We start from the raw sequence: 44881 nt of genomic DNA on the forward strand, positions 1-44881 counted from the left end.
GCGCGGTCACTTTTCCCGGCAGGGCCGTCATAGCGGCGTGATGCCCCGATAGTTTGTGCCAGTACACCAATAAATTCAGTCAGTACAGAAAGAAACAGGATCAGCAGTATCCAGATGGCGGCTCCCGGGAACAGCAGGACAAACGGGAAATAAAGAATCGTATCGGATATCACATCACCCAGTTCATTGAGGAGCGCGCCGAAGCGGCTTTTCTGGTCATGTTCGCGGGCCAGCATACCGTCAATGGCATTCAGCGCCATCCGGACAAACAGTACCGGCGGCAGCATCAGAAACAGGTGCGGGTCGGGAAACAGGATCAGGATGAAACCGGTGAGCAGGGAAAGGAACATTGCCGCCAGTGTGACCTGGTTGGCCGTGATCCCGGCATTAAACAGGCGGACAACAACAGGGCGCAGTAAGTTCTGAAACTTCGGTTTTAGATCATAAATGGTCATTTTTTTCCCTGATGATACACAGTCAGTTATCTGTATTATCAATCCGTTATTCTGTGATCGCCGCAATAAGCGTTTTCTTAAGTTAATACGGAGTGATCACCGGGCTGTGTTGTTACAGGTATGACAGTCTGCGGCGGGGAAAGTTTCGGCGGATAACACAAAGCAGGAAAAACTACGTTTTATCCTGCTTTGTCAGCAATCTCAATACCGCCGTGAAAACGGCGGTATAACAGGGGTCAGCGAGGTGAATTGACGGAAATATTGTGGCGGATATCCGTCAGGCGGTCTGATTTACCCGCTTGTTTGCGGGCATCAAAAACCACATCGTTATTCTGCGCGGTATTGATAATCACCGGCAGTGTTTTGCGGTGAGAATAGAGAGTGGTATTGGTTGAGCTGCAGTCCTGACAGACAACACCATTCGGGTTAACAATCAGCAGGCTGGCTTTACCGCCCGCAACCAGGGTATTGCCGCGCAGACGGGTTTTATTGTCACCGATCACTTCATTAATAATGGTTTTAGCATTTTCTTGATTATGAATAACCAGTCCTTTTTTACCGACATTATAGTCTGAGAAGACATTGTGAGAGATCCCGCGACCATCAGGTGAATTAATGACCAGAACGGGTTTTCCTGATTCATCTTTAAACAGTTTGGTTTGGACTTCCGGGCTGACTACGCGGATTTTATCGCCGTTTTTATAGGTATATTCCGTGCTTCCCGGCCCGGCAACAGTGTGTGCGGAAAATAGCGCAACAGAAATTAATGATAATGCAGCTAATGTCTTTTTCATGATTTATTCCTTTAATCATTATATTAAGTGTAAATAACCAAACGAACTTTACCACTTGAAATAAATGACGATTTCATAAAAAGAACATGGCGGATTTATATACTGGCGGGGAAATTGCCCCGGCAGTTACCGGGGACAGAAGGCTCAGATAATCTCCAGCACCTGCGCCGGCGGACGGCCGAGGCGGGCTTGTTTACCTTTAATCACCACAGGGCGCTCAATCAGTTTCGGGTGATCATGCATGGCCTGAATCAGTGCATCCTGATCGGTCACGGTGGCCAGTCCCAGTTCACTGTAAAGTGCTTCTTTGGTGCGCATCAGTTTGCGGGCATCGTCAAATTTCAGCTCGCGGAGTACGGTTTTGATTTCCGCTACTGACGGCGGGGTGTCCAGATAGAGCATCACTGCCGGAGACACGCCGTGTTCTTCCAGCAGTGCCAGGGTTTCACGGCTCTTGGAGCAGCGCGGATTGTGCCAGATGGTGACCGTGTCAGTCATGGTGTTCCTCATTATTTAAATTGTTTGAATTGCAGCTGTAACTGGCGGATCTGGTCAATCCGCGCATCATAACGGGCCTGATCATAACTGCCGGGTTTAGCCTGACGGGCGGCTTCGGTCAGGCTGCGGATAGCACCGTCAAAGTTACCCATCAGGTTCTGATATTCCGCCCGGGCGGCCAGTTCATCCGTGCGGCGGCCTGCTTTTCCGCCTGCTTCTGCCAGCAGATCCCAGCCGCTCGGGTCAGCCGGATGATCAAAGGTATAATTACGCAGAATCTTCGTTGCCTTATCATACTGTTTATTCTGAATATAGGCGTTGCCGAGGTTTATCTGATACACCGAATTCCCCGGTTCCCGTTTCAGGGCATTTTCCAGCCGGGTCACCGCCTGAGCGGTTCTGTTCAGGCCGATATCCACATCGGTCATCACATCGATAAACCAGACATTGTCCGGGTCGGCAGCCAGCAGTTTCGTCAGAATTTGTGAGGCCGGCTCATATTTGTTATCGCGGTAGAGCAGAATGGCACGGGCATAATCTGCCGCCATCTGCTCCTTATTGTTGCCTTTGCTGTAGTTTTCAATCATCTGGTCAGTCGCATTGCGCAGCGGCTGTCCGCCGTACATTGCCATTGCCCGCGCGCGCGCCAGCAGGAAATCGAAGGATTGCGGCGGGTTTTTACGCGGCATCTGACTGGCGCGGTTACGCGCATCCGCCAGACGGCTGTCCGGCAGGGGGTGGGTCAGCAGCATTTCCGGCGGTTTGGAACTGTAACGGGACATATCCACCATGATGGTCATAAAGTCCGGCATACCCTGCGGGTCAAACCCGGTACGGCTCAGTGTACCCATGCCGATGCGGTCCGCTTCCTGCTCGTTGGATTGTGTAAAGCTGATCATATTCTGCTGGATCCCGGCCATGGTGGAGGTCATGGCGGCGGCACCGACCGGCGTGCCGGTCATCAGCAGCAGGATAGAGCCGAGTGTTGCAGCCCAGGCCAGCGGCGCTTTGTTCTGCTGATCTTCCATCATCCGCGCGAGGTGGCGCTGGGTGACGTGAGCGATTTCGTGCGCCATGACAGAAGCGAGTTCACTTTCTGTCAGGCTGTAGCGGAACAGGGACGTGTGCAGCACCACATTGCCGCCGAAGAAGGCAAAGGCGTTAATGTTCGGGTTGGCAATCAGGAAAAAATTAAACGGGGTTTTGACCGAGTCAGCGTTTGAGACCAGGCGCTGACCGAGGTTATTGATATATTGCAGTAAAACAGGATCATAGACCATCGGGGAGCTGCTGCGGATCATCCGCAGATAAAAATCTCCCATCAGGTTTTCCTGCCCGATACTGAGTGTACCGCCGGCGGTAGTGCCGATTTCCGGTAACGCATCCTCAACCGCAGCCTGTGCGGCAGGCAGTACCGGGAAGGTCAGGGCAAGGCTCAGTAAGACGGCTAACGGTTTTTTCAGAAACGTATTCATAGGATGACGCTTTCCCCGTTGATTATCACTGGTAATAATTCGTGTATCATAGCAAACACTCAAGTAAAATCCTCACACAGTCTGCCCGGTGGGCAGGATTTGTCATATTTTGCCGTTAATCCCGGGAGCAGGTCATGTTAGATTTAATTATTCAGTGGTACCGGCGACGTTTTGCCGATCCGCAGGCAGTTGCTTTGACCGTTATTTTACTGGCGGGTTTCGGAATTATTTATTTTTTCAGCGGTATCTTAGCGCCGCTGCTGGTGGCGATTGTGCTGGCGTATCTGCTGGAGTGGCCGATTCATCAGATGGAAAAGCGCGGCTGTTCGCGTAAGCTGGCGATTATGCTGATCCTGACGCTGTTTATCGGGGTCAGTGTACTGGTGATCTTTATCCTCGCGCCGACGGTTTGGGGACAGGGGCGCAACCTGCTGCTGGATATGCCGAATATGTTCAGCCGTTTCAATGAGTTCGCCCGCGAACTGCCGAATCGTTTCCCGGCACTGATGGATGTCGGGCTGATGGATATGATCCTCGATAATGCCCGCAGCAAGCTGCTCTCGGTCGGGGATTCGGTGGTGAAAATGTCGCTGGCATCACTGGTGGGATTACTGGCGCTGACGATTTATCTGATTCTGGTGCCGCTGATGGTGTTCTTTTTACTGAAAGATAAAGAACAGCTGCTGCGCGGTTTTCAGCGTATTCTGCCGCGTAACCGCTCACTGGCCGGGAAAGTGTGGGTGGAGATGAATCAGCAGATTTCTAACTATATCCGCGGCAAAGTCACCGAGATGATTATTGTTGGTGTCTGTACGTATATCGTTTTCGCGGTGGTCGGCCTGAATTATGCTCTGCTGCTGGGTGTGCTGGTCGGATTGTCGGTCCTTATCCCGTATGTGGGGGCCGTGATTGTGACGGTGCCGGTGGTTCTGGTCGGGCTGTTCCAGTGGGGACTGGATTCGGATTTCTGGACGATGTTTATCGCCTATCTGGTGGTGCAGGGGCTGGACAGCAATATCCTGGTACCGATCCTCTTTTCTGAGGCGGTGAATCTGCATCCGCTGGTGATTATTCTGTCGATTATTATTTTCGGCGGATTGTGGGGATTCTGGGGCGTGTTTTTTGCTATCCCGCTGGCAACGCTGATTAAAGCCGTGATCCACTCCTGGCCGGAAGAGAAAGTGCCGGACGACACAATACCGGACAAAACCGTACCGGACAAAACCGTACCGGATAACAATATGTCCGGGCAGGCGTAATCTGACACAATAAAAAACACCGGTATGATGATGCCGGTGTTTTTATATCAGATATCAGCCATAAAAAAACACCATGGGTTAAGATGGTGTTTATAGCGGGGCAGACTGATTAATCAGCTGTGGGCTTTGAGGTATTCAAGCACAACCTGGTCGTGGTCGCTGGTTTTGAATTTATCAAAAACATGCTCGATTTTACCGTCAGCACCGATTAAGAAGCTGATGCGGTGAATACCGTCATAGGTTTTCCCCATAAACTGTTTTTCACCCCAGACTCCAAATGCTTCAGCAACCGCATGGTCTTCATCAGACAGCAGGGTAAAATTCAGTAACTCTTTTTCCGCGAAACGGGACAGTTTTTCGGGTTTGTCTGTACTGATCCCCAGCACTTCAACATTGAACTGTTTCAGTTCATCCATATTGTCGCGCAGACCGCATGCCTGGACAGTACAGCCCGGCGTCATGGCTTTGGGATAAAAATACACCAGCACACGCTGACCGGCATAATCGGCCAGGCTGATTGATTCACCATCCTGGTCGGGAAGGCTGAACAGGGGCGCCTTATCACCGGCGTTCAATGGGCTCATTACACACTCTCCGTAAACGTAATAATAAACACAAACATTAATGATTCATCAGGGTAATAGTGCCTTCGGCCTGTAACTCAGCACAAAGACGGTAAAACTGCTGCTGCAGCACCGCGTTGTTTTCCCCTGTCGGGTGATGCGCGGTGATCTGAATCTCCAGCAGTACTGCGTCTGTCTCATCCTCCGGCCGGGTTTTGGACACCAGTTCAGCCAGGGTGTAATCCAGTCTCATAAACAGATTGGTAAAGCGTTCCACCAGCCCGGCGGCATCAGGTACGGTGACCTGCGCACTGACACCGGTGGTCGCCGCAGGCTGATGCCCGCGCTGTGTCCGTTTCATGACCGTCAGCAGGTCAAGCTCCGCTGCCAGTACCGGCAGGGTCGCTTCCAGCATGGCAATGGCATTCCAGCTGCCTGACAGCATCATAATAAACGTGAACTCCTCACCGAAAATCGCCAGGCGGCTGTCTTCGATATTACAGTCACACTCTCCGGCATGACGGGTAATCGCATTCACAATCCCTGCGCGATCCCGTCCCAGTGCAGTGATAACCAGATATTGCTGATCGCGTTGCGGCAAACCCACATTCCTCTTCATGACACCGTGAATCTGTTAAACATAAAGAAAGATAAGGCCGATAGCAATAACCTGTTGTGTGCTCTGCGGTAATAATCAAATGATTGCGGCATATCAAACCTGCCGGATACAGACACGTTATCATGTGTTCCGCCGTTTTACCGGTGAAAAAAGCGGGCATTATTACTTCTTTTTAAGGTGTGCCGCCGGGTATTAACAAAATTCATTAAAAACGTACAGTTAGGGTGTTTTTTTCTGCGCTCCGAACAAGTACCATTAAAATGTTGTCCTATATTTATCCGATTATGAGGGTTTCGTACATGTCACACATAAATGATGTTTTAAAAGGCAGTATTGTTGCGATGGTTACACCACTGGACACACAGGGTCGTGTTGATAAGGCGGGGCTCCGGAAATTAGTGGATTACCATGTCGCGGCAGGTACGTCCGCCATTGTGGCTGTCGGAACCACCGGGGAGTCCGCCACACTGTCACATCAGGAACATGTGGATGTGGTGCTGGCGACACTTGAGTTCGCGGAAGGCCGTATTCCGGTGATTGCCGGTACCGGCGCGAACGCAACCAACGAAGCTGTCTGGTTTACGGAACAATTTGAAAACAGCGGTGTGGCGGCATGTCTGACCGTTACCCCGTATTACAACCGTCCGTCACAGGAAGGTCTGTATCAGCACTTTAAAGTGATTTCTGAGAATACCGCATTACCGCAAATTCTGTATAATGTGCCAACGCGCACCGGCTGTGATATGTTACCTGCCACTGTTGCCCGGCTGGCAAAACTGGACAATATTGTCGCAATTAAAGAGGCGACCGGGAACTTAAGCCGTGTGAATGAAATCAAAACCCTGGTGAATGATGAAAACTTCATTCTGCTCAGCGGTGATGACGCGTCAGCACTGGATTTCACCCTCCTGGGCGGCAAAGGTGTGATTTCTGTGACAGCCAACGTGGCTGCGGCAGCAATGGCACAGATGTTTGATCTTGCCCTGCGCGGGGATTTTGACCGTGCGCGTGTGATTAATAATCAACTGATGGACCTGCATCACACATTATTCTGTGAGCCAAGCCCGTCACCGGTAAAATGGGCCTGTCATCAGCTCGGTCTGATCGCAGAGCAGACACTGCGTCTGCCGCTGTTACCGCTCACGGAAGCGGGGCAGAATACGGTCGGTCGTGCCATGAAGACGGCGGGCATACGATAATATTTTAGGGAATCTGAATGGCAACACTACTGCAAAAATCAAAGGTTACGAAGCTCGCTGGTCTTTCCGTGGTTTTATTACTGGCAGCCTGCTCCGGCGATCAGCACTACAAGCGTCAGGTCAGCGGCGATACTTCGTACCTGGATGCGCCGCAGTTACAGGCGCTGAATGTTCCTCAGGGGATGATCCTGCCGCTGCAGAGCGGTCAGTATGATATTCCTCAGGTTAAGCAGGATGGTGCGACCGGTCTGGCGCTGGACATCCGTCCGCCGGTACAGACTGTCAGCCTGTTAGCAGGTTCCCGTACTGAAACAGCAGGGGACGCAAGCCGTCTTCTGCTGGAGAATTCAGCGGAAAACAGAACGCTGTGGGCGCAGATCAACCGCGTTCTGGCTGATCGTTCAGTGCCGGTCAGCCAGCGTGATGAAGCCGGTGGCGTGATTGTCACTGACTGGATTGTCTGGCAGCGTGCGGATGAAGATCTGCCGTTACAGTCCCGCCAGCGCATCAAAATCGAACCGGCCGGTTCACAGGTGGCGGTTGTTGTGACCAGCGAAGGTCTGAAGCAGGGTGAAAACCCGGTGACTGACAAAACGGAAATCACCCGTTATAACAACCTGACACTCAATGAGCTGGTGGACGGCCTTGATCGTATGCGTAATGCCGCGCGTCAGGAAACCAATGCGTCACAGTATGCCGCACCGGATGTTCAGAGCGGCAGTGATAAGACCGGTCTGCCGCAGATTATTGTCCGTGCGCCGTTTGATGTGGTCTGGTCCCGTCTGCCGGTTGTGCTGGAAAGTGTCGGCATGAAAGTGGGCGACCGTACCCGTTCCACCGGGAACATTGAAGTGACATACAAAGGGCTGAGTTCTGCAGAGTGGAGCAGCCTGGGTATGGATGATCCGTCAGTAGCCGAAGGTGATTACACCTTACAGGTCGGTGACCTGGATAACCGCAGCAGCCTGCAGTTTATCAGTGCCAAAGGGAAACCGCTGACACAGAAAGAAAACGATGAAATGGTGAAAGCACTGGAAGCGGCATTCAGCAAATCATCTGTAAAATAATATATTTACACGACATATAAGCGTGCAGATATAATTACTGATACCGGTCATTGTTAATGGCCGGTATTTTTTTACTCTGTAATGAATTGATACATAAACTGATAATTTATAAGATAAATTATTATTCCCTGCCTGTCATTCCGCATTATCAGCCACGTTTATACCAGACTCTCCGGTTATATTTAAAAATTATAACTATGTTATTGCCGTATTCAGCTGCACAGTCTGCTGAATATCCGGCTATTCGTAACTGACCGGGCTGCCATGAACGTATTTTCAGACTTTTCACAACCTTTACTGAGCATTGTTGTTGCGGTCTATAACGGGGAAAAATTTCTTCCTCAGTTTTTTGACTGCCTGCTGAAACAAACACTTCCTTCCTGCGAGCTGATCCTGGTTAATGACGGCTCCAAAGATAATACGGATGCTGTACTGCGTGAATGGCAGGATAAATTCACGTCAGTCACTGTCCTGGAGCAGGAAAATCAGGGCGTTTCTGTGGCACGGAATACCGGTTTTGCCGCCGCAAAAGGAAAGTACGTCACTTTTCCGGACATTGGTGATGTCATTCACCCGCAGATGTACGGTCGTCTGCTGGACATTGCCCTTGCCGGAAAATTGGATGTGGTAACCTGCAATGGCTCCTATATTTATGAAGACGGACGCGAGCCGCAACCGATTTTCCCGCCGGATCGTCTGCGTTCCACCGGCGTTATGTCCGGACCGGACTGGCTGAAACGGGCACTTAACTCCCGGAAATTTTTGCATGTCACCTGGCTGAACCTGTACCGCACTGATTTTCTGCGTGAGCAGGGCTATTACTTTGAACCGGGCCTGCACCATCAGGACATTCCGTGGACAACCGAACTGCTGCTGACCGCTGAACGGGTGGAATATATTGATGAACGCTATTACGATTACCTTATCCATTCCGAATCGGTATCGCATACACCACCGGACGATAAAATCCGGGTACGGACAATTCACAATTACATGAAAATTCTGGAAATGCTGGACGATATTAATCAGCGTCATGCGGATATTGTGAAGCAGATTCCGGCCTGTTACTGGCAGATTTCCAAAGAAGGGCTGGGGATCCTGCACACCATCAGTGATATAGAATCGCCGGAGGTGAAACAGGACGTTGTGCGCGAACTGTTTGATCGCGGGATCTGGTCACTGATTTGGGATAACGCCAAAGATTTGCGGCTGCGCTGGCGGCTGGCCCGCCGTTATCCGCGCCTGAAAGCGATCCTGAAAGACGCGGCGGAGAACACCGCAACACCGGTCTGATGACCGGTGAGATTGTTGTATTCATTACATCCGGACTTTGCGCGACAGCAACGCGACCAGCAATAACAGCGCCACCACCGCCAGCAGCGCGGCGGGCAGGGTAAAGCGGTAAGCAATCAGCCCGACAGACGCGGGTCCTGCCAGAATACCGAGATAACCCAGAGTGGTTACCGCCGGGACGGCAACGGCCTGCGGCATACTGGTCTGGCGGCCGATAGCGGAAAACATCACCGGTACTACGTTGGCACACCCCAGGCCGATCAGCCCGTAACCGGCAAGCGCCAACAGCCAGTTGTCACTCAGCACACTCAGCAAAAGACCCCCGGCAGCCAGCAGAGCGCCCCACAGTACCACCTGTGAACGTCCGAGTACCGCAACAATGTTGTCGCCGGTCAGCCGCCCGAGGGACATCAGCACCGCGAAGCAGGCAAAGCCCAGCCCGCCCATGCTTTCCGGCACATGACGATACTCGGTCAGGAAAACCGCACTCCAGTCCAGCACACTGCCTTCAGCCAGAAAGGTGGCGAAGCAGATAATCCCTATCAGCAATACCGCACCACGCGGCACAGCAAATGCCGGGCCTTCTGACGGCCAGGCGTAATCCAGCATACCTTTATAACTGAGAGCCAGCAGCAGAAGACAAACCGCCGTCACGGCTCCGGCGGCCTGTAATGCCCCCATTCCCGCCAGCATAAAGCCGCTCATGGCACCCGCACCGGCAATACCGCCGACACTGTAGAACCCGTGAAAACCGGACATCATCGGTTTTGGTGCCGCTTTTTCAACAATAATGGCCTGAATATTCATGGCACAGTCGGTAATACCGATCCCCATGCCGAAAATAATCAGCGTCAGAGCCAGCAATCCGGTGTGATCAATGACCGCCAGCAGCGGCAGGGTAATACTGAGCAGGATAACGGAAACGGTCATCACCAGACGGCAGCCGAAACGGGTGGTCAGTACGCCGGTCAGCGGCATGGCGACCAGCGCACCGCCACCGAGGCAGAGGAGCAATAACCCGAGAACCCCGTCATTCACGCCGGTGTTCAGTTTGGCAAACGGCACCAGTGCCGCCCAGGCCGCGGAGGCAAAACCGGCAACAAAAAAGAGCGCGCGGGTAGCCATCTGTTCCCGCCGGGCCGGTACGGCGGGCGGCGTTACTGCAATTACATCACTCATTCACAACAACCTTTACTATATTCATTTATAACCTGAATCATTATAGGATGATTAATCATTTTTTTTCAGACGAAAGTTACCCTCATTTTTCAACCGTGATGAACTCTATGATTTTGAGGATGAGTTCGGGGGCGACGATTTCTATGAGGAATGGGTTGAGCCGTCGGTCCTGTTACTGCAGCTCGATTCAGGCAGTGGTGACGTGGATATCCTGTGGGGTGACTGCGGTATCGGCAATTTCTTTATCCGTCCGGACGATCTGAAAAAAGCGGACTTCTCCCGTGTGGTCTATAACCGGGACTGTACCTGAGTATTGATAAGGTGTGCGGGGATGTACTGTACACCGGTCGCTTTCCGGGGCGGGATCTTTTCTTACGCAAACGATTGCTTATTGCCTCATTCTGAGGGAGAATATTCCGTGTCAGGCGATACGCCTATTATTAATCCTGTCTGGAGAGTGCAAGATGCAAAAACATGCTGAACTGTATCGTGGAAAAGCCAAAACGGTCTACACCACGGATAATCCTGATCTGCTGATTCTGGAATTTCGTAATGATACATCAGCACTGGATGGTGAGCGCATCGAGCAGTTTGACCGCAAGGGCATGGTCAATAATAAATTCAACCACTTTATTATGGGTAAGCTGGAAGCAGCCGGTATCCCGACTCAGATGGAACGTCTGTTATCCGATACCGAAATTCTGGTGAAAAAACTGGATATGGTGCCGGTGGAGTGTGTCATCCGGAACCGCGCTGCCGGTTCGCTGGTGAAACGTCTGGGCGTGGAAGAGGGGATGGTACTGAATCCGCCCATCTTCGACCTGTTCCTGAAAAATGACGCCAAACATGACCCGATGATCAATGAATCCTACTGCGAAACCTTTGGCTGGGTCAGCCGGGAAAACCTCGCGGAAATGAAACGCCTGAGCTACATCGCCAATGACGTGTTATCCCGCCTGTTTGATGATGCCGGGCTGATTCTGGTGGATTTCAAGCTGGAATTCGGCCTGTATAAAGGTCAGGTCGTACTCGGTGATGAGTTTTCACCGGACGGCAGCCGTCTGTGGGATAAAGAAACCCTGGATAAAATGGATAAAGACCGCTTCCGTCAGAGCCTGGGCGGCCTGATTGAAGCCTATGAGGAAGTGGCACACCGTCTGGGTGTGGAGCTGGATTAATCATTCACCTCCTGAATGAAATAAAAGCCCCATCAAGAAAAGCGGAAGCCCATAGCAAACCATGATACGCCACAATATTTCATATATCATATTGAAGTGGCGTAATTATTTTTATCGTTGATCGTGTTTTTCCCACGAAATTAAATGATGTTCCACGATGGCTCATAATATTTATGTACACATGAGTGTACATATTTTATAGTTGATTGAAGTTGTAAGTACACCCGTTTTCAGTTCCACACACTTTTTGAGATTTCGTTATTTTCAGCTAATAACCGGTATTCTTCCGGTGTCAGATTATTCAGGGATTCATGTGGACGCTCCCGGTTATATTCCCTCAGCCAGTGTTCCGTGATCTCCCGTACTTCATTCAGTGTCCGGAACAGATAAAAATCCAGTATTTCGGTCCGGTATGTCCGGTTAAAACGTTCGATAAAGGCATTCTGAGTCGGTTTACCCGGTTTAATAAATTCCAGTATCACGCCATGCTCTTCCGCCCAATGTGCCAGTGTCAGTGATATAAGCTCCGGACCATTATCCATCCGCATTTTCACCGGGTATCCGCGTGTTGCAACTATTCTGTCCAATACAGCGATAAGGCCCGGCAGGCGTGACGGATGCTCATCGAATACTGTTCGATAAGATAGCTGACAAGCTCCCGCTTTACCGCTGTTTTTAAAGCTTTTTTTCGATAACATCCTTCAGTGCCCGGCACTCAAGACTCAGGTCAGCAAACATCTGTTTTAAACGCCGGTTTTCTTCCTCAAGATCTTTTAATTTTTTAATATCAGGCGCTTCCATTCCGCCGTATTTGGCTTTCCAGTTATAGTAGCTGGCTTCGGATATATCGGCTTCACGGCAGACATCTTTGACTGTCCGTCCGGCTTCGACGGATTTCAGAACGGCGATAATCTGATGTTCAGTAAATCGGGCTTTGCGCATAGCGATCTCCTCAGAATACATATCAGTATGGATGAAGATCTCTGAAAGTGAATGGGACTTTTTCCCGGGATACTTACAATTGACGATTTATTGGTATTTTCGGTAGAAATTATAAAATAAGATGAGTAGTATATGAAATACTAATGCAGAGTTCTATTGAGAGACTCTGCATTAGTACTATCTAACTAATAACTAGAATTTAAAGGATGTTAGCTGGTTATATTCTAGATGTGATATATTAATTTAAAATCAATTCAATCCAACTGAGCATGAGGATGAATCAGAAAAATAAAAATAAGCGTTTCCACCTGATTTTCCCATTATAATCACAATCAGAACATTTCCGTCATCAGAATCCTTAACACTACAATAGAAATTTGATTTGGTTTCGAATATGCCCTCTTCTGTTTCTACTTTAATATGCCAGTAGTCAAAAGGAGAGCCGGATCCAGTAATGTAATTAAATTCTTTTGCTTCGGTTACTTCAAGTGATTTACAGCCAGATAAGGTGTATTCTTCTGGGAGGTAATTATTTCTTGAGTGAGTTAAATAAATTTTCTCTAGAGTATCATGTGATTGGTTACAGATAATGAATGTACCATGTTTTTCAGTCTTGGCGCGTTCTTGCAAATCTAAAGTATCATTTTGATCATTGTTCATTGTAAGTTCCTTTAATTTGTTTTTTGGTTTAATTTAAGTGAGCATGTTCCTGAGTCTGTAAATAAAAAATAGACAGTATTGTATTGATCTATATATAATATCAAAAATCTATCATCCCATGATCTAAAATCACACTTAATTTTTCCAAAATACTTAACGTTGTTTCTTTCTATTGTAATTTCCCAATAATTTGATGGGGAGCCAAGCCCTATTTCATATTTAACATCGTGGGTATCAGTTCCAGTCATTTTTTGTAAATTATAAAATGTTTTACTATTATCTTTGAATCCTTTAACTTTAAAGTCAACTCGTACAGATGATAATTTTGTTGATGAAAAGTTAATAACAGTATATGTACCTCCCCGAGTACTATTTCTATTTGTGATTTCATCGTCACTTAATTTATTGCATGTTACGCAATTTTCTTTTCCATCCATAACAACCACCTCATTTATTTATTGATAATCAATTTATTCCAACATAAGACAATAATTTCAAATCGATACAGATGAACCTACATGATACCTCCTATCTTTTAGTTGTCGTTCACATTGTTGTATGAAATATATGTCATATGATATTAAGTGTCACCATATGCAATATATAAAAGATAATTATCCTTAATAATTGGTATTTTATTTTTTTAACTAATTTTGGTCACTCACTGATTGTTAATGATATGTCAATATTATTGAGCTAAGTATTATTTCAAATGGGATGGTTGAGGTTGTTATTATAAATAATATATATCTTATATTAATAGCTGTTTATTGTAAGAACCTCAATATAATGCTCCATTCACCTTTAGAGAACTGATAAGGTGACGGTGCAGTGATAAAGCGAAATACGGATGCCATCACCAGCCTATACAACAAATATCAGCCCATTGCCTGTGGGGGTGGGGGAAGGAATTAAGTACAGATAAAGCCGCGCCGGTGGAGCGGATATCGCTTACTTATCAAAATATTCTACATCATCAGAAACATCTGCCATTTCCGGTACCCAGCTGCCGTCCTCGAAAATCTCCTGCAGTATCTCTTTTATTTTTTTATTGTCCTTATCATTTTTCCCGCCGGTTACTGACATCGACGCATTGGTTCCCCACGCAATACGAACGTTCATATCCTGATACTGAGCACGAAACTTTCGGTCAATTTCTTTTTCTAACACCTCAAATGTACCAGGTGGTATCATCTCTTTTTGGTTGCTGCTAAAAATAACATCAATACGGAGCATGTGATCACCTCTTAATTTACTGTTTGGATATACAGTGAAATTTAGGCGTGTAGTTGATGAATGTCAAAAGTAGCCATCGGTAATCATCAGATATGTGGGCGCATACAGTAGGTTATGGTGTGTGATTTTTTTGTACATGTGCGCGCTCATAAATCTTATTTTTAACCGGTAATTTAATTTAATATATTGATATTAAAATAAATTTATTTTATGTGGATCATTCCTCTCCTGAATGCATTGCCGGTGATAACAGAACCCGCTTATCACCGGCATTAAGCTGATTTATCACTCCCCTGAAAGAAAGAAGCATTTTTCCTCACTTCATTTTCTCTGTACTATGTAGTTATCCGACTATTATCCGATAAGCAGAGAATCATCATGCGTTGGCAAGGGCGTCGCCAGAGCGACAATATTGAAGACCGCCGCAGTGCGGGGGGCAGAATTCCGGGCGGATCCGCAGGCGGGCCGCGTATTCCGCTGCCGCGCGGCAAAGCCGGACTGGTTGTGATTGTTATTGTGGTTGTGGCCGGTTTTTACGGTATTGACCTGACCGGCCTGGTGACCGGTGACCCAGTTAATATCGGGCAGACCACCTCACAGCAGCGTCCGGTACAGAGCAGTGCGCAGGAGCAGAAACAGGCGGAATTTACCGGCGTGATGCTGGCGGAAACCGAAGCGGTCTGGGGACAAAAATTCGCACAGATGAACCGGCAGTACCGTGAGCCGAAACTGGTGCTGTACCGGGGCGCAACCCCGACCGGTTGTGGTGCGGGGCAGGCGGTGATGGGACCGTTTTATTGTCCGGCTGATCAGAAAGTCTATATCGACCTCTCTTTCTATGACGATATGCGCACCAAATTAGGGGCGGGCGGGGATTTCGCGCAGGGCTATGTGGTCGCTCATGAAGTGGGACACCATGTTCAGCACCTGCTCGGTATCGATCGTCAGGTACGTGAGCGCCAGCAGCGCAGCAGTCAGAAAGAGGCAAACCGCCTGTCAGTGAAAATGGAATTACAGGCTGACTGTTTTGCCGGGATCTGGGGCCATGAGATGGAAAAAGCCGGGATCCTCGAAAACGGTGATCTGGAAAATGCCCTGAATGCGGCACAGGCCATCGGGGATGATCGCCTGCAAAAACAGAGTCAGGGACGGGTTATCCCGGACAGTTTCACACACGGAACCTCCGCACAACGTTATGAGTGGTTCAAACGCGGTTTTGACAGTGGTGATATTGCGCAATGTGACACATTTTCCGCACTGAAATAAGCCTTTCTGCCGGTTTTCCCTGCAAAACCGGCAGAGTTTGATTATCATCGTATAACGGCATACTATTGGCGCCTTTCATTCCCCCCGACACGCAGGATCTGCTATGAGTAATATTGACCCGACCCTGATTATCCTCCTGGTCTTAGCCGGGCTCGGGCTTATCAGTAATAATATGACAGTAACCCTGGCCATTCTTTTTCTGCTGGCAGTGCGCATCACGCCGCTTAACGGCTATTTCCCGTTTGTGGAAAAATACGGCCTCAAGCTGGGGATCCTCATTCTGACCGTGGGCGTGATGGCACCGATTGCCAGCGGAAAAATCAGTGCCAATGATGTTTTAGGCTCCTTTCTGAACTGGAAATCATTGCTGGCGATAGCGATCGGCATTCTGGTGTCCTGGCTCGGCAGCCGCGGAGTCACCCTGATGAGTAACCAGCCGTCCACCGTTGCCGGGTTGCTGGTGGGGACGATTATCGGTGTCGCGCTGTTCAGAGGCGTGCCGGTCGGGCCGCTGATTGCGGCGGGGATCCTGTCACTGCTTGTCGGTAAGATGTAGCGGTTTTCTATGTTACCCGCACTGTTTCACGCCTGCACAGAACAGCTCCGCATACAGGGTATCCGCCGTCTGTGGGTACTGAGCGGCAGCGACAACTGGTGTGAATCGCGGCTGCGGGAAATCAGGGACGCGGCTCCCGGTGACTGGCCGGTGATTTCCGCTCAGCTGCCCGGCGGCATACCGGCGGAAAAAGCCCGTTTGTTGCTGGGGCAGGAATTCCGCCACGGCCTATTTGATGCCCGGCGCGGGCTTCACAGCGAAGCACTGGCTATGCTGACAGGTACATTACAGGCGGGCAGCTGGCTGATCCTGCTGCTGCCGCCGGAATCACAGTGGCAGACCCGGCCGGATGAGGACAGTCTGCGCTGGAATGACGGCGGGCAGATGATCCCCGCGCCGCACTTTATGCGTCATTTCGCCCGTACACTCAACAATCCTGCCCATCTTTGCCGGTATGAAGACCGGTCATTTGATATGACACTGCTGCCGCCGCAACCTGAGTGGCTGCCGCCGGACGGTACCCCGACAGCGGCACAGCAGCAGATACTGACGCAACTCCGCTGCGCGGAACGCGGCATATTCTGTCTGACCGCAGCCAGAGGACGGGGAAAATCTGCTGTAGCCGGTCTGTTCCTGGCAGAAGCGCCGGGCCGTCATTTATTGTGTGCCCCGGCGAAAGCCACTGTCACAGTGATACAGCGCTATCTTCATGATCCACAACAAACAGAATTTATCGCTCCGGATAATTTACTGACACTGGCAGAAACGGCGGATGTCAGCACATACGGCTGGCTGGTGATTGACGAAGCGGCAATGATCCCGCTGCCGCTGCTCAGCCGTTTTACGGCGGTGTTTCCCCGTGTGCTGCTGCTGACCACTGTTCAGGGCTATGAAGGCACCGGACGGGGATTTCTGCTGAAATTCTGCCATTCACTGCCGAAGTTTACCGCACTGACGCTGACGCAGCCGGTGCGCTGGGCAGAGCATGACCCGGCGGAAGCCTGGCTGGATGAGGCTCTGCTGCTTACCGAACCGGCAGAAAAAATCACACCGGCGGGTGAGTGTGAATATCAGTCCGTAACACAGCAGGGGTTATGTGATGACCCGGATTTACTGTCCGGGTTTTACGGCCTGCTGACGGCGGCACATTACCGGACGTCCCCGCTGGATTTACGGCGTCTGGCGGATGCGCCGGGACAGCATTTCGCGCTGTTCCGCCACCGGCAGCAGGTGACGGCGGCACTCTGGATGACAGACGAGGGCGGCTTACCGGCGGCACTGACCCACTCTGTCTGGGCGGGAACGCGGCGGCCGCGCGGAAACCTGCTGGCACAATCACTGGCGGCACACAGTTACTTCCCGCAGGCGGCACAACTGCATTCACGTCGTATCAGCCGTATTGCCGTCCATGCAGGTTACCGGCGTAACGCGCTGGGGCATCAGTTATTACAGCGGGCGGCAGAGGCGGCAAAAAACAGCGGTATGGACTATCTGTCCGTCAGCTTTGGCTATACCCCGGAACTGGCTGCATTCTGGACATCCTGCGGTTTTCGTTTTGCCCGTATGGGCACACATCCGGAAGCAGGCAGCGGATGTTACACCGCAATGCTGTTGCTGCCGCTGACGTCTGCCGGACAGGTACTGGCAAATGCCGCAGAACAGCAGTTTGTCCGCGACTGCGCGGTTTTTTCTCAGATATGGGGATTTTCACCGGTACCGCCGGTTCAGGCTGAATCACTCAATGAACGGGAATGGCGGATGCTGGCCGGGTTTGCGTATGCTGCCAAACCACAGGCGGTGGCAGAGCCGGCACTGGTACTTCTGCAAAGGGCATATCCGGCACAGACCGGGGAATTATCACAGTTGCTGTCCGGTAAACCGGAGATACTGAAAGCGCGCCACATCAGCGGGAAAAAGGCATTGCTTAATGCGCAGCGGCAGGAAACGGCCGTGATACTGCAGACACTGCGCCCTGAGTGGGCGCAGCAGACAGCAGCGGACATCAGGGCTTTTTAGATTTATTATCCGGCCAGTCATCCTCATCATCCCACTGCGCATTATTATCACGGTGAGGCGGTAGTTCCCTGCGGTTCTGCAGATATTTTTTGTGATCCACCCGTTTGAGATCTTTAATGGCATTCAGGATCACGCCGACGAACAGTACCAGGATGACCCACCAGTAGTCTGCTAACCAATGCATTGTTGTTACCTTTTTTGTCTGTCATTATCAATTAATTAAAATCAATACGTTATTATCATTCAAAATGAATTCAAAACCATCACAGCAGATTATCACACCTGCCATGTACTGAATAACATTTCCTGATGACCTTTTCCCGGCGACACACCATGACATTCCGGTGATACCGCCATTGCTGTTTCCTGTTATTTAAACGGGTTCGGATATTTATTTAAATACCAGGTGCCGAAAATAACGGATGCGTAGTCGGTTAAATGTCCGACATCACGGTAAACCGGAATGCCGTCAATATCGGTCAGGCAACGCCCGTTATGACATTGAACATCTTTGGGATCAATGATCGTCAGCGATGGGTATTCATTCTTTAGTTTTACAAATAACCGGCTGAACCATTCCTGCTCATCACTATTAAATTGGCCGGCACCACAGTGATTACTGCGGTAATCACGGCGTAATTTTACATTCTGATAAAAACAGGTCATAAAATTATGCGGCATCGGATTAATGGTTTTGATAATAACCGGTTTGGCACCGGAGGTTACAATAATATCCAGCGCTTCACGTAATGCTTTTTCTGTGCGTGACCGGGATTCCCCGGTTGATCGGGTATCACCGGTCTGATTGATGACATGATCACCGGCATAGTTACTCCAGACCTCACCAATAATGACATAATCATAATGTCCTGTTCTGATATCATTGTAATACTGCTGAGTATCATCATAACAGCGTTGGTACACGGTGTTTTTATAATTCCACCAGTCATAAAGATAGACGCCCGGCAGTGTCAGGCAGGATGATGTCGCTTGTGCCCGGATATCCATACCGGCATCTTTTCCGATGACATCCATAAAGCCCCAAAAATGGTTGGCATGAGAGTCGCCAAATAAAAAGGCTTTTTTATCCGCCCCTTTTTTCCCTATATGGCAGACACCGTCGGCTACCGCATTATCATTACTGAGGCATAACGGACGATTGTCATAATGATGGTCTTTCAGTACGTTTTCCATTTTCAGATACGCATCTCCGAGCCTGAAACTGAATCCGTCATGTTTTACAGTAATTTTACTTAATGTTAGCGTGATGATGACAGGAATAATAAATAAAATCAGAAAGGTATATGCAAAGCGCAGCTGAGATTTTCTGAATCTTTTTTCAATGCAGACATAAGATAAATAAGAGAAAATCAGCGTAATAAACATCGCGGCCAGTTTCTCTGTATTGGTATCGAAATAACCGGTGTAACGTGCAGCAGCAAAAACAGGCCAATGCCATAAATAAAGTGAGTATGATATAGCACCAATAAATACAACAATATTGATTGACAGTATTCTGCTGATAATCGTTTTGCATTGCCCTGTATAAATGATGACCGCAGAACAGGCACAAACAGCAACAGTATAAAAATTAGGATAACCCGGTAATACCGCATCACAGCTGGCGATTAATATTAATACGGCAAAAGCGGCAATTGACAATATATTACAGACTGATTTTTTATTATTTGTTTTTTCAGGCATATAAGCAATGGTCACACCGACCATAAACTCAAAAATACGGGATGAAAATAAATAATAACTTTTATCCGGGTAATTATCTGACAAAAACAGGGACAGAATGACGGTCAGTATCGTCAGTAAGGAAACCACCCGCACGATACTGAAATGATAGCGGCGGCATAATGTGTGCAATAAAAACAGCGCAGGCGGCATCAGAAGATACCATTGCCATTCAATTGCCAGTGACCAGGTATGTAAAAGCGGAAGGTAGACGGAATCCTGAGCGGCATAACTTGTCGTTACCCGTGAAAAATACTGATTTGATAAAAACAATGAGGTATATTTCTCACTGTTCATGACATCAATATAGTCATCCGGTAAATAAAATATTGATGTTATCACCAGAACGAATAACATTACCAATAACAGCGCAGGTTGCAGCCGCCAGAGACGACGTCTGTAAAAATCCGGAAATGAAAAGTTCTTGTCAATAAGTTGTTGTTTTATTATTGATGAGATTAAGAATCCCGAGATGACAAAAAATATATCAACACCAATAAACCCGGATGGGATCAGATTGTCATAGCTGTGGAATATAACAACAAAGAGAACCGCTATTGCTCTCAGCCCGTCGATATCTGATCTGTATTTAATTGACATAGTTAATCAGTTATTTATATTAATTCCGCAAAGTATATCACAGGTATATGACAGCCTCTATGAACAAAAGAAGCCGGTAATGCGCTGATGACTGACCGGATTAAAAACCGATGCCCGTACCTATTCCCGCAGACACGCCTTCTGAGCCTCCGGATGCGCCGATGCCCACCCCGGCACAACCTGACAGCAGAATAACAGCGATAAAGCAGACTATTTTCAGCATATGACCTCTGTACATAAACGGTTGCAATTGTCCGGATAGTATACCGAAAACAAAAAAAAAGCTCTCTGCACCCGCAGAGAGCCGAAAAAAAACCAAAATAACCAATTGGTACCACGCGGCAGACAATAACAGCGCTGAGTTAAACGATACTGTAACGGATTCATAAACCGTCAGCATGTTATCGCTTTGTTGACTCGCAACCGGCTCCGTCAGGTGTATTATTCTGCTTTTTTATGGTGCCGTTATCTGGTCTTACCTCTATATCTCTGCTTTATATCAGAAATAACTATTCTGCCGGTCTGATAACCCGCAACAGCGGTTCAGCGCGGCGGTTTGATCTTTATTTTCCGCTGTAATAGAGTCTGGGATAGTTTAATTTTCCGGTTTCGGATCCTTATTTTCTCTGCTGCTTGTCATTGTTATTTCAGGAAAAATTGTTGTCATTCAGATAAGTCAGTCTGTATGCCTTTTCATCCGCCGGTATATTCACTACCAGCGGAATAATGATTTTACGGGAGCATTATGATGGGAAAAACAATCCGTCAGGTAACGTTTGAATTACTCCGGCAACTGAATATCACCACGGTTTTTGGTAATCCCGGTTCGACAGAAGAAACCTTTCTGAAAAATTTTCCGGCAGATTTTCGTTATATCCAGACACTACATGAATCCTCTGCGGTAGCCGCCGCTGATGGCTATGCACAATCCACCCGTCATGTCGCACTGGTGAATGTGCATACCTCTGCCGGGCTGAGTAACGCAATGAGTAATATCCTCACCGCGTATATGAACCGCACGCCGCTGATTATTACTGCCGGTAACCAGACCCGTGACATGCTGCTGATGGAGCCGTGGCTGACCAATATTAAGCCGGAAACATTGCCGGAGCCGTGGGTGAAATGGAGTTATCAGCCGGTGCGGGCGGAAGATGTGCCGGCTGCGTTTATGCGGGCCTATGCCATGGCGCTGCAACCCCCGGCAGGTCCGGTATTTTTATCGATCCCGCTGGATGACTGGGACAAACCGGCTGAAACGGATACCGCGGTTGTCCGTACGGTGTCTCATCGTATCAGTGCTGATCCGGTGCGGATACGGGAATTCGCACAGGTATTGTCGCAGGCGAAAAATCCGGTGCTGATCTACGGCGCATCTCTTGCCCGGGGTGAGGGCTGGGAAGCGGGGATCCGGCTGGCGGAAAAACTGAATATCCCCGTGTTTTCGGCACCGGCCTCCGAGCGTCCGCCGTTCCCGGAATCACATCCGCTGTATGCAGGCGGCCTGCCGTTTGCCATGAAACCACTCTCGGATAAGCTCGCCGGGTACGATGTGGCGCTGATCATCGGTGCGCCGGTTTTCCGCTATTACCCGTATGTGGCCGGTGACTATATCCCGTCCGGATTGCGGCTGTTGCATATCACCGATGATCCGCAGGAAGCGGGACGGGCGCCGGTCGGGGATAGTCTGCTGAGTGATGCGGTACTGGCGGTTGAGCAGTTAACGGATCGGGTGACGGCGCGCCCGGCGCAGGCAGCCGCTGTCACCAGACAGCCGCACGGCATGGCACCGCATCCTGCTGCGCCGGAAGCGGTATCTGACGGGGCACTGAGTGCCTCACAGCTGTTCCGGGCAGTCAGAAGCGCCATGCCGGAAGAGACGATTCTGACCGAGGAATCCCCCTCTAACCTCGCAGAACTGCATGCCGCCTGGCCGGTGGATAAACCGGACTCATTCTACACCTTTGCCAGCGGGTCACTCGGCTGGACATTACCGGCCAGTGCGGGGATTGCCCTCGGTGAGCGTGACAGCGGGCGTAACCGTCCTGTAGCGGCGATTATCGGTGACGGCTCCATGCAGTATTCTGTACAGGGATTATGGACTGCCGCACAGCATCAGTTAACGATCCTGTTTGTTATTCCGGAAAACAGGCAGTACGGTATTCTGAAATCTTTCGCGGTACTGGAAGAGACGCCGGGGGTGCCGGGCCTGGATATCCCGGGGCTGGATATTGCGGCTCTTGCCACCGGTTACGGTTGTACAGCGGTCCGGGCAGAAACTGAAGCTGAGGTGATTGCGGCCTGCAAATCCGCATTACAGCGTAAGGGGCCGACCGTGCTCGTTGTGCCGATCCTGCCTTCAGTGCCGCCGCTGATGTGATATCAGTATCAATCATTTGATTTGCTGACCGTCACCTTACTGCCGGTAGTCTGAGCGGCGCTCTGTGCGGAACAGAGTGCCGTTTTGTTGCCGGATCATCATTAATGGTCACAAGCCGGTTGAATAAGATGTTACGCAACGATAACATTGAGTTGCATTCTCATTACCGGAGGCTCAGGACGTGAAGCCGTTCACCCGTATACTGCTGCTGTTATCAGGCTGGATTGCCGTCATCCTGGCAACGCTGGGGGTCGTGCTGCCGGTTTTGCCGACAACGCCGTTCCTGCTGCTGGCAGCGTGGTGTTTCTCCCGTTCATCCCCCCGGTTCCATCACTGGCTGCTGTACCGTTCCTGGTTCGGCGGCTACATCCGTCACTGGCAGACGCACAAAGGCCTGCCGCGCAAAGCAAAACGGCGGGCAGTCATCGTGATCCTGCTGACGTTCGCGGTATCGCTCTGGCTGGTGAAACTGATTTATATCCGGCTGTTACTGCTGTGTATTCTGGTCTGGCTGCTGATCTTTATGCTGCGTCTGCCGGAAACAGATGACATGGCGCCGGAGAAGACTCCGGTGCCGGAGGAGAAATCACCGGATTAATGGCTTTCCGGTAATGTGACATATTGCTGATAAACTGCGTCAAGATTAGCCAGTAACCATGTTTTACCGGCGATATCCTGTGTTTTCAGCACCCTTTCAAGCGTTTCCGGGGTGTAAAGCTGCTCCGCCTCATAAGAGAGCGGCCAGTAGCTGATATGCCACGGTTCATAAGCCACACCGCCGGTCTGGCGCTGTGTGAACGGCAGATAAAAATCAAACTGTGCCATATTGTCCGCCAGCCAGGCGGAAAGGGCGGCAAAATAGCCGCCTTCCTCATACTCCCAAGGCTCAAGCTGAAGGGCGGTGTCAGCAGGCAGACGGAACGGATCGTAATAATCGATCTCTGTTCCCCAGTGGTGACGGCTGGCACCCGGAATAGCAGACCAGCGCAGGATCGCCTGACAACGCTCCGCTTCTGACAGCGCTGAGACATCCAGCGGGCGGTTTTCAGCATCATTGACGGTGCGGATCCCGGTAAATTTTTCATTCCAGATAATCTGCTGACGGGAAAAATCCCGGAAGGAACTGGCGGGCATCAGCTTAAATCCGGCGGTTGCCGCCGCTTTCTGCATGGCGAGAAACGCTTTGGTGGCATTAAATTGCAGATGATGATTACCGGCAAAATTAATGACATGATCACGGGTCTGCCCGGTCAGCATTTCAAAGGTCATCATAGCAGGATCTGCTCCATAATCCGTTGATAGATACGGCTGAGCTGCTGTAAGTCAGCGGCGCTGACGCATTCATTCACTTTATGAATGGTGGCGTTGACGGGACCCAGCTCCACAACCTGTGTGCCCATCCGTGCAATAAAGCGTCCGTCGGAGGTTCCGCCGCTGGTGGAGAGTTCCGGTGTCAGATTACAGTACTGACCGATGGCACGGCAGACCGCACTGGTCAGCGGGCCTTCCGGGGTCAGGAACGGATGTCCGGACAGTGACCAGTGAATGGTATGTTTCAGCTGATGTTTTTCCAGCAGCGCAGCGATACGGGCTTCCAGTGATTCTGCGGTGGATTCGGTGCTGAAGCGGAAATTGAACTGAATAAACAGATCACCCGGAATGATATTATTGCTGCCGGTACCGGCGCGGATATTGGCTATCTGCATGCTGGTCGGCGGGAAGAACGGATTGCCGCTGTCCCAGTGCTCTGCCACCAGCTCCTGTATAAACGGCGCGGCACGGTGAACCGGATTATCGGCCAGATGCGGATAGGCGACATGACCCTGAGTGCCGTGAATGGTCAGGTTTGCGGTAACAGAACCCCGGCGGCCGTTTTTAATCATATCCCCTAATTGTGACTGGCTTGACGGCTCGCCGACCAAACAATATTCCACCTTTTCATGGCGCGCCATCAGCGTATCCACCACTTTCACTGTGCCGTTAACGGCTGATGCTTCTTCATCTGAGGTGATAAGAAAGGCAAGGCGGCCCGGATAGTCCGGATAGCGTTCAGTGAAACGTTCAGCGGCGACAATCATGGCCGCCAGCGAACCTTTCATATCGGCAGCACCGCGCCCGTACAGCATACCGTCAACCAGTGCCGGTTCAAACGGCGGTGTACGCCAGTGGCTGAGGTCACCCGGGGGGACCACATCGGTGTGACCGGCAAAGGCCAGCGTTGTGCCGCTGCCGCCCCGGTATGCCCAGAAATTCTGTGTGTCGCCGAACGGCATGTGTTCGACGGTAAACCCGGCGGCAATCAGGCGTTCAGCCATCAGTGCCTGGCAGCCTTTATCATCCGGGCTGACCGATTCCCGGCTGATAAGCTGTTTTGCCAGTTCTGTTACAGGACAATGCATGGTGTTTCCTTTATCTCAGGCAGGAAGGCTGAAAAACTGCTGATAATCATCAGCTTTAAAACCAAGGTGATAGCGACCATCTGCGGAGATCAGCACCGGGCGTTTGATCAGTGCCGGTTTCTCTGACATCAGGCGGATAGCGGACTGTGCATCTGTCACTGCATCCTGTTCGGTTTTATCCAGCTGACGCCAGGTGGTGCCGCGTTTATTGAGCAGCAGTGTCCAGTCAATATGACGGGCAAATTCACTGAGGAGTTCAGTATCCGCGCCGTCCTGCCGGTAATCATGAAACGCATAGGCTATCTGATGCGCATCCAGCCAGGCACGGGCTTTTTTCATCGTGTCGCAGTTTTTGATCCCGAAAATCCGGCTGACGGAGGTTGTATTTTTCATTTTTTATCCTTTGTCGTGAACACGAAAAATAGCATAATGCGGGAATTTGATGCAGTTATCCAGAATCTTACGTGCAGAGAGTATTCGATAAATGCAAAAAAGTGGGGTAGCATTACGCCATAACCATGACAAAAACATCCGGAAGATGTTGAGACAGGATCGATGAAAGAGTACTTAGCCGGAAGCACGCTGTTATTTGCCAGCTTTACCCTCGCGGGACAAACGGACGTGTATCTGAATGAACTTCAGCTCAAATTTACCGAAAACAGCGAACTGTGCCTGGATGAACATAAATGGCCGCAGTTCAGCTCAAGTCAGTCAGAGCCATGGATGATTTCACGGCTGAATGCGCTGGCTTCCGTTGGTTTTATCAGTGCAACGATTGAATCGTCCGGTGTGGAATATCAACTGACGGACAAAGGAAAAGACGCCTGGCAGACGCATGAGGATTTTTGTTACGGCGCACTGCGTATCAGTAAAATCAAGGCAATAGAGCCACAGGGCAACGGTATCAGCACCGTGTACTTTTACTATGGTGTAACCGGCATGCCGGACTGGGCACATGATAAAAACATCCGCTACGCCTACAGTGAGGTCGATACTATTCTTCGGGGGATGAATAAAGAAGTTATCCAGGTGGATGTCCGTGAAAACCCGGACGGCACACTGGAGCTGCTCAATTACCCGACACCGGCGAGTATCGACGAAGAAAGTGAGTAACCCCGGAACCGCCATCCCGGGGATCTCTCTCAGCGGGGCAACCGGTATTTCAGATAGAGCAGGCTGGCCGCGAGCCGCGTGGAGACATTCAGTTTTTTCAGTATATTGCGGATATGAACTTTCACTGTCTCTTCTGAAATAAACAACGCCCGTGCAATTTCCTTATTTTTCATCCCGCAGGCCAGTTCTTTGAGAACATCGGCTTCCCGTTGTGTCAGGTAACTGACCGGATCGTGATAGTGTTCACGTTCCTGCAAAATTTTATAAATCGCCTCACTGAAAATCTTTTTTCCTTTAAAGGCATTTTTAATCTGACTTAATAAATAATCAACATCGCAATTCTTTAATAAATAACCATCAGCTCCGGCATCAATAGCAGCATATATATCATTCCGCTCCCGTGATTGTGAAAATACCAGAATATAGCTGGAGATTTTCTTATGACGTAACTTTTTAATAAAATCAATGCCGGAAAACGCACGAACATTAATATCTAATATAATCATTCTGGGGGTGTGCTGATGAATATGACTGAACAAACCATTGTTGTCAGTGAATTCCGGCATGATGGTTAACGCATAATCCGGCTGTAAAAGCATTTTAAAACCATAGCGTAACAACGGATGGTCATCAATAACCATAATAGTGTGATGAGGCATAGAGTTCTCCCTTGCCGGGTGTGCGGTATGAAATTATTTTAATCAAAACGATTTAGTTGATATATTAATTATTGAAATTAAAAATAGACTATGATCGTCAGGACAATTAATTTTTACGCAAAAGTGTTATATGTGCAAATAACAAAGTATTTAAAAATAATAATGTCCCTAATAACATGAAGCACATTATAGGGATAACATTCAGGGTTTAAGACAGGAAGAGATAATTGGCGGTCTGGCCGGAGAAGGTCGCTATTATCAGGTAACCGGCAAGGGATATGTTGTTTTTTTCAACAGCTTCAGTACATTAACTACATGAATATTACACTTTTTTCACTATTCCGCTGTTTATCAGTATACTGTTTATGTAGCGCTGAATAACGTGGACGGCGGCAGATCTTACGCCGCTGACCCGCCCTGACCCTGTTATTAATGCCTGTAAAGGATCCTGAAATGGACGAACAATTAAAACAAAGTGCCCTTGAGTTTCATCAGTTTCCGTCTCCCGGTAAAATTACCGTTACCCCGACCAAACCGCTGACCACCCAGCGTGATCTGGCACTGGCCTATTCACCGGGGGTTGCGGCTCCCTGTCTGGCTATCGCGGATGATCCGCTGGCGGCTTACAAATATACCGCCAAAGGTAATCTGGTCGCCGTTATCTCCAACGGCACAGCGGTGCTTGGCCTCGGTAATATCGGGGCGCTGGCCGGTAAGCCGGTGATGGAAGGAAAGGGAGTTTTATTTAAAAAATTCTCCGGCGTGGATGTTTTTGATATTGAAGTCAATGAAACCGATCCGGACAAACTGGTGGATATCATCGCCTCCCTTGAACCGACATTCGGCGGCATCAACCTCGAAGATATCAAAGCACCGGAATGTTTCTATATTGAAAAGAAACTGCGTGAACGCATGAAAATTCCGGTCTTCCATGATGACCAGCACGGTACCGCGATTATCAGTACCGCTGCGGTTCTTAACGGATTGCGCATTGTTAACAAGGCAATCGGCGATGTTCGTCTGGTGGTCTCCGGTGCCGGGGCTGCATCTGTAGCCTGTATGAACCTGATGGTGCTGCTGGGACTGAAACGCGACAATATTATTGTCTGTGATTCCAAAGGGGTTATCTATAAAGGCCGCGAAGCCAATATGGCGGAAACCAAAGCGGCTTATGCTATTGACGACAACGGCATGCGCACCCTGGCGGATGCGATGCCGGGCGCGGATATTTTCCTCGGTTGTTCCGGCCCGGGCGTGCTGACACCGGAGATGGTCAAAGGTATGGCGCGTGACCCGCTGATCCTGGCACTGGCCAATCCGGAACCGGAAATCCTGCCGCCGCTGGCACTGGCTGTCCGTCCGGATGCCATTATCTGCACCGGGCGTTCAGATTACCCGAACCAGGTCAACAACGTGCTCTGCTTCCCGTTCATTTTCCGCGGCGCGCTGGATGTCGGCGCAACAGCAATTAATGAAGAGATGAAACTGGCCTGCGTGAAGGCGATTGCGGATCTGGCGCTGGCAGAGCAGAGCGAACAGGTCGCCTCCGCTTACGGTGGTCAGGAACTCTCTTTCGGGCGTGAATATATTATCCCGAAACCGTTTGATCCGCGCCTTATCCTGAAAATTGCCCCGGCAGTGGCAAAAGCAGCAATGGAAACCGGCGTGGCGACACGTCCGATTGAGGATTTCAGTGTCTACCTGGAACACCTCAATGAGTTTGTCTACAAAACCACGCTGTTTATGAAGCCGATTTTCTCTATGGCACGCAAAGACCGCAAACGCATCGTGCTGGCTGAAGGGGAAGAACCGCGCATACTGCATGCGACTCAGGAACTGGTCAGCATGGGGCTGGCGTATCCTGTTCTGATTGGCCGCCCGGATGTGATTGAAATGCGAATCAAAAAACTGGGACTGCAGATTGTGCCGGGTCAGGATTTTGAAATCGTTAACAATGAAAGTGATCCGCGTTTTGCTGAATACTGGCAGGAATATTATCAGCTGATGAAGCGTAAGGGCGTGACCCAGGAACAGGCCCGCCGCGCTATTATCACTAACCCGACCAGCATCGGTGCCATCATGGTACACCGTGGCGAGGCGGACGGCATGATTTGCGGGATAATCGGTGATTATCATGATCATTACCGGATTGTGGAAAATGTGTTTGGTTTCCATGACGGTGTGCACACGGCGGGCGCGATGAATGCGCTCAGCCTGCCAACGGGGAACACGTTTATCGCGGATACCTATGTGCATGATGATCCGACCGCAGAACAACTGGCGGAGATCACGCTGATGGCGGCTGCTGCGGTGCGCCGGTTCGGTATTGAGCCGAAAGTCGCGCTGTTATCCCGTTCCAGCTTCGGTTCCTGTCCGTCACCGTCCGCAGAAAAAATGCGCGATACCCTGGCGCTGATCCGCGAGCGGGAACCGTCACTGGAAATTGACGGGGAAATGCACGGTGATGCGGCGCTGGTGGAGGCTATCCGCCGTGATCTGATGCCTGACAGCCCGCTGAAAGGCGCGGCAAACCTGCTGATCATGCCGAACGGGGAAGCGGCCCGTATCAGCTATAACCTGCTGCGGGTGACGACCTCGGAAGGGGTGACGGTTGGTCCTGTACTGATGGGGATTAATAAACCGGTGCATATTCTGACGTCTATCTCCTCCGTGCGGCGTATCGTCAACATGGTGGCGCTGGCGGCGGTGGAAGCACAGACTCAGCCGTTGTAAAACAAAGCATGTAAATCAAACGCCCCGGTAACGGGGCGTTATACAGGAAAGATATGCTGAAGATTGAAAAAGTGGATCATATTGCGGTGATTGCTTCTGACCTCACGACCAGTCTGGCATTTTATTGTGATGTGCTGGGATTGACGGTGCTCAGTGAACATTACCGCGCGGAACGGGATTCTTACAAGGTGGATCTGGCGCTGAACGGGGAGTATCTGCTGGAGCTCTTTACCTTTCCGGCAAGCCCGCCCCGCGTATCACAACCGGAAGCCTGCGGTCTGCGCCATCTGGCATTTGCAGTGCAGGATCTGACCGCATGGGAAACACACCTGAAACACTGCGGTATCCGTTGTGACAGCATTCGCACGGATGAATTTACCGGTAAATCCTTTTTCTTCTGTTTTGACCCGGATAATCTGCCGGTGGAGTTTTATGCCCGCTGACGGATAAAAAAAAGCCAGCGCGATGGCTGGCTGAGAAACTTCGAAATACTGGAAGCAATGTGAGCAATGTCGTTTGCCAATACCTTAGTAATTTACTCAGGTATCGACAGCGAGAATGATAATTTTTCCCATTTAAAAAGTAAAGTGTTTTTTTAATAAAAACGCTGATTATCTGCACAGAAAGCTAAACCGCACAAAACAGCAAAAGATCACTTTATTAAAATTAAGTGTAAAGTTGTTTAATAATTAAAGTTATTTGGTTAAAAAGCCTTGAAATGTGGCAAAATGCCCCTATTTTCTGAGGCATATGATGGGCACACTATTTAAAGGATCATACTGATATGATGCGAATTGCATTATTTTTACTCACAAACCTGGCCGTAATGGTCGTCTTCGGCATTATTCTGTCGCTGACCGGCGTTCAGAGCCGAAGTGTGACCGGACTGATGATTATGGCAGGGTTATTTGGCTTCGGCGGCGCATTTGTGTCTCTGCTGATGTCAAAATGGATGGCGCTGCGCTCTGTCGGCGGGCAGGTGATCACCAATCCGTCCACTCAGACGGAGTACTGGCTGATGGAGACGGTACGCCGTCAGGCACAGCAGGCCGGTATCGGCATGCCGGAAGTGGCGATTTACCACGCACCGGACATTAACGCCTTTGCAACCGGCGCGCGCCGTGATGCGTCACTGGTAGCGGTCAGTTCCGGGTTACTGGAAAATATGAGCCGCGATGAGGCGGAGGCGGTGATCGCCCATGAGATCAGCCATATCGCGAATGGTGACATGGTGACCATGACGCTGTTACAGGGCGTGGTAAACACCTTTGTTATCTTTATTTCCCGTATTCTGGCACAACTGGTGGCAGGTTTTATGTCAAACAACAATGACGAAAACGCCGGCAATCAGGGCAACCCGATGATTTATTTCGCGGTATCGATGGTACTGGAAATTGTGTTCGGCATTCTGGCCAGCATTATCACCATGTGGTTCTCACGCCGCCGTGAATTCTATGCGGATGCGGGTTCCGCAAAACTGGTGGGCCGCGAGAAGATGATCGCCGCGCTGCAGCGCCTGAAAACCAGCTATGAACCACAGGAAGAGGGCAGCATGATGGCGTTTTGCATCAACGGCCGCAATAAATCATTCAGTGAACTGTTTTTATCACATCCGCCGCTGGATAAGCGCATTGAAGCACTGCGCAGCGGTGAATTTCTGAATTAATCTCAGACACCATGACAAAAAGGCTGTAACACAGGGTGTTACGGCCTTTTTTATCTCCGTTTGCTGAGTGCGTCAGCGATGATGCCGAAAGCGGCAGAGGATTTCAGGCGGCTGGTATAATAGAGATAATATTCAGGGTAGGTGATACGACATTCATCCAGCATACTCAGTAACTCTCCGGCGGCAATATGCGGGCTGACCAGTTGCCGCGGCAGATACGCAAAGCCGTAACCGGCAAGGCAGGCACTGAGCGCCTGGTTAATGCTGCTGACCACCAGTTGTCCGCTGACCCGCAGTTTTTGCTCCCGGTGGTTTCTGACAAAAACCCAGGAAAAATTTTCTCCGTGAGTCGGTAAGCGCAGATTGATACAGGGCAGGGTGAGCAAATCCTCCGGTATCACCGGTGCGGTATGCGCGGCGGCGCATTCCGGTGATACCACCAGTGCCATCGGGTTTTCCCCGCTGATCGGGACCGCTATCATATCCCCGGCAATCAGTCCGCCCCGGCGCACACCGGCATCAAACCGTTCTCCGGCGATATCCACCAGACCGTAATCCGTGATCAGTTCCAGACGGATTTCCGGATATTTTTTCAGTACCGGCATCAGTGCAGGCCACAAAACCTGCTGTACAGCATACTCATCAGCAGAAATCCTGACTGTCCCGGCCGGTTTTTCCCGCAGTTCCGCCAATTGTGCCAGTCCGTCCGTAATCTCAGCCATTGCCGGTGCAATCAGGTCAATCAGCCGCTCACCGGCCTCTGTCAGCGTCAGACTTCGGGTGGTTCTGTTCAGCAGTTTCAGTTGCAGACGCTGTTCCAGATTATTGATGGTCTGACTTACTGCGGATTGTGATGTGCCGGCCTGAACCGCGGCCCGGGTAAAACTGCCCTGACGGACAACCATCAGGAAAATCTGCAAATCATTAAGGTTCTCTTTCATATTTATAAGCCTTGCTTATAGCCGAAATCATATTATAGCGTCTAATCAGGGTAATTATCCGGCGCTATGCTGTTTTGCACTTACTTTTTGTAATCAGAGGACACTGCAATGACACCAGTCAGGTTTATGAATGCCAATATTGAGATAGCCGGAAATCTTCGTTTCCCGGCAGATTTTGATGCGTCACGTCGTTATCCGGCGATTATCATGGTTCATCCCGGCGGCGGGGTAAAAGAGCAGACTGCCGGTCTGTACGCAGAAAAACTGGCGGAGCATGGTTTTATCACGCTGGCCTTTGACGCATCATACCAGGGGGAAAGCAGCGGAGAACCGCGTCACCTTGAAAATCCGTACATCCGTACAGAGGATATCAGTGCGGCGGTGGATTATCTGGTGACCCGACCGTTCATTGATGAAAATCGCATCGGTGTAACGGGAATTTGTGCCGGAGGCGGCTATGCGATTCATGCGGCAATGATTGATCACCGGATTAAAGCAGCGGGAACTATCAGTGCGGTTAATTACGGTGACATGTACCGTTACGGCTGGCGGGGCGACCAGACACCGGAACAAACTGCTGGGTTGCTGCAACTGGCGGCTGAACAGCGGAATGCGGAAGCAAAAGGTGAGGCAACAGGGTATCTGCCGACCATTCCGGCTTTAGTCCCGGAACAGCAGGAACCGGATCTGGCAGAAGCATATGATTATTATCATACTGTGCGGGCAATGCATTCTAATGCGCCCGGAAAAATTACCACACGCAGCCTGGCACAACTGATCACTTATGATGCCTTTAATCATGCAGATATTTTTTTGACACAGCCTCTGCTGGTGATTGCGGGAAGTGAAGCCGGAACACGCTGGTTATCAGAAAAAATTTATCAGAAGGCAGCATCAGAGAATAAAACGTTATATGTGGTTGACGGCGCAACCCATATTGCAATGTACGACCAACCGGATTATGTGACTCAGGCTGTCAGTCAGCTGGTCCCGTTTATGCACAAGGCATTATAATATAAAGTAAAAAGCCCGTATTCATATTCTGAATACGGGCTTTCTGTTATTTGACGATAATCAGCGGCGGGATATTATCCCTGCTGCAAATCTTCGTCGTTATCATTATTAAACAGGGTTTTGTCTGTCTGACCCAGGATCTGGCTGGTGACTGTCCCGGCGGTCATGGAACCACTGACGTTCAGTGCGGTACGGCCCATATCAATCAGCGGCTCGACAGAGATCAGCAGTGCAACCAGGGTGACCGGCAGACCCATGGCAGGCAGGACAATCAGTGCTGCGAAAGTCGCACCGCCGCCGACACCGGCAACACCGGCAGAACTGACGGTCACAATACCGACCAGCGTGGCAATCCACAGCGGATCAAACGGGTTGATACCCACTGTCGGGGCAACCATCACCGCCAGCATGGCCGGGTAAATCCCCGCACAACCGTTCTGGCCGATGGTGGTTCCGAAGGAAGCCGCGAACCCGGCAATAGAGTCAGGAATACCGATACGGCGTGTCTGTGCCTCCACACTCAGCGGAATACTGGCTGCACTTGAACGGCTGGTAAAGGCGAAGGTCAGTACCGGCGCGATTTTACGGAAGAAACGCAGCGGGTTGATACCGGCAATACCGACAATCAGACCGTGAACCACAAACATCAGCAGAATCGCAATATAAGAAGCAACAACGAAAGTTCCTAACTTAATGATGTCCTGAATGTTTGAACCGGCAACCACTTTGGTCATCAGGGCAAACACGCCGTACGGGGTAAAGCGCATCACCAGACGCACCAGTTTCATCACCCACGCCTGCAGGATATCAATCGCGCTGAGCACTTTGGCACCGCGCTCTTCGTTGTCTTTAATCAGCTGAAGTGCCGCCACACCCATAAAGGCGGCAAAAATCACCACGCTGATGATGGAGGTCGGGTTAGCACCGGTCAGGTCAGCAAACGGGTTTTTCGGAATAAAGGACAGGATCAGCTGCGGAAGGGTCAGGTCAGACACTTTGCCGGCATACTGGGATTCCAGCTGGGTCAGACGTGCGGTTTCTTTCACGCCCTGGATCAGACCGTCTGCCGTCAGGCCGAAAGCGAGGGTGATCAGAATACCGATTAAGGCGGCAATTGCCGTGGTGATCAGCAGGGTGCCGATCGTCAGCACGCTGATTTTACCCAGTGAAGATGCCTGGTGCAGACGGGCAACTGCGCTGAGAATAGACGCGAAGACCAGTGGCATAATCACCATCTGTAACAGCTTCACATAGCCGTTACCGACAATATCAAACCATGGCAGGGCCTGTTTTACCGCGTCATTTTCTGTCCCGTAGAATGCATTCAGCCCGAGGCCGAACAGAACACCGATCACCAGACCGGTGAGTACTTTTTTGGACAGACTCCAGTCCTTATTGCTGCAGAGCTTCATCAGCACCAGCAGCAGAATAACGAATATAGCGAGATTGCTGATTAATGGAAAATTCATCCCGGTCTCCGATACCTGTTGGTATGTTGTTATAGTGTGTTGACTGCATCGTATACAGTTATGGCGATGCTGAAACTGTAAAAGATACGTTATAGATTAACAGGAGTTTTCTGCATCACTTATAACGAATCTGAATTATTTATAGCTATATTGTAGATCACAGGGACTGATTTGGCATGAATAGTCACTAAACAGACTATTTTCAATATCTTTTGGCTATATAAAATGAATTACTTATAGCCGGGCTGTTATCTGAGTCAGCACCAGCTCCCGCAGATGATCCCACCAGACTTCCCAGTGTGCAGGCAGATAGAACGAGGCCACCAGCACAATCAGCGCCACACTGCGTTCTGCCCGCTTATTGGCTTTACTGCCCAGCAGCGGAATACAGAAGCGCCAGCGTACCGGCCATAACAACGGGATCCCCGCGGTGGTCAGCATATCCCCGGCCAGATGGCTGAGATACCCGACAATGACCGCCTGATAAAAATCCGCCGGGACAGACCAGCTGACCGGAAGTTGTGTGCGGAACAGAATAATGCCGATCAGAATAGCCAGCAGGCTGTGCGTGAAACCCCGGTGCCCGCACAGGCGGGAGATTGGTACAGAAATAAAGCGGACCCATTGCCCCAGCATGGATTTCGGATGGTCAATATCCGGCAGAAGTGCGCCGGCGAGAGCGCCGGGGATCAGGTGCAGCCAGTCCCCCTGACTGATATCAGGCGAAATCTGAAGCTGGTGAACCATCACTACAGAAGCGACAGAGAAAAGCAGGTGACCCTCAGCCGTCATGATACCGGGTAAATACTCAGGTGTTTATTTATACAGTGTTACAGTATAAAGTCTTTTATGACGCCCGACCAGAGGGTAATAAAGAAAAAGGCTTATTTATTAATGAATAACTCCGGAATATTCCACTAACGGAGCAGGGCGGGATATTTCCCGCCACAAAAATAATCAGCTGACCATGGCTGCGGTCAGTTCACTGAGTGATGACAGGCGGTAATCTGCCAGTGACCAGCGCGGGTCGGCGGCCATTTCAGCGGCGGGTACCACAATGGAGCGCATGCGGGCGGCTTTACAGGCAATCATGCCATTAACCGAATCTTCCAGCGCAACACACTGTACCGGCGGAACGCCCAGCGCTTCAGCAGCATTCAGATACACCTGCGGATGCGGCTTGCTGTAAGGCAGATCACCGGCAGATACCACGGCATCAAAATAATGGCGGATGTTAAACATCTCCAGCACGGATTCCAGCATATAGAGCGGTGAGGCGGACGCCAGGGCAATTTTCAGTCCCTGTGACTGACACAGGGACAGTGCATGTTCCACTCCGGGCAGGAGCGGACGCTCTTTTTTCACCATGGCAATCGTGGAATCAATAATCCGCTGGATGACGTCTTCTTTAGACGGTGTCTGCCATGGCGAAACCTGATACCACAGCTCCACGACCTGGTCGATACGCAGACCCAGCATATCGGGCAGTTTATCCCGCAGTGACATATCCAGGCCGATGCTGCTGAAAACCTGATTTTCGCTCTGAAGCCAGAACGGCTCGGAATCAATCAGTAAACCATCCATATCAAAAATAGCGGCCTGTACCGGTAAAGCGTGGGACATAGTGTATGCTCCTGAGATCCTGCAATGAATGAAAACCCGCTCTGATTGTAACAAGCCGGGGCGGAGAGTTCATTAAGTGACTTAATCATTTCCGGGGTAAAAAAGTCCGGAATAATGATAATGATCTTCTTCTGATTTCTGCGCTATGATGACAGGGAAAAAATTAAATGAGGAAAGCGCATGACGCTGCAACAGGCACGCTGGGTTGCTGTATTTAAACGGGTGGCAGGCTGGGTGGTTTTTATTCCGGCTCTGATCTCAACCCTTGTTTCGTTACTGAAACTGGCTCATCAGCAGAGTACCGGCAGTGATAAAATTAATGCCGTTATCGGGGATTTTATTAATGTGGTGACGGAAATGATCCGTGTGAATACACCGTTTCTGAACACATTCTGGAATAACTCCCCTGTACCGGATAAATTACTCGGTTTTGAAGGTCACAATCTGAGTTTTTTACTGATTTATATCCTGATGTTTGTGGGGCTGGCGCTGAGTGCATCAGGTATCCGCATGTCTCGGCAGGTAAAGTTTATCCGCGAGAATATTGAAGATCAGGCCATTATTGAAAATGCCAGAGAGAGCGGAAAAACACCGGCGGATTTAATCGCCAAAATACGGATTCCGAATCACACTATTTTCCGGCAGATTTTTGTGCTGTATGTGCTGCCGGTGTTTATCGGCGCGATTGCGTGGTTCTTAATTAAGTTTCTTAACTGGTAAGCAGAACAGCCGGAATAAAAATACCCCGCAGAGTCTCTGACGGGGTATTTTTTTATCGGCAAAACAGGGACTAACCGGCGAGAATATCGTCAATAATTGCCTGTGCGCTCTGATAATAACGATCACCAAACAAATGGCTGCGGTGAAGCTGGTAATAGAGCTGATACAGCGGCTGGCGCTCTAAGAAACCACTGTCCAGCGGCCAGACCTGCTGATAGCCGTCGAGGATTTGCATCGGCAGCTCAGGGAAAAAAGAGAGCATCGCCAGGTCACACTCGCGATCTCCCCAGTAACACGCGGGATCAAATGCGACAGTGCCGCCGTCAGCCACCGCCGCACAGTTTGACGGCCACAGATCACCGTGCAGCAAAGAGGGCTGCGGCTGGTGGTCAGACAGTTTTTGCTGTACACGCCGGATAATGCTGTCAATATCACCGAAAATGATGCCTTTCTCTTTCGCCAGCTGTAACTGCCAGCCGATGCGCTTTTCAGCAAAGAAAGACGCCCATTTTTTATCCCAGGCATTCGGCTGAGGATTGGTACCCAGCAGGTTATCGTCATCGAAACCGTAACGGGGTTGCTCATGCCACTGGTGCAGACGCGCCAGCTGTTGCCCGAACATATAGGCGGAATGGGAATCAAAAGGCTTCAGCGGCAGATATTCCATAATCAGGAAGCTGAACTCTTTTGTCGACCCGACACCATAAACGGCGGGGGTTGTCAGTGTATGGCTGCGGCTGAGAGCATCAAGCTGCTCCGCCTCGGTTTTGAATACCTGCAACATGTCACGCCGGTTATATTTGATAAAAACCGGATGATCGCCGTAACGGGCACTCCGGGAACGGTGGATTTCACCGCCATCGAGTTGTTTCTTGTCAGAGAACGAGTGTTCGCCGAAATGTTCACTGAGTATACGTCCTGCTGCCTGCCACATGAGCCACCTCACTAAGCCGTCTATCAGTTACTCTATCTTACCGCCGGAAAATAAAAGAAAAAAGCGGACATCTCACACAAATTACACAGTAAGCGCAGGGAAAGACAGAAAAGGACAAAAACGGATGGCTGTTTCGGAAGAGTCCGGAAGCGGGGGGATATCCCGGTGACAGAATATCCCCCGTGATGCAGAAGGTCAGGCAACCTGTCTGCGGCGTTTGAGGGCAGATAACTTCAGCTGGTTATAAATCAGTGCCAGCACAAAATAGAGTGCCTGTACCAGCACAATACAGGCACCGGTAGCGCCGTCGATATGGAAGCTGACGACAGTACCGATATAGCTGGAGCTGACAGAGACCAGAATCGCCACCAGAATCATTTTGCCGAAGCTGCGGCACAGCAGGAAGGCGATGATACCCGGTGAAATAAGCATGGCGATCACCAGAATAATCCCGACTGCCTGGAGTGAGGCGACGATAGTCAGTGCCAGCAGCGATAACAGCCCGTAGTGCAGCATACGTACCGGCAGACCGATAACCCGGGCCTGGTTGGGATCAAAGCAGTACAGCATGAAATCTTTGTATTTCACCATCAGTACCACCATGGTCAGCCCCGCGATAATCAGGGTCTGACGCAGCTCAGCCTGAGTGATTCCGAGGATGTTGCCGAACAGAATGTGTGTCAGGTGTTGTTCGGTATCAATGCGGGTGAACAGCACAAGACCGAGGGCAAACATACCGGAGAACACAATCCCCATGACGGTATCTTCTTTGATCCGGCTGTGTTCTTTCAGGTAACCGGTGGCAAAAGCACAGAAAAGCCCCGATACAAATGCACCGATAATCAGCGGAATGCCCATCACGAAGGCCAGTACAATACCCGGCAGGACCGCATGGGAAATCGCATCCCCCATCAGTGACCAGCCTTTGAGTACCAGAAAGCAGGAGAGAACAGCACAGACCGCGCCGGTCAGAATAGCGGCAAACATAGCCCGCTGCATAAACGGAAAGGCAAACGGGTCAATAAACAGAGAGGTCAGAAAATCACTCATGAGTTTGCCTCCTGATGCAGTTTTGCTGATTCACGGCGGGCCCGGCGGCGGGCAGAGAGCATGCCGTGTTTTGGTGCGAAGAAGAAGGCAATCAGGAAAACAATAGTCTGTAAGGTTACAATCATGCCGCCGGTTGCGCCGTTCAGAAAATAACTGATATAGGCACCGGCACTGCTGGTGACCGCCCCTAAAACAACGGCGATAATCAGCAGCTTTTTAAACTGATCGGTCAGCAGATAGGCGGTGGCTCCTGGGGTAATCACCATCGCAATGACCAGAATTGCCCCGACTGTCTGGAGTGCCGCGACAGTACAGGCACTGAGCAGGGTAAAGAAAATAATTTTCAGTGCCAGCGGGTTCAGGCCGATTGAGCGGGCATGGGTTTCATCAAAGAAAACAACCAGCAGATCTTTCCAGATAAACATCAGCACGAGGAAAGAAACCGCAATAATAATTTCCACCTGCAGCATGTCTTCATCGGCAATCCCGAGGATATTCCCCATAATAATGGTCTGCACATTTACCGAGGTCGGATTGAGGGAAACGATCAGCAGACCGGCGGCAAAAAAAGTGGAAAATATAAACCCGATCACCGCATCTTCCCGCAGCCGTGTCAGATGACGGACAAAAGTCATGGAAAGGGCAGCCAGCATCCCGGTGAAGAACGCCCCGACAGAGTAGGGAAAGCCGAGAGCGTAAGCCCCCGCAACACCGGGAACCACGGAGTGGGAGAGGGCATCCCCCATCAGTGACCAGCCCTTGAGCATCAGGTAAGCGGACAGAAAGGCACACACGGCACCGACAATGCCGCTCACCCAGATGGCTTTCACCATATAATTGTATTCAAACGGCTGGAGTAACAGCTCTGTCATGGCTGTTCTTCCTTACTGCCGGTCTTCACCGTCAGATTATCCTGATGGCCGTAGAAGACAGCGGCGCGTTCGTCATCTGTAATCACGGTCAGTGAACGCGGGTCATCGTCGTCATGCAGATCCGGGCCGGACAGATTGATATGACGCAGCACACCACCGAAGGTTTTTTCCAGGTTTTTCTGTGTAAATGTGGTGGCGGTCGGGCCGCTGTCGAGCACCGTACGGTTTATCAGGATCACATGATCACAGAATTCCGGCACACTGCCGAGGTTATGGGTGGAGACCAGCACCAGATGTCCCTCTTCGCGCAGTGAACGCAGTAAATCGATAATGGCATTCTCTGTTTTGACATCCACACCGGTAAACGGCTCATCCAGCAGCAATACCTTGCCGTTTTGTGCCAGGGCACGGGCCAGAAACACACGCTTTTTCTGGCCGCCGGAAAGTTCGCCTATCTGGCGGTGGCCCAGCCCGGTAAGGCCGACTCGCTCCAGGGCATCGGCGACAGCTTTTTTGTCCTCTTTACCGGGAATGCGCAGAAAGCCCATTTTTCCGTAACGGCCCATCATCACCACATCAGAGACCAGAACCGGAAAGTTCCAGTCTACTTCTTCTGTCTGCGGAACATAGGCAATCACATTCTTTTTCAGCGCGGCACGCACCGGTTCATCATTCAGTGTCACCCGGCCCTGTGTCGGTGTGACCAGCCCCATAATGGTTTTAAACAGGGTGGATTTACCGCTGCCGTTAATACCGACGAGGGCACAGATAGAGCCGCCCTCTATACTGAAACTGGCATCAAAAATCGCGGTATGGCCGTTGTTATAAGTGACAGTGGCGTTATCGACAACCAGCTGTGGTTTACTGAATTGATCACTCATTGATGAAATCCTTTGGCGATAGTCTCTACAGTGGTATTGAGCAGATCAATATAGGTCGGAACAGGGCCGTCAGCGGCAGACAGGGAATCCACATACAGTACACCGCCGTACTCTGCGCCGGTTTCTTTGGCGACCTGTTTAGCCGGTTTGTCAGAAATGGTGCTTTCACTGAAGACGACCGGAATTTTATATTCACGGACGGTATCAATCATGTGGCGGACTTGCTGCGGGGTACCTTGCTCTTCTGCGTTAATCGGCCACAGATACACTTCCTGAAAACCGTAATCATTGGCCAGATAACTGAATGCGCCTTCACTGGTCGCCAGCCAGCGCTGATTTTCCGGGATATTGGCCAGGCGGGCACGGAGCGGGGCATCAAGTGCTTTTATTTTCGCGGCATACTCAGCCGCATTTTTATTGTAAGTTTCCGCATTCGCCGGGTCATGTTTGACCAGTGCAGCCCGGATATTTTCGATGTACATCAGTGCGTTTGTCGGGGACATCCAGGCATGCGGGTTCGGGTTACCATTATATGCGCCGCCGCGGATGGAATTAGGGGTAATACCGTCGGTAATGACAACCGCCGGGACATCCTGCAAATTTTCAAAGAAGCGCTCAAACCAGCGTTCCAGATTCAGACCGTTCCACAGGATAAGATCGGCATCCTGCGCCCGCATAATATCTTTCGGGGTTGGCTGGTAATCATGAATTTCGGCACCGGGTTTAGTGATGGACTCCACGATTGCAGCATCACCGGCTACGTTTTGCGCCATATCCTGAATGATGGTGAACGTGGTAATAACCTTGAATTTTTTCTCTGCCGCCGCGGAATATCCGCTGACCGCGCACAGGGTAAGCAGCAGCACAGCATGGCGGAATATCTGTGTCAGGGACGGAAGGGAAAAGGTATTTTGTTTTTTGTTCATTTTATCAGCCTGCCTGGTTAAAGTGTGACAATCACTAAGGATATCGTTATTGATAATGATTATCAATATCATTTATTGTTGTCAAGCACTTCCGTAATATTGTTATAACATTCAGTACGATCAATTCACACTATGCTATGAATCACATAAAATGTAAAAGTTAAGTAAACTCCTTTTGGTTTATGTGTGTTTTCAGTATTCTTAGCGTCGTCAGAAAGCGGGATAAAGGGTAACAGAGTGAAAAAAACTGTGAGTGTGATTGCGTTAGCATTATTGTTGGCGGGCTGCTCCGGAAGCAGCAAACAATCCCGTACCGGTGGCTGGATAACGCCGCCATCGTCCGGTATCAGTGATTATTCCGCCTATCCGGTAAAGGGCAGCGGGGTCTATCCGATCACGCCGTTTGATCAGTTTATCCGTCAGGCATCCAACCGTTATGAAGTCGATGAAACACTGATCCGCGCCATTATTGAGGTGGAATCCTCTTACCGGCCGGATGTGATCAGCACATCCAACGCGGTGGGTCTGATGCAGATAAAAGCCTCAACCGCCGGGCGCGATGCCTACCGTGTGAAAGGCCGCAACGGCGAACCGAGTACCCGTGAACTGCTGGATCCGCAAACCAATATCGATATCGGTACCACCTACATCCGGATTATCCGTGACCAGCATCTGGCCGGCATTACCGACCCGCAAACTCTCAATTACGCAACGATTGTCTCTTATGTCAACGGTGCCGGCGCATTGCTGCGTACGTTTGATAACAATCGCGCCCTGGCGATTGAAAAAATTAACGCATTGTCTGCCGATGAGTTTTATGAGCATGTGCAGAGCAAACATCCTGCATCACAGGCTCCCCGTTATCTGTGGAAAGTCAAAAATGCATACCGCGCACTGGCGATGGCAGACTGACCTTCTGATTTTCCCTTTCTGATCCCTTTCTCCGTTGCAGATACTGCGCTGCACTGTGAATCTGCAACGGAATTTGTCCCGCTGTAAAAAATCTGTCTGACCTTTTTATATGGCACGCCCGTTTTCTGTGTATAAAAAGCATACGATCTGCATCATTAATAATGAAGAAAAAAATGGGGGAGTGTGAGGAATTGCGTGTTGGGCTGAAAAAATGAAAAAAAAAGCCCTGATTCAGCGTCAGGGCAATGAGAAATACCAAAAGTTCACTTATCTCTACTACGGATTAAGTATAACTGACAACATTTTACAATTGGTGAATTAAGAATGATAAATTGTATCAATGTTTTACCTGATAGTTCGGGTCATTTACCGCAGGCTCTTGATATTTCTGTATGGTGTAACGCACTTTCATCATAAAAGAAGGACGTCATTGTTTGAAATAATTAATATAAATAATGAATTTGGCGTTTCCGGCAGGATATATGGCTATATAACCGGCCGGAACTGAGATAACTGATGTATAGCAGGGATATGACCCTGTTATGTTCATTAATTGATATTCTGTTTGTGACGCTCACCACCTTTTCATAAATGTAAAGATATAAACGTTTTAATCCGTATTTGCTGTGTTAGTATTGATTTTGAGTTCCGGCAAGGGCGCCCGGCAGATTATGATCCGCAGGTGTGACCCGGCTTGCAATGTACGCAAGAAATTGCCGGTAACGTACTGAAAATCAAATAAATGAGATTTCTATATGTGATCTTACGTATAAGTCATCTGCCCCATCTCAATCTATTTCAACCCGTTTCAACTACCACTCCCAGCACCAGATAAACATTGAGTTTGCCTCTTTCGTGTGTTTCACTCTGTTTCATTCCGTTCAAGTTCGTGCCACTAAAATTGTGTACATATCTGCGTACATAATTCAGGGATGTACACATGCTGACAGATGCGAAACTCAGAAAGCTACATAATGTTGAAAGAGACAAACTCACCGAGATAGCCGATTCTCAGGGCTTATCAGTCCGTATCACCTCGAAAGGGATGATCGTGTTCCAGTACCGGTACAGATTTAACGGCAAAGCCCGGAGAATGACGCTGGGAGAATACGGAGTCATTTCTCTGAAAGATGCCCGTAATCTGGCGCAGGATGCAAGGCGGTTATTGCTGGACGGCAAAGATCCGATAATTGAAAAGGAGATGGCGCTCAGTGACTACAACACAAAGCTGACTGTTAGTGATTGCATTAATGAGTGGTTAAACAGCCCGCAGGCTCAAAAATTGGTTAAATTGGATTTCTGGCGGCGAGCGTTACAACGTCACGTATCAGACCATGTCGGTAAAATGATTGTTGAGGATATGACTGTTTCGCACTGGCACCCGGTATTTAAACGAATGCGGGATAATGACGCGGCAACTATGTCCACAGAGGTTCTGTCTAAAATGCGTCAGATATTCTCTTATTGCATCCGTGCCGGTAAGTTGACGACGAACCCGCTGATCGAACTGAGAGCCGATGATGTAGGTGTGAAGGCGAAGTCTGGCAAGCGTTACCTGAGCGACAAGGAGATCGGCCTGTTTTGGACATCTGTTGATAGTTCAAATATGACAACTCAAAGTAAGCTTTTTATAAAACTGGTTCTGCTTACCGGTTGCCGCGGCGTTGAGCTACGGCTGGCGAAGAAATCGGAGTTTGATTTAGAAAATAAAATATGGGCTGTTCCGGATCAGAACTCAAAGACGAGGGAGGGATTTAGCCGGGGTCTGTCTGATGAGGCTATTTCTCTGCTTACGCAGGCGTTTGACCTGTACCCTAAATTCAAACAGGTATTTCCCCCAGCTACGGTAAAAGAAGACAGGCCAATGGCGGCAAGTGTTTTGTTGAGCATGGCGCGACAAGTTGGCGAGGTGATGGGTGTTGATGACTGGAGCATGCATGACCTGCGGAGAACAGCAAAAACAAAAATGAGCGAGCTTGGCGTCCTGCCTCATG

The 44881-nt window shown here is 49.9% G+C and carries 44 protein-coding genes and 3 pseudogenes (1 of these 47 only partly in view); 19 read left to right on the forward strand and 28 right to left on the reverse strand.

Annotated elements, in window-relative coordinates; translation table 11 throughout:
- The 4 genes from N7387_RS02135 to N7387_RS02150 form a co-directional block, all read right to left on the reverse strand.
- Positions 1–455, reverse strand: the 5' portion of a protein-coding gene (locus N7387_RS02135; RefSeq protein ID WP_279796473.1) for a CDP-alcohol phosphatidyltransferase family protein. It extends 175 nt beyond the left edge of the window; only the first 455 of its 630 coding nucleotides appear in the window; the start codon lies at positions 453–455; its stop codon lies beyond the left edge, outside the window.
- Positions 456–691: 236 nt separating this feature from the next.
- The gene (locus tag N7387_RS02140) at positions 692–1249 is read right to left on the reverse strand and encodes a filamentous hemagglutinin N-terminal domain-containing protein (RefSeq protein WP_279796474.1); all 558 of its coding nucleotides are present in this window, start codon (positions 1247–1249) and stop codon (positions 692–694) included.
- A 144-nt stretch (positions 1250–1393) separates the two neighbouring features.
- Complete coding sequence (gene arsC / locus N7387_RS02145) at positions 1394–1747, reverse strand: arsenate reductase (glutaredoxin) (RefSeq protein WP_279796475.1); 354 nt, start codon at positions 1745–1747, stop codon at positions 1394–1396.
- A gap of 11 nt (positions 1748–1758) precedes the next feature.
- Positions 1759–3222 carry a M48 family metallopeptidase gene (locus N7387_RS02150; protein ID WP_279796486.1) on the reverse strand — a complete coding sequence of 488 codons (1464 nt, stop codon included), beginning with the start codon at positions 3220–3222 and terminating at the stop codon, positions 1759–1761.
- 134 nt (positions 3223–3356) lie between these two features.
- Between N7387_RS02150 and N7387_RS02155 the strand changes: the two genes are divergently transcribed.
- Complete coding sequence (locus tag N7387_RS02155) at positions 3357–4481, forward strand: AI-2E family transporter (protein WP_279796488.1); 1125 nt, start codon at positions 3357–3359, stop codon at positions 4479–4481.
- 113 nt (positions 4482–4594) lie between these two features.
- Here the strand turns inward: N7387_RS02155 and bcp are convergent, their stop codons facing one another.
- Both bcp and N7387_RS02165 read right to left on the reverse strand, forming a co-directional pair.
- Positions 4595–5065 (reverse strand): thioredoxin-dependent thiol peroxidase, encoded by a 471-nt coding sequence (gene bcp, locus N7387_RS02160; RefSeq protein WP_004239939.1) that lies wholly within the window; start codon positions 5063–5065, stop codon positions 4595–4597.
- A 37-nt stretch (positions 5066–5102) separates the two neighbouring features.
- On the reverse strand, positions 5103–5645 hold the full coding sequence (locus tag N7387_RS02165; protein WP_072868492.1) for an ACT domain-containing protein: 543 nt from the start codon (positions 5643–5645) through the stop codon (positions 5103–5105).
- 317 nt (positions 5646–5962) lie between these two features.
- Here N7387_RS02165 and dapA point away from each other — a divergent pair, with 317 nt between their 5' ends.
- The 3 genes from dapA to N7387_RS02180 all read left to right on the forward strand — a co-directional run bounded on the left by dapA (position 5963) and on the right by N7387_RS02180 (position 9222).
- Positions 5963–6862 (forward strand): 4-hydroxy-tetrahydrodipicolinate synthase, encoded by a 900-nt coding sequence (gene dapA, locus N7387_RS02170; RefSeq protein WP_262862022.1) that lies wholly within the window; start codon positions 5963–5965, stop codon positions 6860–6862.
- Positions 6863–6879: 17 nt separating this feature from the next.
- Positions 6880–7929: an outer membrane protein assembly factor BamC gene (bamC, locus tag N7387_RS02175; RefSeq protein ID WP_024473295.1), complete on the forward strand. Its 1050-nt coding sequence runs from the start codon at positions 6880–6882 to the stop codon at positions 7927–7929.
- A 264-nt stretch (positions 7930–8193) separates the two neighbouring features.
- The gene (locus N7387_RS02180; RefSeq protein ID WP_279796499.1) at positions 8194–9222 is read left to right on the forward strand and encodes a glycosyltransferase; all 1029 of its coding nucleotides are present in this window, start codon (positions 8194–8196) and stop codon (positions 9220–9222) included.
- A gap of 24 nt (positions 9223–9246) precedes the next feature.
- Here N7387_RS02180 and N7387_RS02185 read toward each other — a convergent pair whose 3' ends face one another.
- Complete coding sequence (locus N7387_RS02185; RefSeq protein ID WP_262862020.1) at positions 9247–10401, reverse strand: MFS transporter; 1155 nt, start codon at positions 10399–10401, stop codon at positions 9247–9249.
- Between the two features lie 121 nt (positions 10402–10522).
- Here N7387_RS02185 and N7387_RS02190 point away from each other — a divergent pair.
- Positions 10523–10711: pseudogene (locus tag N7387_RS02190) on the forward strand (DUF1963 domain-containing protein); the annotation flags it as partial.
- 154 nt (positions 10712–10865) lie between these two features.
- Entirely contained in the window at positions 10866–11579 is a 714-nt protein-coding gene (gene purC, locus N7387_RS02195) for a phosphoribosylaminoimidazolesuccinocarboxamide synthase (RefSeq protein ID WP_279796501.1), read from the forward strand.
- A gap of 230 nt (positions 11580–11809) precedes the next feature.
- Here purC and N7387_RS02200 read toward each other — a convergent pair.
- The 4 genes and pseudogenes from N7387_RS02200 to N7387_RS02215 form a co-directional block, all read right to left on the reverse strand.
- Positions 11810–12521, reverse strand: a pseudogene (locus N7387_RS02200) (integrase core domain-containing protein).
- A gap of 249 nt (positions 12522–12770) precedes the next feature.
- Positions 12771–13181: a hypothetical protein gene (locus N7387_RS02205; RefSeq protein WP_279796502.1), complete on the reverse strand. Its 411-nt coding sequence runs from the start codon at positions 13179–13181 to the stop codon at positions 12771–12773.
- A gap of 11 nt (positions 13182–13192) precedes the next feature.
- A complete protein-coding gene (locus N7387_RS02210) occupies positions 13193–13618 on the reverse strand; it encodes a hypothetical protein (RefSeq protein WP_279796503.1) in 426 nt (141 codons plus the stop codon).
- A gap of 514 nt (positions 13619–14132) precedes the next feature.
- Positions 14133–14417, reverse strand: a complete 285-nt coding sequence (locus tag N7387_RS02215; RefSeq protein WP_279796504.1) for a DinI-like family protein — start codon at positions 14415–14417, stop codon at positions 14133–14135.
- A gap of 378 nt (positions 14418–14795) precedes the next feature.
- On the opposite strand from N7387_RS02215, the gene N7387_RS02220 reads away from it, so the two are divergent.
- From N7387_RS02220 to N7387_RS02230, 3 genes are all read left to right on the forward strand, one after another.
- On the forward strand, positions 14796–15683 hold the full coding sequence (locus N7387_RS02220) for a neutral zinc metallopeptidase (protein WP_262882347.1): 888 nt from the start codon (positions 14796–14798) through the stop codon (positions 15681–15683).
- Between the two features lie 103 nt (positions 15684–15786).
- On the forward strand, positions 15787–16239 hold the full coding sequence (locus tag N7387_RS02225; protein WP_025154808.1) for a DUF441 domain-containing protein: 453 nt from the start codon (positions 15787–15789) through the stop codon (positions 16237–16239).
- Positions 16240–16248: 9 nt separating this feature from the next.
- A complete protein-coding gene (locus tag N7387_RS02230; protein WP_279796505.1) occupies positions 16249–18255 on the forward strand; it encodes a GNAT family N-acetyltransferase in 2007 nt (668 codons plus the stop codon).
- Here N7387_RS02230 and N7387_RS02235 read toward each other — a convergent pair.
- From N7387_RS02235 to N7387_RS02250, 4 genes and pseudogenes are all read right to left on the reverse strand, one after another.
- Positions 18242–18439 carry a YpfN family protein gene (locus N7387_RS02235; RefSeq protein WP_004239956.1) on the reverse strand — a complete coding sequence of 66 codons (198 nt, stop codon included), beginning with the start codon at positions 18437–18439 and terminating at the stop codon, positions 18242–18244. The two genes, N7387_RS02230 and N7387_RS02235, sit on opposite strands and share 14 nt — an antisense overlap.
- A gap of 185 nt (positions 18440–18624) precedes the next feature.
- Positions 18625–19449, reverse strand: a complete 825-nt coding sequence (locus tag N7387_RS02240) for an SGNH hydrolase domain-containing protein (protein ID WP_279796532.1) — start codon at positions 19447–19449, stop codon at positions 18625–18627.
- A 168-nt stretch (positions 19450–19617) separates the two neighbouring features.
- Positions 19618–20598: pseudogene (locus N7387_RS02245) on the reverse strand (acyltransferase); the annotation flags it as partial.
- A gap of 100 nt (positions 20599–20698) precedes the next feature.
- A complete protein-coding gene (locus tag N7387_RS02250) occupies positions 20699–20998 on the reverse strand; it encodes a hypothetical protein (protein ID WP_262859351.1) in 300 nt (99 codons plus the stop codon).
- Positions 20999–21343: 345 nt separating this feature from the next.
- On the opposite strand from N7387_RS02250, the gene mdlC reads away from it, so the two are divergent.
- Together mdlC and N7387_RS02260 are read left to right on the forward strand one after the other, a co-directional pair.
- Entirely contained in the window at positions 21344–22975 is a 1632-nt protein-coding gene (gene mdlC / locus N7387_RS02255) for a benzoylformate decarboxylase (RefSeq protein ID WP_279796506.1), read from the forward strand.
- Positions 22976–23156: 181 nt separating this feature from the next.
- Positions 23157–23573 carry a DUF454 family protein gene (locus N7387_RS02260; RefSeq protein ID WP_279796507.1) on the forward strand — a complete coding sequence of 139 codons (417 nt, stop codon included), beginning with the start codon at positions 23157–23159 and terminating at the stop codon, positions 23571–23573.
- On the opposite strand, the gene N7387_RS02265 is transcribed toward N7387_RS02260, so the two are convergent.
- From N7387_RS02265 to N7387_RS02275, 3 genes are read right to left on the reverse strand one after another with little or no spacing between them, the layout of a single operon-like run.
- Complete coding sequence (locus tag N7387_RS02265; protein ID WP_279796509.1) at positions 23570–24247, reverse strand: M15 family metallopeptidase; 678 nt, start codon at positions 24245–24247, stop codon at positions 23570–23572. The genes N7387_RS02260 and N7387_RS02265 overlap by 4 nt on opposite strands.
- The gene (dapE, locus tag N7387_RS02270; protein ID WP_274370278.1) at positions 24244–25374 is read right to left on the reverse strand and encodes a succinyl-diaminopimelate desuccinylase; all 1131 of its coding nucleotides are present in this window, start codon (positions 25372–25374) and stop codon (positions 24244–24246) included. Before dapE ends, N7387_RS02265 begins: the two co-directional genes overlap by 4 nt.
- Positions 25375–25389: 15 nt before the next feature.
- The gene (locus N7387_RS02275; protein WP_262859346.1) at positions 25390–25767 is read right to left on the reverse strand and encodes an ArsC family reductase; all 378 of its coding nucleotides are present in this window, start codon (positions 25765–25767) and stop codon (positions 25390–25392) included.
- A 162-nt stretch (positions 25768–25929) separates the two neighbouring features.
- Between N7387_RS02275 and N7387_RS02280 the strand changes: the two genes are divergently transcribed.
- Positions 25930–26487, forward strand: coding sequence for a hypothetical protein (locus N7387_RS02280; protein ID WP_262867680.1), 558 nt, complete (start codon positions 25930–25932; stop codon positions 26485–26487).
- Positions 26488–26516: 29 nt separating this feature from the next.
- Here N7387_RS02280 and N7387_RS02285 read toward each other — a convergent pair whose 3' ends face one another.
- Positions 26517–27146 (reverse strand): LuxR C-terminal-related transcriptional regulator, encoded by a 630-nt coding sequence (locus tag N7387_RS02285; protein WP_024473280.1) that lies wholly within the window; start codon positions 27144–27146, stop codon positions 26517–26519.
- Between the two features lie 453 nt (positions 27147–27599).
- Between N7387_RS02285 and maeB the strand changes: the two genes are divergently transcribed.
- The 3 genes from maeB (at position 27600) to htpX (ending at position 31545) form a co-directional block, all read left to right on the forward strand.
- Positions 27600–29879: an NADP-dependent oxaloacetate-decarboxylating malate dehydrogenase gene (gene maeB / locus N7387_RS02290; protein ID WP_279796511.1), complete on the forward strand. Its 2280-nt coding sequence runs from the start codon at positions 27600–27602 to the stop codon at positions 29877–29879.
- 53 nt (positions 29880–29932) lie between these two features.
- Positions 29933–30322, forward strand: coding sequence for a VOC family protein (locus N7387_RS02295; RefSeq protein ID WP_279796512.1), 390 nt, complete (start codon positions 29933–29935; stop codon positions 30320–30322).
- A gap of 341 nt (positions 30323–30663) precedes the next feature.
- Positions 30664–31545, forward strand: coding sequence for a protease HtpX (htpX, locus tag N7387_RS02300; protein WP_279796513.1), 882 nt, complete (start codon positions 30664–30666; stop codon positions 31543–31545).
- 50 nt (positions 31546–31595) lie between these two features.
- Here the strand turns inward: htpX and N7387_RS02305 are convergent, their stop codons facing one another.
- Positions 31596–32486, reverse strand: coding sequence for a LysR family transcriptional regulator (locus tag N7387_RS02305; RefSeq protein ID WP_279796514.1), 891 nt, complete (start codon positions 32484–32486; stop codon positions 31596–31598).
- A gap of 108 nt (positions 32487–32594) precedes the next feature.
- Between N7387_RS02305 and N7387_RS02310 the strand changes: the two genes are divergently transcribed.
- Entirely contained in the window at positions 32595–33500 is a 906-nt protein-coding gene (locus N7387_RS02310) for an alpha/beta hydrolase (RefSeq protein WP_279796515.1), read from the forward strand.
- Positions 33501–33574: 74 nt separating this feature from the next.
- On the opposite strand, the gene N7387_RS02315 is transcribed toward N7387_RS02310, so the two are convergent.
- From N7387_RS02315 to hxpB, 3 genes are all read right to left on the reverse strand, one after another.
- Positions 33575–34969, reverse strand: coding sequence for an L-cystine transporter (locus N7387_RS02315; protein ID WP_262859338.1), 1395 nt, complete (start codon positions 34967–34969; stop codon positions 33575–33577).
- A gap of 234 nt (positions 34970–35203) precedes the next feature.
- The gene (locus N7387_RS02320) at positions 35204–35761 is read right to left on the reverse strand and encodes a metal-dependent hydrolase (RefSeq protein WP_279796517.1); all 558 of its coding nucleotides are present in this window, start codon (positions 35759–35761) and stop codon (positions 35204–35206) included.
- A 165-nt stretch (positions 35762–35926) separates the two neighbouring features.
- Positions 35927–36592: a hexitol phosphatase HxpB gene (gene hxpB / locus N7387_RS02325; protein WP_262882335.1), complete on the reverse strand. Its 666-nt coding sequence runs from the start codon at positions 36590–36592 to the stop codon at positions 35927–35929.
- A gap of 180 nt (positions 36593–36772) precedes the next feature.
- On the opposite strand from hxpB, the gene N7387_RS02330 reads away from it, so the two are divergent.
- On the forward strand, positions 36773–37312 hold the full coding sequence (locus N7387_RS02330) for a YniB family protein (RefSeq protein WP_072868450.1): 540 nt from the start codon (positions 36773–36775) through the stop codon (positions 37310–37312).
- Positions 37313–37382: 70 nt separating this feature from the next.
- Here the strand turns inward: N7387_RS02330 and N7387_RS02335 are convergent, their stop codons facing one another.
- From N7387_RS02335 to N7387_RS02355, 5 genes are all read right to left on the reverse strand, one after another.
- A complete protein-coding gene (locus N7387_RS02335; protein WP_025153038.1) occupies positions 37383–38246 on the reverse strand; it encodes a fructosamine kinase family protein in 864 nt (287 codons plus the stop codon).
- Between the two features lie 195 nt (positions 38247–38441).
- A complete protein-coding gene (locus N7387_RS02340) occupies positions 38442–39296 on the reverse strand; it encodes a metal ABC transporter permease (RefSeq protein WP_072868446.1) in 855 nt (284 codons plus the stop codon).
- Positions 39293–40168 carry a metal ABC transporter permease gene (locus tag N7387_RS02345; protein WP_279796525.1) on the reverse strand — a complete coding sequence of 292 codons (876 nt, stop codon included), beginning with the start codon at positions 40166–40168 and terminating at the stop codon, positions 39293–39295. Before N7387_RS02345 ends, N7387_RS02340 begins: the two co-directional genes overlap by 4 nt.
- Positions 40165–41049: a manganese/iron ABC transporter ATP-binding protein gene (locus N7387_RS02350; RefSeq protein ID WP_024473275.1), complete on the reverse strand. Its 885-nt coding sequence runs from the start codon at positions 41047–41049 to the stop codon at positions 40165–40167. The genes N7387_RS02345 and N7387_RS02350 overlap by 4 nt, the downstream gene beginning before the upstream one ends.
- A complete protein-coding gene (locus tag N7387_RS02355; protein WP_279796527.1) occupies positions 41046–41975 on the reverse strand; it encodes a metal ABC transporter substrate-binding protein in 930 nt (309 codons plus the stop codon). Before N7387_RS02355 ends, N7387_RS02350 begins: the two co-directional genes overlap by 4 nt.
- Positions 41976–42212: 237 nt before the next feature.
- Here N7387_RS02355 and N7387_RS02360 point away from each other — a divergent pair, with 237 nt between their 5' ends.
- Both N7387_RS02360 and N7387_RS02365 read left to right on the forward strand, forming a co-directional pair.
- On the forward strand, positions 42213–42887 hold the full coding sequence (locus N7387_RS02360; protein WP_279796529.1) for a transglycosylase SLT domain-containing protein: 675 nt from the start codon (positions 42213–42215) through the stop codon (positions 42885–42887).
- 940 nt (positions 42888–43827) lie between these two features.
- On the forward strand, positions 43828–44881 hold a 1054-nt coding region (locus N7387_RS02365; protein ID WP_279796530.1), incomplete at its 3' end, for a site-specific integrase.

Origin of the sequence: Morganella sp. GD04133, assembly GCF_029835375.1 — a bacterium.
Taxonomy (GTDB): domain Bacteria; phylum Pseudomonadota; class Gammaproteobacteria; order Enterobacterales; family Enterobacteriaceae; genus Morganella; species Morganella morganii_B.

Excerpts from the sequence above, each read along its gene's own strand:
- N7387_RS02140 (WP_279796474.1), bottom strand. The coding sequence starts at position 1,249 with ATGAAAAAGACATTAGCTGCATTATCATTAATTTCTGTTGCGCTATTT.
- arsC (WP_279796475.1), bottom strand. The coding sequence starts at position 1,747 with ATGACTGACACGGTCACCATCTGGCACAATCCGCGCTGCTCCAAGAGC.
- N7387_RS02150 (WP_279796486.1), bottom strand. The coding sequence starts at position 3,222 with ATGAATACGTTTCTGAAAAAACCGTTAGCCGTCTTACTGAGCCTTGCC.
- N7387_RS02155 (WP_279796488.1), top strand. The coding sequence starts at position 3,357 with ATGTTAGATTTAATTATTCAGTGGTACCGGCGACGTTTTGCCGATCCG.
- bcp (WP_004239939.1), bottom strand. The coding sequence starts at position 5,065 with ATGAGCCCATTGAACGCCGGTGATAAGGCGCCCCTGTTCAGCCTTCCC.
- dapA (WP_262862022.1), top strand. The coding sequence starts at position 5,963 with ATGTCACACATAAATGATGTTTTAAAAGGCAGTATTGTTGCGATGGTT.
- bamC (WP_024473295.1), top strand. The coding sequence starts at position 6,880 with ATGGCAACACTACTGCAAAAATCAAAGGTTACGAAGCTCGCTGGTCTT.
- N7387_RS02180 (WP_279796499.1), top strand. The coding sequence starts at position 8,194 with ATGAACGTATTTTCAGACTTTTCACAACCTTTACTGAGCATTGTTGTT.
- N7387_RS02185 (WP_262862020.1), bottom strand. The coding sequence starts at position 10,401 with ATGAGTGATGTAATTGCAGTAACGCCGCCCGCCGTACCGGCCCGGCGG.
- purC (WP_279796501.1), top strand. The coding sequence starts at position 10,866 with ATGCAAAAACATGCTGAACTGTATCGTGGAAAAGCCAAAACGGTCTAC.
- N7387_RS02205 (WP_279796502.1), bottom strand. The coding sequence starts at position 13,181 with ATGAACAATGATCAAAATGATACTTTAGATTTGCAAGAACGCGCCAAG.
- N7387_RS02210 (WP_279796503.1), bottom strand. The coding sequence starts at position 13,618 with ATGGATGGAAAAGAAAATTGCGTAACATGCAATAAATTAAGTGACGAT.
- N7387_RS02215 (WP_279796504.1), bottom strand. The coding sequence starts at position 14,417 with ATGCTCCGTATTGATGTTATTTTTAGCAGCAACCAAAAAGAGATGATA.
- N7387_RS02220 (WP_262882347.1), top strand. The coding sequence starts at position 14,796 with ATGCGTTGGCAAGGGCGTCGCCAGAGCGACAATATTGAAGACCGCCGC.
- N7387_RS02225 (WP_025154808.1), top strand. The coding sequence starts at position 15,787 with ATGAGTAATATTGACCCGACCCTGATTATCCTCCTGGTCTTAGCCGGG.
- N7387_RS02230 (WP_279796505.1), top strand. The coding sequence starts at position 16,249 with ATGTTACCCGCACTGTTTCACGCCTGCACAGAACAGCTCCGCATACAG.
- N7387_RS02235 (WP_004239956.1), bottom strand. The coding sequence starts at position 18,439 with ATGCATTGGTTAGCAGACTACTGGTGGGTCATCCTGGTACTGTTCGTC.
- N7387_RS02240 (WP_279796532.1), bottom strand. The coding sequence starts at position 19,449 with ATGGAAAACGTACTGAAAGACCATCATTATGACAATCGTCCGTTATGC.
- N7387_RS02250 (WP_262859351.1), bottom strand. The coding sequence starts at position 20,998 with ATGCTGACGGTTTATGAATCCGTTACAGTATCGTTTAACTCAGCGCTG.
- mdlC (WP_279796506.1), top strand. The coding sequence starts at position 21,344 with ATGATGGGAAAAACAATCCGTCAGGTAACGTTTGAATTACTCCGGCAA.
- N7387_RS02265 (WP_279796509.1), bottom strand. The coding sequence starts at position 24,247 with ATGATGACCTTTGAAATGCTGACCGGGCAGACCCGTGATCATGTCATT.
- dapE (WP_274370278.1), bottom strand. The coding sequence starts at position 25,374 with ATGCATTGTCCTGTAACAGAACTGGCAAAACAGCTTATCAGCCGGGAA.
- N7387_RS02275 (WP_262859346.1), bottom strand. The coding sequence starts at position 25,767 with ATGAAAAATACAACCTCCGTCAGCCGGATTTTCGGGATCAAAAACTGC.
- N7387_RS02280 (WP_262867680.1), top strand. The coding sequence starts at position 25,930 with ATGAAAGAGTACTTAGCCGGAAGCACGCTGTTATTTGCCAGCTTTACC.
- N7387_RS02285 (WP_024473280.1), bottom strand. The coding sequence starts at position 27,146 with ATGCCTCATCACACTATTATGGTTATTGATGACCATCCGTTGTTACGC.
- maeB (WP_279796511.1), top strand. The coding sequence starts at position 27,600 with ATGGACGAACAATTAAAACAAAGTGCCCTTGAGTTTCATCAGTTTCCG.
- N7387_RS02295 (WP_279796512.1), top strand. The coding sequence starts at position 29,933 with ATGCTGAAGATTGAAAAAGTGGATCATATTGCGGTGATTGCTTCTGAC.
- htpX (WP_279796513.1), top strand. The coding sequence starts at position 30,664 with ATGATGCGAATTGCATTATTTTTACTCACAAACCTGGCCGTAATGGTC.
- N7387_RS02305 (WP_279796514.1), bottom strand. The coding sequence starts at position 32,486 with ATGAAAGAGAACCTTAATGATTTGCAGATTTTCCTGATGGTTGTCCGT.
- N7387_RS02310 (WP_279796515.1), top strand. The coding sequence starts at position 32,595 with ATGACACCAGTCAGGTTTATGAATGCCAATATTGAGATAGCCGGAAAT.
- N7387_RS02315 (WP_262859338.1), bottom strand. The coding sequence starts at position 34,969 with ATGAATTTTCCATTAATCAGCAATCTCGCTATATTCGTTATTCTGCTG.
- N7387_RS02320 (WP_279796517.1), bottom strand. The coding sequence starts at position 35,761 with ATGACGGCTGAGGGTCACCTGCTTTTCTCTGTCGCTTCTGTAGTGATG.
- hxpB (WP_262882335.1), bottom strand. The coding sequence starts at position 36,592 with ATGTCCCACGCTTTACCGGTACAGGCCGCTATTTTTGATATGGATGGT.
- N7387_RS02330 (WP_072868450.1), top strand. The coding sequence starts at position 36,773 with ATGACGCTGCAACAGGCACGCTGGGTTGCTGTATTTAAACGGGTGGCA.
- N7387_RS02335 (WP_025153038.1), bottom strand. The coding sequence starts at position 38,246 with ATGTGGCAGGCAGCAGGACGTATACTCAGTGAACATTTCGGCGAACAC.
- N7387_RS02340 (WP_072868446.1), bottom strand. The coding sequence starts at position 39,296 with ATGAGTGATTTTCTGACCTCTCTGTTTATTGACCCGTTTGCCTTTCCG.
- N7387_RS02345 (WP_279796525.1), bottom strand. The coding sequence starts at position 40,168 with ATGACAGAGCTGTTACTCCAGCCGTTTGAATACAATTATATGGTGAAA.
- N7387_RS02350 (WP_024473275.1), bottom strand. The coding sequence starts at position 41,049 with ATGAGTGATCAATTCAGTAAACCACAGCTGGTTGTCGATAACGCCACT.
- N7387_RS02355 (WP_279796527.1), bottom strand. The coding sequence starts at position 41,975 with ATGAACAAAAAACAAAATACCTTTTCCCTTCCGTCCCTGACACAGATA.